Source organism: Arenibacter echinorum (genome assembly GCF_003259375.1).
GTDB lineage: Bacteria > Bacteroidota > Bacteroidia > Flavobacteriales > Flavobacteriaceae > Arenibacter > Arenibacter echinorum.
Genome location: NZ_QLLN01000002.1, coordinates 461,373 through 519,043, shown reverse-complemented (window position 1 = coordinate 519,043; position 57,671 = coordinate 461,373). Strand labels below are relative to the sequence as shown.

46 protein-coding genes and 1 tRNA gene (2 of these 47 cut by a window edge) are annotated in these 57,671 nt (G+C 40.7%); 34 read left to right on the top strand and 13 right to left on the bottom strand.

Going from position 1 to position 57,671, the window contains the following annotated elements; all coding sequences use genetic code 11:
* A protein-coding gene (locus LV92_RS06050; RefSeq protein ID WP_111622981.1) for a cation:proton antiporter crosses the window boundary here: on the top strand, positions 1-15 show its end. The gene continues 1,836 nt to the left of window position 1, outside the view; only the last 15 of its 1,851 coding nucleotides appear in the window; the start codon falls outside the window, past its left edge; it ends in the stop codon at positions 13-15.
* 108 nt (positions 16-123) lie between these two features.
* Entirely contained in the window at positions 124-1,587 is a 1,464-nt protein-coding gene (locus LV92_RS06045) for a sodium:solute symporter (protein WP_111622741.1), read from the top strand.
* Between the two features lie 88 nt (positions 1,588-1,675).
* Here LV92_RS06045 and lepA read toward each other — a convergent pair whose 3' ends face one another.
* Entirely contained in the window at positions 1,676-3,472 is a 1,797-nt protein-coding gene (gene lepA, locus LV92_RS06040) for a translation elongation factor 4 (RefSeq protein ID WP_111622740.1), read from the bottom strand.
* 322 nt (positions 3,473-3,794) lie between these two features.
* Between lepA and LV92_RS06035 the strand changes: the two genes are divergently transcribed.
* Together LV92_RS06035 and dusB are read left to right on the top strand one after the other, a co-directional pair.
* On the top strand, positions 3,795-6,215 hold the full coding sequence (locus LV92_RS06035; RefSeq protein ID WP_146613517.1) for an outer membrane beta-barrel family protein: 2,421 nt from the start codon (positions 3,795-3,797) through the stop codon (positions 6,213-6,215).
* A gap of 457 nt (positions 6,216-6,672) precedes the next feature.
* Positions 6,673-7,668: a tRNA dihydrouridine synthase DusB gene (gene dusB / locus LV92_RS06030; protein WP_111622738.1), complete on the top strand. Its 996-nt coding sequence runs from the start codon at positions 6,673-6,675 to the stop codon at positions 7,666-7,668.
* Here dusB and LV92_RS06025 read toward each other — a convergent pair.
* Positions 7,665-8,873, bottom strand: a complete 1,209-nt coding sequence (locus tag LV92_RS06025; protein WP_111622737.1) for an ABC transporter permease — start codon at positions 8,871-8,873, stop codon at positions 7,665-7,667. The genes dusB and LV92_RS06025 overlap by 4 nt on opposite strands.
* 2 nt (positions 8,874-8,875) lie before the next feature.
* A complete protein-coding gene (gene rbfA / locus LV92_RS06020; RefSeq protein ID WP_111622736.1) occupies positions 8,876-9,268 on the bottom strand; it encodes a 30S ribosome-binding factor RbfA in 393 nt (130 codons plus the stop codon).
* A 145-nt stretch (positions 9,269-9,413) separates the two neighbouring features.
* Between rbfA and mce the strand changes: the two genes are divergently transcribed.
* The 9 genes from mce to LV92_RS05975 all read left to right on the top strand — a co-directional run bounded on the left by mce (position 9,414) and on the right by LV92_RS05975 (position 24,734).
* Positions 9,414-9,842, top strand: coding sequence for a methylmalonyl-CoA epimerase (mce, locus tag LV92_RS06015; protein ID WP_111622735.1), 429 nt, complete (start codon positions 9,414-9,416; stop codon positions 9,840-9,842).
* Between the two features lie 152 nt (positions 9,843-9,994).
* Positions 9,995-10,068, top strand: a tRNA-Ile gene (locus LV92_RS06010).
* 688 nt (positions 10,069-10,756) lie between these two features.
* The gene (locus LV92_RS06005) at positions 10,757-14,923 is read left to right on the top strand and encodes a hybrid sensor histidine kinase/response regulator transcription factor (RefSeq protein WP_111622734.1); all 4,167 of its coding nucleotides are present in this window, start codon (positions 10,757-10,759) and stop codon (positions 14,921-14,923) included.
* 258 nt (positions 14,924-15,181) lie between these two features.
* Positions 15,182-16,471, top strand: coding sequence for an alpha/beta hydrolase family protein (locus LV92_RS06000; protein WP_170126293.1), 1,290 nt, complete (start codon positions 15,182-15,184; stop codon positions 16,469-16,471).
* 66 nt (positions 16,472-16,537) lie between these two features.
* Positions 16,538-18,349 (top strand): alpha-L-fucosidase, encoded by a 1,812-nt coding sequence (locus tag LV92_RS05995; protein ID WP_211322938.1) that lies wholly within the window; start codon positions 16,538-16,540, stop codon positions 18,347-18,349.
* Positions 18,350-18,367: 18 nt separating this feature from the next.
* Positions 18,368-19,903: a sialate O-acetylesterase gene (locus LV92_RS05990; RefSeq protein ID WP_111622732.1), complete on the top strand. Its 1,536-nt coding sequence runs from the start codon at positions 18,368-18,370 to the stop codon at positions 19,901-19,903.
* Between the two features lie 107 nt (positions 19,904-20,010).
* Positions 20,011-21,519, top strand: a complete 1,509-nt coding sequence (locus LV92_RS05985) for an alpha-L-fucosidase (RefSeq protein WP_111622731.1) — start codon at positions 20,011-20,013, stop codon at positions 21,517-21,519.
* A 26-nt stretch (positions 21,520-21,545) separates the two neighbouring features.
* Positions 21,546-23,132, top strand: a complete 1,587-nt coding sequence (locus tag LV92_RS05980; protein WP_170126292.1) for a sulfatase family protein — start codon at positions 21,546-21,548, stop codon at positions 23,130-23,132.
* 192 nt (positions 23,133-23,324) lie between these two features.
* On the top strand, positions 23,325-24,734 hold the full coding sequence (locus LV92_RS05975) for a sulfatase-like hydrolase/transferase (protein ID WP_211322937.1): 1,410 nt from the start codon (positions 23,325-23,327) through the stop codon (positions 24,732-24,734).
* 124 nt (positions 24,735-24,858) lie between these two features.
* Here the strand turns inward: LV92_RS05975 and LV92_RS05970 are convergent, their stop codons facing one another.
* From LV92_RS05970 to LV92_RS05955, 4 genes are read right to left on the bottom strand one after another with little or no spacing between them, the layout of a single operon-like run.
* Positions 24,859-25,593 carry a DUF6250 domain-containing protein gene (locus LV92_RS05970; protein ID WP_170126291.1) on the bottom strand — a complete coding sequence of 245 codons (735 nt, stop codon included), beginning with the start codon at positions 25,591-25,593 and terminating at the stop codon, positions 24,859-24,861.
* Positions 25,594-25,607: 14 nt separating this feature from the next.
* On the bottom strand, positions 25,608-28,403 hold the full coding sequence (locus LV92_RS05965; RefSeq protein WP_111622728.1) for a chitobiase/beta-hexosaminidase C-terminal domain-containing protein: 2,796 nt from the start codon (positions 28,401-28,403) through the stop codon (positions 25,608-25,610).
* Between the two features lie 15 nt (positions 28,404-28,418).
* Positions 28,419-29,891 (bottom strand): sulfatase-like hydrolase/transferase, encoded by a 1,473-nt coding sequence (locus LV92_RS05960; RefSeq protein ID WP_111622727.1) that lies wholly within the window; start codon positions 29,889-29,891, stop codon positions 28,419-28,421.
* Between the two features lie 26 nt (positions 29,892-29,917).
* The gene (locus LV92_RS05955) at positions 29,918-31,168 is read right to left on the bottom strand and encodes a glycoside hydrolase family 88 protein (RefSeq protein ID WP_111622726.1); all 1,251 of its coding nucleotides are present in this window, start codon (positions 31,166-31,168) and stop codon (positions 29,918-29,920) included.
* 552 nt (positions 31,169-31,720) lie between these two features.
* On the opposite strand from LV92_RS05955, the gene LV92_RS05950 reads away from it, so the two are divergent.
* From LV92_RS05950 to LV92_RS05925, 6 genes are all read left to right on the top strand, one after another.
* The gene (locus LV92_RS05950) at positions 31,721-32,686 is read left to right on the top strand and encodes an SMP-30/gluconolactonase/LRE family protein (RefSeq protein WP_111622725.1); all 966 of its coding nucleotides are present in this window, start codon (positions 31,721-31,723) and stop codon (positions 32,684-32,686) included.
* A 258-nt stretch (positions 32,687-32,944) separates the two neighbouring features.
* Positions 32,945-33,421 (top strand): RidA family protein, encoded by a 477-nt coding sequence (locus LV92_RS05945; RefSeq protein WP_111622724.1) that lies wholly within the window; start codon positions 32,945-32,947, stop codon positions 33,419-33,421.
* A 24-nt stretch (positions 33,422-33,445) separates the two neighbouring features.
* Complete coding sequence (locus LV92_RS05940) at positions 33,446-34,372, top strand: RraA family protein (RefSeq protein ID WP_111622723.1); 927 nt, start codon at positions 33,446-33,448, stop codon at positions 34,370-34,372.
* Entirely contained in the window at positions 34,366-34,890 is a 525-nt protein-coding gene (locus tag LV92_RS05935) for a nuclear transport factor 2 family protein (protein WP_111622722.1), read from the top strand. Before LV92_RS05940 ends, LV92_RS05935 begins: the two co-directional genes overlap by 7 nt.
* A 26-nt stretch (positions 34,891-34,916) precedes the next feature.
* Complete coding sequence (locus LV92_RS05930; RefSeq protein WP_245946278.1) at positions 34,917-36,005, top strand: bile acid:sodium symporter family protein; 1,089 nt, start codon at positions 34,917-34,919, stop codon at positions 36,003-36,005.
* 61 nt (positions 36,006-36,066) lie between these two features.
* Positions 36,067-38,283, top strand: coding sequence for a DUF7133 domain-containing protein (locus LV92_RS05925; protein WP_111622720.1), 2,217 nt, complete (start codon positions 36,067-36,069; stop codon positions 38,281-38,283).
* A gap of 24 nt (positions 38,284-38,307) precedes the next feature.
* On the opposite strand, the gene LV92_RS05920 is transcribed toward LV92_RS05925, so the two are convergent.
* The 6 genes from LV92_RS05920 to LV92_RS05895 form a co-directional block, all read right to left on the bottom strand.
* The gene (locus LV92_RS05920) at positions 38,308-39,300 is read right to left on the bottom strand and encodes a Gfo/Idh/MocA family protein (RefSeq protein WP_111622719.1); all 993 of its coding nucleotides are present in this window, start codon (positions 39,298-39,300) and stop codon (positions 38,308-38,310) included.
* A 7-nt stretch (positions 39,301-39,307) separates the two neighbouring features.
* On the bottom strand, positions 39,308-40,219 hold the full coding sequence (locus LV92_RS05915; RefSeq protein WP_111622718.1) for a dihydrodipicolinate synthase family protein: 912 nt from the start codon (positions 40,217-40,219) through the stop codon (positions 39,308-39,310).
* A gap of 154 nt (positions 40,220-40,373) precedes the next feature.
* Complete coding sequence (locus LV92_RS05910; RefSeq protein ID WP_170126290.1) at positions 40,374-41,306, bottom strand: dihydrodipicolinate synthase family protein; 933 nt, start codon at positions 41,304-41,306, stop codon at positions 40,374-40,376.
* Between the two features lie 4 nt (positions 41,307-41,310).
* Positions 41,311-43,650, bottom strand: a complete 2,340-nt coding sequence (locus LV92_RS05905) for a hypothetical protein (RefSeq protein ID WP_111622716.1) — start codon at positions 43,648-43,650, stop codon at positions 41,311-41,313.
* A gap of 44 nt (positions 43,651-43,694) precedes the next feature.
* The gene (locus LV92_RS05900) at positions 43,695-44,390 is read right to left on the bottom strand and encodes a formylglycine-generating enzyme family protein (RefSeq protein WP_170126289.1); all 696 of its coding nucleotides are present in this window, start codon (positions 44,388-44,390) and stop codon (positions 43,695-43,697) included.
* Between the two features lie 20 nt (positions 44,391-44,410).
* Positions 44,411-45,631, bottom strand: a complete 1,221-nt coding sequence (locus LV92_RS05895) for a hypothetical protein (RefSeq protein ID WP_111622714.1) — start codon at positions 45,629-45,631, stop codon at positions 44,411-44,413.
* Positions 45,632-46,114: 483 nt separating this feature from the next.
* On the opposite strand from LV92_RS05895, the gene LV92_RS05890 reads away from it, so the two are divergent.
* From LV92_RS05890 to LV92_RS05820, 15 genes are all read left to right on the top strand, one after another.
* A complete protein-coding gene (locus LV92_RS05890) occupies positions 46,115-46,459 on the top strand; it encodes a rhodanese-like domain-containing protein (RefSeq protein WP_111622713.1) in 345 nt (114 codons plus the stop codon).
* A gap of 45 nt (positions 46,460-46,504) precedes the next feature.
* Complete coding sequence (locus LV92_RS05885; protein ID WP_111622712.1) at positions 46,505-46,777, top strand: heavy-metal-associated domain-containing protein; 273 nt, start codon at positions 46,505-46,507, stop codon at positions 46,775-46,777.
* A gap of 21 nt (positions 46,778-46,798) precedes the next feature.
* On the top strand, positions 46,799-47,827 hold the full coding sequence (locus tag LV92_RS05880; protein ID WP_111622711.1) for a c-type heme family protein: 1,029 nt from the start codon (positions 46,799-46,801) through the stop codon (positions 47,825-47,827).
* A gap of 277 nt (positions 47,828-48,104) precedes the next feature.
* On the top strand, positions 48,105-48,707 hold the full coding sequence (locus LV92_RS05875) for a TetR/AcrR family transcriptional regulator (RefSeq protein ID WP_111622710.1): 603 nt from the start codon (positions 48,105-48,107) through the stop codon (positions 48,705-48,707).
* Positions 48,708-48,820: 113 nt separating this feature from the next.
* Positions 48,821-50,086, top strand: coding sequence for a TolC family protein (locus tag LV92_RS05870; RefSeq protein ID WP_111622709.1), 1,266 nt, complete (start codon positions 48,821-48,823; stop codon positions 50,084-50,086).
* Positions 50,087-50,108: 22 nt separating this feature from the next.
* Positions 50,109-51,011, top strand: coding sequence for an HlyD family secretion protein (locus LV92_RS05865; protein WP_111622708.1), 903 nt, complete (start codon positions 50,109-50,111; stop codon positions 51,009-51,011).
* Entirely contained in the window at positions 51,008-51,391 is a 384-nt protein-coding gene (locus tag LV92_RS05860; protein ID WP_111622707.1) for a hypothetical protein, read from the top strand. The genes LV92_RS05865 and LV92_RS05860 overlap by 4 nt, the downstream gene beginning before the upstream one ends.
* Before the next feature lie 3 nt (positions 51,392-51,394).
* A complete protein-coding gene (locus LV92_RS05855) occupies positions 51,395-51,871 on the top strand; it encodes a hypothetical protein (protein ID WP_111622706.1) in 477 nt (158 codons plus the stop codon).
* Between the two features lie 36 nt (positions 51,872-51,907).
* Complete coding sequence (locus LV92_RS05850; RefSeq protein WP_111622705.1) at positions 51,908-52,819, top strand: ABC transporter ATP-binding protein; 912 nt, start codon at positions 51,908-51,910, stop codon at positions 52,817-52,819.
* Complete coding sequence (locus LV92_RS05845; protein ID WP_111622704.1) at positions 52,820-53,554, top strand: ABC transporter ATP-binding protein; 735 nt, start codon at positions 52,820-52,822, stop codon at positions 53,552-53,554.
* 10 nt (positions 53,555-53,564) lie between these two features.
* Positions 53,565-54,671, top strand: a complete 1,107-nt coding sequence (locus LV92_RS05840; protein WP_111622703.1) for an ABC transporter permease — start codon at positions 53,565-53,567, stop codon at positions 54,669-54,671.
* 204 nt (positions 54,672-54,875) lie between these two features.
* Positions 54,876-55,997 (top strand): ABC transporter permease, encoded by a 1,122-nt coding sequence (locus LV92_RS05835; protein ID WP_111622978.1) that lies wholly within the window; start codon positions 54,876-54,878, stop codon positions 55,995-55,997.
* Positions 55,997-56,740: an LOG family protein gene (locus LV92_RS05830; protein WP_111622702.1), complete on the top strand. Its 744-nt coding sequence runs from the start codon at positions 55,997-55,999 to the stop codon at positions 56,738-56,740. Before LV92_RS05835 ends, LV92_RS05830 begins: the two co-directional genes overlap by 1 nt.
* Positions 56,741-57,640 (top strand): hypothetical protein, encoded by a 900-nt coding sequence (locus LV92_RS05825; protein ID WP_245946276.1) that lies wholly within the window; start codon positions 56,741-56,743, stop codon positions 57,638-57,640.
* Between the two features lie 17 nt (positions 57,641-57,657).
* Positions 57,658-57,671, top strand: partial view of a restriction endonuclease gene (locus LV92_RS05820; RefSeq protein ID WP_111622701.1) — the 5' portion only. 835 nt of this gene lie beyond the right edge of the window; only the first 14 of its 849 coding nucleotides appear in the window; the start codon lies at positions 57,658-57,660; its stop codon lies beyond the right edge, outside the window.

Here is a 57,671-nt window from a genome sequence, read left to right as displayed (position 1 = left end):
AAACAGAAAAATTAGTGGCCCGGTATAATACTTGGGAGTGTTGCCAAAATAGCCCAACAATAATTAATAGTTAAAGAGTACCAATAGAAAGAATACTTTAAGTTATAATTTAATCCATCTGCATTGAATCCACTTCTAGTTTTAGCGATCATTTCCATTTATTTTGTTTTGTTAATGACCATTTCGTATTTCACTTCAAGAAATAGAAGTGACGAGTCTTATTTTACGGGTGACCGGCAATCGCCGTGGTTTTTGGTGGCCTTTGGAATGGTAGGTGCCGGACTTTCAGGAGTAACCTTTGTATCCCTTCCGGGAATGGTAGGCAATAACAATTTCTATTTCTACCAATTTATTCTTGGGAACGTTGTGGGCTATCTCTTCATTACCTTTGTCCTGATTCCGTTGTACTACAGATTAAGGCTGGTATCCATTTATGGCTATTTGGATCAGCGGTATGGCGTAAAAACGTATAAGACGGGGTCGCTGTTCTTTTTGGTCTCACAATCCTTTGGGGCTGCCCTGAGGCTATTATTGGCCTCAAAAATTCTTCAATTTGCGTTATTTGATAAGTTGAATATCCCGTTTCCCATAACGGTAATCATCATCTTACTTTTGGTTTGGTTATATACCAATAAGTCGGGAATAAAAACGATTGTTTGGACAGATACCTTGCAGACGACCTTCTTGGTCCTGGGCGCCGTAATTACAATCTATACCATCACCTCGTCCTTAAATCTGTCTTTTTCAGGAGCTATCCAACAGGTTACGGAGCATAAGTATTTTGAAGTGTTTAATTGGGAAAATAAATCGAGCAATAATTTTTTCAAACAGTTTATTGCCGGTATTCTTGTGGCCATCGCTATGATAGGATTGGATCAGAATATGATGCAAAAGACATTGACCTGTAAGAATCAATGGGACGCTCAAAAGAATACTTTGACCTACAGTTTAATTTTGGCCATAACGCAATTCCTCTTCTTGGGACTGGGAATCCTATTATATATTTATGCTGAGAATAATGGAATTGCTTTGGCCGTAGGAGAAAACGGTGCACTTTTGGATACCGATAACCTGTTTCCCGATCTGGCTTTGAACCACCTTGGTGTTTTTGCGGGAATCAGTTTTTTGTTGGGAATCATTGCGGCATCATTTTCCAGTGTAGACTCCTCCTTGACCGCCCTGACCACTTCTTTTACCTATGATTTTTTGGATATTTCACATAAATCCAGTGCTGATAAAAAAAGACTTAAGAACTGGGTGCTACTTGGTTTTTCGGCTGTATTATTTCTAATAATTATGCTATTTGCAAACAGTAAGGGAGATGTGGTTTCGCTTATTTTCAAGGTAGCCGGGTATACCTATGGCCCGCTACTGGGCCTTTATATGTTGGGAATGTTTACCAAGATTGCCGTTAAGGACAAATGGGTACCCCTTATTTGTGTGATGGCTCCTGTACTTACCTATTTATTGAGTGTCTTCTTTGCCCAAAACTATAATTTTGACTTTGGATTTATCAATATAGCCGTCAATGCCGGACTAACTATTTTGGGGTTGTTATTGGTAAAACGAAAGGGAGAAATTGCTTGATTCCGTTAGGATTTCATGAAGGAATGTTAATATCTATTAGGGGGACCGCTCCAAGGAAGCCATAACCCCTATTTTATTCCTATTAGGTTTAATCGTTCAATTTAAGAACCGCCATAAATGCCTGCTGGGGTATTTCTACGTTTCCAACCTGGCGCATCCGTTTTTTACCCTTCTTTTGTTTTTCCAACAATTTCCGCTTTCGCGAGATATCACCTCCATAACACTTGGCGGTTACATCTTTTCTCAGTGCCTTAATGGTTTCCCTGGAAATAATTTTGGCCCCGATTGCGGCTTGGATGGGAATATCAAATTGTTGCCTTGGGATCAGTTCGCGCAGCTTCTCGCACATTTTTTTTCCAATGTTGGCAGCGTTGTCTGCATGGATTAATGCAGACAAGGCATCTACCGGCTGAGCGTTCAGTAGGATGTCTACCCTCACCAATTTGGAGGTTCGTAGACCTATAGGGGTATAATCAAAGGAGGCATAGCCTTTGGATACTGTTTTTAACCTATCATAAAAATCGAATACAATTTCTGCCAGGGGCATATCAAAATTTAATTCCACCCTTTCCGTGGTCAAATAGGTCTGGTTAGTAATCTGCCCTCTCTTATCAATACATAAGGACATAACGTTGCCCACAAAATCGGCCTTGGTTATAATTGTGGCCTTTATATAAGGCTCCTCTACATGATCTAAAGTAGAAGGATCTGGTAAATCTGACGGATTGTTAACGATTATGGGCGTGTCTGGATTCTTCCGGGTAAAGGCATGGTAGCTTACGTTAGGCACGGTTGTGATTACCGTCATATCAAACTCTCGCTCCAAACGTTCTTGGATAATTTCCATGTGAAGCATCCCCAAGAAACCGCAACGAAAACCAAATCCTAGCGCGGCACTGCTTTCTGGTGTAAATACCAAGGAAGCATCATTTAATTGCAATTTTTCCATAGAAGAACGGAGTTCTTCATAATCTTCCGTATCTACGGGGTATATACCGGCAAAAACCATCGGCTTAACATCTTCAAAGCCTCCAATCGGATTTTTGGTAGGGCTAGCGGCGTCCGTAATGGTGTCGCCCACTTTCACTTCCCGTGCATCTTTGATCCCCGTAATAAGATAGCCAACATCTCCTGCTTTTATGCTTTGTTTTGGGTGCTGTACTAATTTTAGAGTACCTACCTCATCAGCGTAATAGTCCTTGTCTGTGGCGACAAATTTTATTTTTTGACCCTTTTTTATTTCCCCGTTAATAACCCTAAAATAGGTTTCCACACCTCTAAAAGGATTGTATACAGAATCGAAAACTAGGGCTTGTAGGGATTCATCCAGATTGCCCTTGGGCGCTGGAATACGCTCTATAATTGCGGTTAAGATTTCCTGGATGCCCAAGCCTGTTTTAGCACTTGCAGGAATAACGTCCTCTGGCTTGCAACCTAATAAATCAACTATATCATCGGTAACCTCTTCAGGGTTGGCACTTGGCAGGTCAACTTTATTTAAAACAGGAATGATTTCCAGATCATTTTCCAAAGCTAAATAGAGATTGGAAATGGTCTGTGCCTGAATACTCTGTGCCGCATCTACAATCAACAAAGCTCCCTCGCAGGCTGCTATGGATCGTGATACTTCATAGGAAAAATCAACATGTCCCGGAGTATCTATAAGATTAAGCACATATTTTTCGCCCTCATATTCATAATCCATTTGAATTGCATGGCTCTTAATGGTAATACCACGCTCCCGCTCAAGATCCATACTATCCAATAGCTGATCTTGTTTTTCCCGCTCGGTCACCGAACCGGTAAATTCCAACAACCTATCGGCCAAAGTACTTTTACCGTGATCAATATGCGCTATAATGCAGAAATTCCGTATGTTTTTCATCTATGCTTAGATTTACTTATACTGAATTTAACCTTGGCGTATTTGTTCCACACTAAGGCGTTTCAGTATTCCTTTTCCCATGATCGGCATATTATTTAATGTTAATGCAAATCAAACCAAATGCAAAGATAGGCTTTATCCATGATTATTAATGCAAAAATCTCTTGGGCCGATCATAGCCAAAAGTATATTACAAAAATTATAAATAATGGGGGTGCTTAAATTGGGCAGAAGTTAAAATTGCGGTTTTTTACTACAAAAAGCAAAGAAAATATTGCTAGTGGTTAAGAAAAAGTTAACTTTAAAAATTTTTATAACGGATATGCCACTGTTTGTGACAATGTTAAAGGTTTCGACCCTATTCTTTCTCCTACTTTGCATCCCTGTGATGGGGCAAGAATACAAAGTTTCAGGCCATGTTAAACAAACAGATGGTGCCGAGGTGGCCTTTGCAAATATACTGCTTTTTAAGGTATCCGATACCAGTTTTTTTAAAGGTTCCGCATCTGATGAAAAAGGTTTCTTTTCTTTCAAGAATATAATCCGTAACCAATACTTGATACGCGCCAGTTATATAGGGAGCAATTCCGACTATAAATTGGTAGAGGTAAATTCCGATTTGGACATAGGCCTACTATATATAGATGATAAAGGCCTGGAATTGAATGAGGTGGTCGTAGTCTCCCAAAAACCAACATTGGAACAAAAGGTAGATCGTTTGGTCTTTAATATTGAGAACACAGCGCTTTCAGATTCAGACTTATGGGATGTTCTCAAGAGTACTCCTACCGTATTTGTTATGAACGATGAGATTAAGGTGAAAGGGGAGAGTGGGGTTCAAATAATGATCAACGATAAGAAAGTGAATCTTCCACCAGAGGATATACTAAATCTTTTAAGTGGTACTTCGGCAAAAGGCGTACAGTCTATCGAGGTAATAACTACACCACCGGCGAAATATGATGCCGAAGGTGGCACCTTGATCAACATTAAAATGAAAAAGAATTTAATTGCTGGTTATAACGGTGCCGTATATAACAAATATAGTCAAGCCGTATTTCCACGGCAAATGTTTGGTACTAGTCACTTTTTTAAGAGTAGGCAATTGGAAGCCTCTTTTAATTATAGTTATTCTCAGTACAAGATTCTAACTAATTTTACCGATATCACCAATTTTATTGAGGATGGCCAAATTAGGGATACCTGGACTTCAGATCTGGAGGTCATCTATCGAAGTAAAAAACATAATACCAGTGCCTTTTTAGATTATTCTTTTGACGACAATAATACTATCAGTTTTTCTTCCATTGCCACATTAACACCCTCTTATTTGACAAGGGATTTATCCGACACCCAAATTCTGGACGCCAATGATGGCAGTACTTCAGGTTTTTACACCTTGAACAACGGCAAATTTGAATCGATCAACGCGGCATTTTATTTGGATTATAAACACAATTTGAACGACCAAGGCTCCAATCTGGCGGTGAATGTTCATTACACCCATTATGATTATGATAAAAATCAGGAATTGGAAACTGATTTTTACGATGGTAACCGGGCCATAGTTGGGGAGAACAATTTTAATACCTTCAATCAGCAGCATACACATTTGTACAGTGCACAGATAGATTTTATCTCCCCGGTTGGGGAGAGTGCCAATTTTGAATCAGGAATAAAGTATGCATTAATAGATTCTGAAAGTTATATTGCCCAAGAGGGATTTGACAGGGACCAAGAAGGCATAGAGTCTACGGAGGAGGGAACATTTTTTTACGATGAAGCAATTTTTGCGGGCTACGCCAGTTTTGATGCAAAATGGAATAATTGGTCTTTAAAATCTGGGCTGAGAGCGGAATATACAGATACAGAAGGGGATTTTAGTTTAAGCACGGACAAAATTAGAAATCATTATTTGGAATTGTTCCCTACCCTATTTTTACAATTTAACCCCAATGTAAAACATAGATTCGGAGCCAGTTATAAAAGAAGCATAATTAGGCCCAGCTATAACAAGATTAATCCTTTTCAGGTATTTCAAAGTAATAATTCCGTGGTGGAAGGCAATGTAAATCTGCAGCCTTCCTTTAAGAATTCGGTGATTTTATCCTATACCTATGATAGGGATTACACCTTTGAGCTTTTTTATAGATATCACAGGAATATTATGCGTTTGTTGACCTTTCAGGACAACGAAAGCAATCTATTGAGATTTATTACGGATAATGTTGATAGGGAGTTGGCCTATGGAGTGGATTTTATTTATAGGAACGAAATATACAATTTCTGGGACACCTATTTCCTATCTTCCTACTACTATGGGGCAGAGCGTTTTACCGATATTCTATCGCAAGAAAGCTTGGACCAGGGACAGTGGACGCTTTTGGTTCAATTGAATAACAATTTTACCCTGCTGGAAGACCGATCTTTAACCGCCAGCCTTAATTACAGTTATGTTTCCCCTATCATAATTGGGAATTCCAGACAGGAATACTACAATGAATGGGGGATTTCCTTAAAGAAGAATATTTGGGGCAAAAAAGGAACCATAACCATGGGCCTTACCGATATTCTTAAGCAGTTTAAACTAACAAACACCCGTAAGTATGGTAATCAGGATAATACGTCTATCTATAAACCGGACGGGAGGGTGTTTTCACTTGGATTTAGGTACAACTTTGGCAATATGAAGATTAGGGACAACTACAAATCCAAAGATACGGATGAAAGGGACAGGCTCTAAAAACCGCCCAACAAGGCTCCAATAATGATGGACAAACGGTTATTGGTAGATATGTTGTCCGTTGTTCGTTTTCTTAAATAGAGATAATATCGAAACCCAACAAAAAAGGCAAAATATTGCAGCACTAAATGCATATTGACTTTTATGCCAAACAAAATTGGCTCGTATGGCAGGGAAATAGGAAGTAAAATCAGTGTTAATTTACTTTATTATTTAAATGTTCTTATGTAATATTCGTTTCAGGCTTTATACAAAGTTGAGCCATTTACGGCTTGGTTTTATGAGTTGAATCCAATTTGGCAAAAGCGACAGCCTATGCTAAAATATCAAAATGAAGGAAAGTATAGCGGTTCATTTTTGGGAATAGGCGGGTTTTTACCTATTCTTATCCCCTGAAATTTAGGATTATAGAATTTTTCAGTAATTTTGCAGTCCCAAAATTTAAAGGATATCAATCGTGCCTAAAATAGGAGACATTCAATTACCGGATTTCCCGTTGCTGCTTGCACCAATGGAAGATGTTAGTGACCCACCCTTTCGTGCCTTGTGCAAGGAGCAGGGAGCAGATGTGGTGTACACAGAATTTATCTCTTCGGAAGGCCTAATTCGAGATGCCGCCAAAAGCGTCATGAAATTGGATATTTATGAAAAAGAACGTCCTGTAGGGATACAAATTTTTGGGGCCAATTTGGAGTCCATGCTACAATCTGTAGAGATAGTGGAAAAGTCTGGCCCGGACATTATCGATATCAATTTTGGTTGTCCTGTAAAAAAAGTGGTGAGCAAAGGAGCTGGGGCCGGAATACTGAAGGATATCGACTTAATGGTATCCTTAACCAAGGCCATGGTAGAACATACCAAGTTGCCAATTACGGTAAAAACCCGTTTGGGATGGGATTCCGATTCCATTAAAATTGTTGAGGTTGCGGAGCGTCTACAAGACGTAGGTTGCAAGGCTATTTCCATTCACGGGAGAACCCGGGTACAAATGTACAAGGGGGAAGCCGATTGGAGACCTATTGCTGAGGTAAAGAACAACCAGCGTATGCATATTCCGATTTTTGGAAATGGTGATGTGGACAGCCCTGAAATGGCTATGAAAATGAGGGACGAATATGGCTTGGACGGTGCCATGATAGGCCGTGCCAGTATTGGATATCCTTGGTTCTTCAAAGAGGTGAAGCATTATTTTAAAACAGGTACACATGCCGCCCCACCCACCATGGAGGAACGCGTTGATGCCGCCCGTCGTCATTTACAAATGGCCATAGATTGGAAAGGGGAGCAGCTGGGTGTTTTTGAGACCCGTAGGCACTATACCAATTATTTTAAAGGAATACCCAATTTTAAGGAGTACCGTATGAAGATGGTCACCAGTGACCATTCGGTAGATGTTTTTGAGGCTTTTGATGAGGTAATGGAAAAATTTGGGGATTTCGAATTTGTAAGCTAGTGTGCTATTAATTTTTTATTGATCCTACTACTGGCGATCAGGGAGGCAATTATGCCCAAGACAATAATGGTGCCCAATACTATCAAAACATTGATCAAGCTGTATTCCACTGGATAGGACAGGCTAGGCGTTATTTTTAACCATCCAAAGGCCAATTGGGACCATATTAACAAGGAACCCAAAAAAACACCGATTAGGCCGCCCATTCCCGTTACCAATATACCCTGTACAAAGTATATTTTTCGAAGTGCCTTTATGGTAGTACCCAAGTTATACAAGGTCTTGGAGTTCTGCTGCTTGTCCAGAATCATCATGATGATGGCGCCCACCACATTAAAAAGGGCAATAATAAGCACTAGGGTAAAAATAAGATAGGTGGCCAGATTTTCCGTATTCAACATTCTGTGCAGGGTACTGTTCAATTCCCTACGGTCTTTTAGAACGACCTGACCTGGAAAAATAGCTTCAATTTGCTGTCTCAGATCAGGAATATTGGCGGCGTCCTTAAATTTAAAGTTTATACCGGAAATTTGGGTACTGTCCTTTTCCAGGAGGGCCTGTACCATGGGCAGGTCCGCGAAGACATATTTTCTGTCCAGCTCCTCCTCAATCTGGTAAATACCACTTATGACCAAGTTGGTCTCATTATAACTGTCCTTTAACAAGCGTTGGCCCAAGAGGCCCTTTCCCGGTTTGGGGACACGAATGACCAACGGACTCCGAAAATTGTTGAAGCTCAATCCCAATAGATTAACAATTCCTTGTCCGGCTACCCCTTGTAAGCCGTTTATGGCCCAATCGCCATAAAAGTACAGGCTACTATCTATGGGCGTAGTTTTTAAAAAGGTAGAATCTATACCTTTTATATATGCAATATGGGCCTTTTGGTCATGGGTCAGGTATACCTTTTCCTCAATTTCCTTGGAATAGGCTGCTACGTCCTGCAGTTGTTGAAGTGCTTGGTCCTGGGATTCCGATACGCTAAAGAATTTGCCGGTTAGCGGCAAAGCCTTAAGGTCAGGGTCCACCATATTGGTATAGGAAAGGCTAAAGGTTTTTAAGCCGGCAAAACCGGAAAGCACAATAAAGAGCGCTGCCGATCCAATCACTATGACCAAAAAGGTAATAAAATTGATAATGTTTACCGCATTTTGGCTACTCTTGGAACGCAAGTACCGCTTTGCTATGTATAAAGGGAAGTTCAATCTTATGATTTTTTCCTTTTTTCCAATAGATCAGGATTCTTAACAGGGTTTTCTTCGCCCTTAAGCGATTTTTCAATGCCGTCTATATATTCCAAAGAATCGTCTAGGAAGAACAAAAGTTCGGGAACCCGTCTTAACTGATGCCTAGTACGCTGTGCAAGTTCATGCTTGATCATTGGCTGATTGGATTTGATCCCTTCCATCAATTCTTTGCCTTTGGTGGCTGGAAAAATGCTCACATATATTTTGGCGATGGAAAGGTCTGAGGTGACCGACACTTTGGATACCGAAATCAGCGTACCTTTTAGTCCGCCGTCGGTAGCAGCACGTTGTAAAATATCAGCGATATCCTTTTGTATAACCCCGCCTATTTTCTTCTGTCTTTGTGTCTCCATGGCACAAAAATACGATATATTTATATAGATTCTATGATTGGATATGGATTAGCCTTAGATAATACGGAATGTAGTATTTTTGATAGAAAGGAGCTGAGGCCATTAAGGAAGCCAATGACTATGGAATAGTATAATTAGGGTGAATATGAAGAAAATTGAACATTTGGGTATAGCCGTACATGATTTGGAAGCCTCCAATGCCTTGTTTGAAAAAATATTTGGGGTGCCGCATTACAAAATTGAGGAAGTAGCATCGGAAGGGGTAAAGACCTCCTTTTTTAAGGTAGGTCCCAATAAGATAGAGTTATTGGAGGCCATGGATGACAATAGCCCTGTTGCAAAATTTTTGGAGAAACGAGGGGAGGGGGTACACCATATTGCCTTTGCGGTGGATGATATTGAGGCTGAAATAGAACGCCTGACCCAAGAAGGATTTACGGTCTTAAATAAAATTCCCAAAAAGGGTGCGGACAACAAATTGGTGGCCTTTTTACATCCTAAGGGTACTAATGGGGTGCTGATAGAGCTTTGCCAGGAAGATTCCTCTGCAACTCCCCAAAGCGGAGAGGAATGATATTTGCGGAGGTAGTGTATAGCTAAGCCCAATTAAGCTTGTAATTTTGTTTGCAGCGTTGAAAAATAAGTAGTAATATTGCATCCGCAATTTGCGGTTCCCGATTGCTTTTTCAAATAAGCGTATTTGAAGCTGGAAGCAAAAAAGGAAATGGTCCTATAGCTCAGTTGGTTAGAGCACCTGACTCATAATCAGGTGGTCCCTGGTTCGAGCCCAGGTGGGACCACAAAGTGGTAACAAAAAGTCCTAGCGAAAGCTGGGACTTTTTTTTGGAACAAAACCTGGGCGAGAAGTCTATGCCGCCCAAGGCGGTAAGCTAGGTGGGACCACATCAAGCAGAAAACCCACGCCTATAGCGTGGGTTTTTCATTTCATGGAAGAAAGCTGGGCTTGCCCGAGGTTATGACAGGAAATGAAAAAAATGGTTCGCGTTGGCGAAGTGTGGTTTTCTATTTGCAGTAATGGGCATTACTGGTCCACGAGCACAGCGAGCTAACCTAGGTGGGACAATATGTGCCAAGACAGTTATTCCAAGATATCGGAAGCCTTTTGTTTTTATGGTGGGACCTACCAATGACCTCCCATTTACATTTCTATAAGTTTATAGAAATCATTAATAACTGGATGGAATTTTTTATGGAGAATTCGTCCGAACCGCAGTAAATAAATAGTATTAAACCCCAGGGCAGCCTTAGCTCCCTTTAAGGAATCGAAGCAAAGGTCGGGGTATTAAACCAGAAACCCTGCCAAAAAGGCGGGGTTCGTTCTACTATCGCATTGCAATGGGCCTGTACCTTTTGAAATATAGGTCCTGTGAATAAATTAGGCTTTATGACCCAACACATTTATATTTGCTTATATCCTATGATAAAACGTATTGGACGCCAGTATTCTGCAAAGATTTGACCAAAGGAATGAGAGGAAATTATAAGCAAGTTGGGTTACTGTTTTTTTGGGGAGTCGTAATTTTTAGCTTTACGGCCCCATTCTCCCTGTATTCCCAAAAGTTTGAAAGGTTTTCCAATCAGCAAGGTTTTAACCAGAATACCATTAATTCCATAGTACAGGATCGGTACGGATTTCTATGGTTTGGTACGCCAAACGGACTCATTAGGCATGATGGTTATGAATTTAAAACCTTTACCACCCAATCCGAGAGCAACGGAAATATTCTTAGCAACGACGTTAAACAGTTATTTAAGGATAAGGATGGGTTATTGTGGATAGGGACTACCCTTGGGCTTAATGTTTATATTCCATCACTCGAAAAATTCCTAACTGTACCCCTAAACCATAGGCTTAGTATTAGTAGGATTAGTTCCGGACCGGATGGCAAAATCTGGTTTTCCGGTGAAAATGAGTTATATGTTTGCCAGCTTACGGATATACAGAATGGCGTCTTCCAGGTTTCTCATAACATCCTTGCATCACATCCTCAAGTTCCTTCCCTAAACGATTTTGGTTTTAGGGACAAAAATTCTTTGGTGCTAGCTACTTCCAGGGGCTTGTGGAATTTATCTCTTGCAACTGGTGTTTCCGGTGCTGATATGGAAATCAGGGATTTGACCCAATTTAAAACTTTGGAAAATGAGGTCGTTTCCTGCCTCATGAATAGAAATAATATTTTTTGGATCGGTACCGAAAAAGGCTTGTACAAGGCATCTTTTGAGGGGGAAAAGGCGCACATTATCACCAATTTTGATACCGATAAAAAATTAAATTCCAAAAGCGCTACCATTATGGTAGACGTTATTTTTGAAGACCATTCCGGAAGTGTTTGGATCGGCACAACAGATAACGGTCTCTTTAAATATACGGAAGAGGAGGACAGTTTTCAACACTTTGCCTATGACCCCCGAAATTCTTTTGGCATAAGCAGTCAAAATATAAACGCCCTTTTTCAAGATGATTTTAATGTGTTGTGGGTGGGTACGGCACAAGGAGGTATAAATAAGTTGGATCTTACCCAGAAACAATTTAGAAGCTACTCCAACAACCCTTATGAACCACAGTCCTTGACGGATAATTTATTGATGGCTATTCTCGAGGACAGCAATGGAAGGTTGTGGTTGTCCGGATATAACACCCCGCTTTTTAGAAGTACCACCGCCGTAAATGATCAAACATCCAACTCACTTAAGTTTGAGAACCTAGAACATAGATTTCCCCATTCCGATTTGGATATTGTGCGAAGTATTTATGAGGATAAAAAAGGATATTTATGGTTTGGTACGGACCAATCGCTAGTAGTGTACAACCCCTCAAAGGATCAATTTAAAAAGATAAACTTGACCAAGGATGGAATTCAAATATTTAATAAAGGAATTCGAAGTATTTGTCAGGTAGCTGAAAATGATATAATTCTGTTGGGAAGCCAGCTTACCCTTGTACAAAATCCATGGCCAATAATTGAGGGCAATAAAAACCCGGAACTGGAGGTTAGGGCCACTATTTCCGTGGAAAATGAAATTGGTCATACCTTCTTAAAAACCAGCGATGGTTCATTATGGATCGGCACCAAAAAAGGCTTGATACATGCAACTTATAACGATAAGGAAATAAAGATCCTCCATACGTACTCGGACAACAATAATGATAAAATAAGCTTGAGCTATGAGAATGTTTTCTCCCTTTATGATGATAGTTCAGGAAATATCTGGGTAGGGACCTTTGGTGGAGGGTTGAACAAAATGACCATTGATAGTTCCGGGAAACCTTCCAAAATGGAATATTTCCGTAAAAATGATGTGTTACCGGACGACGCCATCTACGGTATTTTGCCAGAAGGGGACAACTTTATTTGGTTAAGTTCCGATATGGGATTATTGAGATTTCATCTAAAGGACAACACTATAGATGTGTTTGATGTGCGTGATGGCCTCGCCCAGAACAACTTTAGGCAAGGGGCATTTTTTAAGGGCAGATCAGGGTATTTTTATTTTGGCGGATTAAATGGGCTAACGATTTTTAGGCCAGAGGACATTCAACTGAACCATCAAGCTCCCCAGGTTTTGATTACCGACCTCCTGGTAAACAACGAGCGTGTGAGAATTGGGGAAAAACTTAATAACAGGGTAATCCTGGATAGGTCTATTTCAGAGACCACAGATATAGCCGTAAGCCAAAAGGAACAATTTATTGCTTTTGATCTGGCCGTGGAGCACACTTCAACGCCTGCCAAAAATAAGGTTGCCTATAAACTTGAGGGTTTTAATGAGGATTGGGTAACCGTCAACGAAGGTAAAACTAGGGTTACCTATACCAATTTGCCTGCCAGGAGTTATATATTTAAGGTAAGGGCGGCCAATGGCGACGGTATTTGGAGTACAGAGACCAAGACCTTGAACCTTAAAATATTGCCCCCTTGGTACCAGACATGGTGGAGCTATTTGCTGTTTACATTGCTCACCGTGGGCATAGGCATTGGAATAGTCGTCTATTTTTCGCAACATGAGAAATTAAAACAACGGTTAAAATTTGAAGAACTGGACAAGGAAAGGGTGCATACCATCAATCAGGGCAAATTTCAGTATTTCACCAATATGTCCCATGAATTTAGAACGCCGCTTACATTGATTGCGGGTCCCTTGGAGCGGTTGCTGACCCGAAATGCAGATCCTGAAAACAACAAATATTTGGCTATAATCCAGAAAAATACCAAAAGACTTTTAAGCTTGGCAGACCAATTGATTACGTTTCAACAAGCGGAACAAGGTCGACTGAAATTGAATTTACGGAAAGAGACCTTAGGTGCTTTTATTAACCCTACCATTGAGGCATTCGAAAATTACGCTATTGAAAAAGACATTAATTTCAATTATAAAGTAAGTTCCCCCGACGAAGAAATTATTTTGGATGTAGAGAAGACCGAACGTATTATCTTCAATCTGCTATCTAATTCCTTTAAGAATACCCCGCCCTTTGGTACTATTGGTATTGAATCAAAAATAGACCATAAAGCAGGTCAAAAAATGATCTATATCGATGTGGTAGACAGCGGTAAGGGAATTCCTGAAGAAGATTTAGAAAATATCTTCGAACGGTTCTATCAATTGGGAAATAGGACCGATAAGGTAAGTGGTGGTGGCATCGGCCTGTCATTTTGCAAATCCCTGGTCAATTTACTGGACGGTGAAATTTCTGCAAAGAGCAATCCTAGCGTAGAAACGCGCTTTTCGGTTGTACTACCTTCCAAATCCCTAGCGGAATACAAGGAGGACGAAATAGATTTTTCCCAAAAATCCTTTGTGGATGATTGGATTCCCCTTTCCTCCAAAATTACTGAAGGCAACACGGCCTTGGCAAAGGATAATAGTACCAAAAAGAAATATTCAATTTTGTTGGTGGAAAACGAAGTGGATGTACAGACGTTTTTAAAGGGTACTTTGTCCGAAAAGTATAATATTGAAGTTGCGAACAATGGAATCGAAGGACTGGAAAAAATAAAAAGCAATGAACCCGACTTGGTCATTAGCGATGTAATGATGCCGGGGATGGACGGTTTTGAAATGTGCGAGAAAATAAAATTGGATCCGGATCTCAGCCATATTCGCGTTTTACTCTTAACGGCATTGAACGAGAACGATGATATGATCAAGGGGCTCGAATTTGGTGCCGATGAATACATAGGCAAACCCTTTTCCTTGAGACACCTTGAGCTAAGGATTGAAAAATTAATTGAGACCAGAGAACGGTTAAGGGAATATTTTTCAAAGAATAGCAAGCTTCCCAAGAATGTGATCGGTATTTCGACTAGGGATAAGGAATTTTTGAACAATACCATTGCCATAATGGAAAAAAATATTTCGGATTCCAATTTTGGGGTCGAAGAGCTGGCCCAGGAAATAGGACTTAGTACCTCGCACTTCTATCGACGCCTTAAACAGCTTACCGGCCAGGCCCCCAATGTCTACTTAAGAAATTTTAGATTGCAAAGAGCAGCAGAACTCTTAAACGATAATGAAGGTTATAACGTGGCCGAGGTTATGTATCAAATTGGTATCGAATCCAATTCCTATTTTTCCACAGCTTTTAAAAAACTTCACGGAGTTTCTCCTTCCGAATTTACCAAGGCGAATTGACACTAACTTGGTTTTTGATGGTTGTTTTGTGCTATGGGATTATCCTGGCTTTCCAATTCAAGTGGATTGGTTGATATAAGCAAAGGATTGGTCGAAAAGAGAAGGCTTTCTCCCAATTCCCTAATTAGATTTGACCTAATTAAGAACCGTGCACCAAAATCTATTGGGTCGCGGTTTTCAAAAGGTTTTAGATCGATAATGCAATATTTAAATTATTTGTTCCCAGTACATAGTAAGCCTACCACAAAAAGGCATGTTTTGAGGTTCCTTGTATTGTTTTTGGCCATTTGCAGCAATGCTGCAAGTCAATCAAATGCTTTAAATGGTTCAATTATAAATCCTCAAGAGACGAGCGGGCCCCTGTGGGTAAAAAGTGAACTTGTAAAAGCAGGGGTGTTGAAAACACCAGATTTTAGATTTACCAATGATTATCAAGCATACCAACAGTTTTCAAATATAAAAGGCCTGTTTTTTAATGGGCTGGATTACATCGGAAAACAGACCAAGGTGTTTTGTTGGTATGGGGTTCCCAATGGACTTTCACAAGGAGAAAAAAGGCCTGCTGTGGTTTTGGTTCATGGGGGTGGCGGTACCGCTTTTCCGGAATGGGTCAAAGAATGGACAGATAGGGGATATATCGCTATTTCAGTAGCTTTGGAAGGCCAGGTTCCTGGAGAAAAAGTTGAACATAGCAATGGGGAAAAACTCTGGCCAGATCATGGTTTTTCCGGTCCGCGAAGAATAGGATTTTTTGAGGATGTTGTCACTATAAAGCTGCAGGACCAATGGTTTTATCACGCCGTTTCAGACGTGATGCTCGCCACTAGTTTGCTAATAAGTTTTCCGGAAGTGGATGCCAATAGCATAGGTATTAGTGGAATTTCTTGGGGAGGCATTCTTACAAATGTGATTACGGGCATTGATGATCGCTATGCCTTCGCAATCCCGGTATATGGTTGTGGATTTTTGCAAGAAACTCCACATTATAGTAGTCTTCTAACCCTTTTGAGCAAGGAACAACGGCAGTTTTACCTTCAAAATTGGGAACCTTCATTGTACATCCCCTTGCAGGAGCAACCTACCTTGTTCGTGAACGGCACCAATGATTTTCATTTCACTATGAACAGCTTCACGAAAACCTATGAAGCTTCCAAGAACGAAAAGTACCTCTATGTTGAACATAATATGAAACATGGGCATAGCCCTGGTTGGGAACCGGAAGAAATTTATGCTTTTGCAGATAATGTTGTGAAAAAGGCTGGGCGGCCCTTAATACCTAAGTTCCAGAAGTTAAAGAGAAATAACGAATTGATCTATGTGTACGAGGGAAAAGTAACCGAAGCTTATCTATACTATACAACCGATACAGCAGATTGGGGTAGGGATAATTATACTTGGCAGCAGACTAACATGAGGTTTTACGATAACAAGAAAACAATTTCGGTAACATTGCCTGAGGATGCACAGGCCTATTTTGTCAATATTGTTGATTCAGAAGGGCTAATGTATAGTTCTCCTATGCGAATGGTTAAGAAAAATAGCCATTAGCCAGTTCGAATATATTAGATAATGGACCTAATTAAATAAACATAAATCTATTAATAAAATCAAACAATGAATTTTAAAATCGGGAAGAAGCAATTCATAATGCTATTGATGGCACTGGTATTGCAAGTTGGTACTATTTTGGCACAAGAAAGGCAAAATGGAAAGTCAATGGACGAAATGTGGGGAGAACAGAACACCCTGGGAGCAGATGCTCCCGCTTCTAGGACAGCCCTATTTGATGATGGCAATTATGCCATGTTCATCCATTGGGGTATTTACTCCAATATTGCCAATAAATGGAAAGACAGTACCTATTATGGCATTAGCGAGTGGATCATGAATCCTAGGAGGGCCAATATTCCGGCAGATGAATATATGGCGGAGGCAAAAAACTTCAATCCGGTAAATTTTGATGCCAAGGTAATTGCGCAACTGGCAAAAGATGCGGGGATGAAATATGTTGTTGTTACCAGCAAGCACCATGACGGTTTTGCCATGTACAATTCCAAAAGCAATGATTTCAATATTGTAAAGGCCACTCCCTTTGCCAGAGATCCTATGAAAGAACTGTCAAAGGCCTGTAAAGAACTGGGGCTGGGATTTGGATTTTACTATTCCCACAATCAGGACTGGACCTTTCCAGGAGGCAATGGCGGACCCAATGTCAATGAAAAAGGTAAAGAAGTAGACTTTGATTATTATTTTAAGAAAAAATGTCTTCCTCAGGTAAAGGAGATCGTAACGGAATATGGGGATATTGCCATGGTATGGTTTGATACTCCTGGGAATATGGAGAAAAAATATGTGGCTGAATTGGTAGATGTGGTCCGCAAGTACCAACCCAATGCAATGATTTCAGGAAGGGCGGGCCACGGATTGGGAGATTATAAATCTCTGGGAGACATGAATATTCCCGTAGCAAATATAGGGGGCCTATGGGAAACGGTAGATGTTACCAACGACTCTTGGGGTTATGCCTGGTACGACCAGAATTGGAAGAGCCCCAAACGGATTTTGAAGAGTATAATTTCTACGGTGGCCAGGGGTGGTACCTATATGTTGAATGTGGGGCCGGCACCGGATGGCAGTATTCCAACAGAGGCGCAGGAATCCTTACGCGCTTCCGGAGAATGGATCAACAGCTACCCACAGGTAGTATATAAGACCGGATCTTCGCCATGGGGCCGAAAGTTGCCCTGGGGAGATGTTACAATAGCCTCCGATGGCAAGTTGAACCTTTGCGTTTATGACTGGCCTTTGGATGGCAAATTGTGGCTCCCAGGCCTAAAAAATGATATTATCTTCGCAAAGCTTTGGGTAAACGGGGAACCTTTAACATTGGAAACTGCCAAGGATGGGGATTGGGCCGTGTTAAGCCTTCCGGCCAAACGTCCCGAGAGATTGATTTCCGTTATCGAGCTTGAGGTAGAGGGCCGTCCGGAGGTAGATACCAGATCTAGTTTGGACCCTGTTTTTTCTACAGAGCTTCCTGTGGATTTTGCCACGGCTGAAGGTGTAGCAATCACCGAAAAAAGGTGGATGGAAAAATTCGGGGAGTGGAAACACATTGAACAGGCCCAAGATTGGACAGACAAGGGAGAGGTGACCTGGAAGGTAATGGTGAAGGAGCCCGGTTATTACCAAACGGAACTGAATTATGCAGGATCAGGCCGCTTGGTATGGAGAATTACTTCGGAAGAAGGGAACCTTGTGCAGAATCAGCAGAATTCATCGGAGGTCTATAATTATTATGAGATGGGGCTTTTGAAATTTGAAACGCCGGGAGAGCATACCATAACGGTTACTTTGGTAGACGGAAATAGGAAAAGTGCGAGTCTAAAAGAAATACGATTGACCCCTGAGGGAAGTATGGAATAAAACCAATAATTTAGCGGAATGACGAAAAAGCCATGCATCGCCCTACTATTTATTTTTCTATTTTTTTGTGTAGCAATTACATATTCTCAAGAATTAAAGCTATCTAATTTATTCTGCGACAATACGGTACTGCAACGTGGCACGGAAGTCCCCGTCTGGGGAGTTGCAGCCCCTAAAGAAAAAATAAGGGTGAAATATGCTGGCCAAAGTGTCACAACAAGAACTGGGAAAGATGGTAAATGGATGGTTGCATTAGCACCCCTGCAGGCGTCTAAAACACCTAGGGAAATGACAATTACCGGAAATTCGGAAATAGTATTATCCAATGTAGTAGTGGGTGAAGTATGGATATGTTCGGGGCAATCCAATATGCAATTTTCGGTAGACAATGTTCCTGAAACAAAAGCACTGTTGGCTTCTTCAGAAAACATAAGAAGTTTTGAGGTAAAGAGAACGGTTTCCTTTAAAGAAGAAGACAATGTTAGCGGAAAATGGGCAGATGTACCCCCAACAAGTGCCGTAGCATTTGGTTTTGCTTACTTCCTTGAGAAGTCCGCCGATATTCCTATTGGAATAATTCATGCTTCTTGGGGCAGTTCTTCCCTAGAAGCCTGGATGCCACGTGATATGGCCGAAGAGTTTCCTTATTTTAAGGATATAATTGACGATTTTGATGCCGATACCGAAACTCGCAATAGAATCAATAATGCCCTATCCAGTGGTGAAGGTTGGTCTAACCAAGAGGATATTTTTATGCGTAGACAACCCAATATTCTGTACAATGCAATGATGAAGCCTTTGGCTCCTTATGCTTGTAGAGGCTTGGTTTGGTACCAAGGGGAACGCAACACACGTTACTATTCCGGGGTACCAGAGGTTACGGAGGACAATTGGTTCCACAGGGTGATAGGGATGAAAGAATATGGTGATGTGCTTCAATCCTGGGTAAAGCGGTACAGGAAGGAATGGAAAAACAATAAGATGCACTTCTCCGTAGTAATGCTTCCAGGTTATGGAAAAGGCACGAACAATAACCCGGATATCGATTCCAAGAGTCCCACTGCTATATCCTGGGCATGGATGCGGGAGTCCCAACTAAAAGTTCTCAACCTACCTTATACCAGTGTGGTCAATACCATTGATCTTGGTGATGAAACAAACGTTCACCCCAAGGACAAACTCCCCATTGGTATTAGATTGGCACTACTTGCCGAAAAACATACCCTTGATAAAAACATTGTTGCAGAAGGGCCAATTTTAAATCAGGTAAAGGCACAGGATAATAAGCTGGTAGTTCATTTTAATAATGCCCAAGGATTAAAAACCGTGGATGAAAAAGCACCTATAGGATTCTGGATTGCGGATGATTCTATGCAATGGCATAAGGCAGAAGCAAAAATTGTTGGGGAAGAGGTCGTGCTGTCCAATGATGACATTAAGAATCCGGTATATGTTAGATATGCCTTTGCCGGAAAACCCGACGTTAATTTGGTCAATGGTGCAGATTTGCCTGCCTATCCCTTTAGAACGGATAACCAGATTCCCATCGATTAATATAAATGAACGGCGATTGGGATATAGCTCTCCTTTATTTACTAATTAAAAAAGTAAAAAACGCTAGATTTGAGTTGAAGTTAAGTTGAATTGATAAAATTAAAGGAATGCAATCGTGGTCACTTTTAGGGAAATGTATTTTGAATAAATGTGGATTTGTTCTGCTTTTATTCCTTTTTGCTGTACCAGTGAATTCCCAGGACGTTCCAGACCCTTACGCTGAGACGGGCAGTAATGGTATTAATAAAGTTAGTGAACCTATAACAATTGGTAGTAAGGAAATAAATGTACTTTCCGCGGGTCTTGCGGAAACCAGCTTCAATTTTAAAACTACGGTATTAAATTATATGTTCCAGTGGATAGAGTCCGAAGCTCCAGGGCCATATATCATGAAATGGCAATTGGAATCTTCCATGGTGGAAAATTACGAGATAGTTGCTAGGATTTTTGGCACGAATATAAAAGGGACATTATCCTGCAATGGACAAAGTCTGGAGTTTGTCTCCAATGAAGAGGACTGGGCACAAATTGCACTTGGAACAATAGCATTAAAAAAAGGCATCAACACTTTACAGTTGGAAATTAATACGGACCAGAAGTTTAAACTATCCGCTCTGGAATTGATTGCACCAACTTACGTAGCAAAAATAGATGAAGAGGCCCAGAAAATAAGGCAGACCGCAGATTGGTTCAAGGATGCCGGATACGGGTTAATGTTTCAGTGGACTAATAGGGCAACACCCGAAAAAGGGGATACTATAAAGGCATGGGAAGATAAGGTCAACGATTTTGATGTTGAAGAGTTTGTAAATATGGTGGAGGAATCCGGGGCCGCCTATGTTATTTGGTCAATGACCTGGGGACAACAGTATATTTCCGCACCCATTGCATCCTTGGACAAGGTATTAAAAGGCCGAACTACAAAACGGGATCTTCTAGGCGAAATGGCAGATCGGCTGCATGCAAAAGGAATCAAATTGATATTCTATTATCACTACGGTTATGATTGTTACCACTCCATAGATGCCACTTGGATGCAGGCTTCAGGGGGTTATAAAGCGGATAAAACGGAATTGTACGGTAACCTAAAGAACATCATAGCTGAGGTGGGCAATCGTTATGGAGCAAAATTGAACGGATGGTTTTTTGACGGGGCCCAACGCTATTACGATACCCATTTTGATGGTAGTTCCGGAGGTATTTCCACGGCCAATTTTAAGGAGATAAGTAAGGCCGCCAAAACCAATAACGGGCAACGTATAATTTCCTATAATTCTTGGATTTTACCCAAGGTTACGGAGTATCAGGATTATTATGCCGGGGAGGGCCTAAAACAATTTACGGGACTGGATGATGGTGTATTTCCAGAAGGAAATTATAAGGGCTTGCAGGCACATAGCTGTTTTACTTTGGAAAAAAGGTGGGGGCACATCGATAAGAATACTAGCATAGCCAGTCCAAAACATTCCCTTGATGATCTCATTGGCAGAATAAAACATGCGCAAAAAAATCGATATCCACTTTCCATTAATCTTGAAATGTATGAGGATGGTTCCGTATCGCCTGAGTCAGTGGAATTATTGCGAAAAGTTCGTCAAGGAATACGTGGGAAATAGATTTTATGAAATTTAATTTAAAAGAGATGATGCATTTATTCAAACTGAATCTTAAAGTTTTATTGTTATTATTTTCAATAGCTACCGGAGCTCAAAGTATTCAAAAACCAAATATCGTCATTATTTATACCGATGACCAGGGTTATGGGGATGTAGCAGCTCTTAACCCCGATGCTAAATTTAGGACTCCCAACATGGATAAGTTGGCGAATGAAGGTATAATTTTTACGGACGGACATAGCAGCGATGCTGTCTGTACTCCCTCTAGATACTCTTTGTTGACCGGAAGGTACAGTTGGAGGACCTCCTTAAAAAAAGGAGTCCTTGAAGCCGATGGACCCTGTTTGATAGAGAAGGATAGGATGACCATTGCCTCCTTGTTAAGGGATAATGGTTATAAGACAGCCATGGTTGGCAAATGGCACCTACAAATGGAGTTTGAAGGCAGTTTGGGCAAAGACCGCGATTGGTCCAAACCCTTTAGTGATGGCCCAATAGAAAAAGGGTTCGACTATTTTTTCGGTATTCCCGCTTCTATGAACTATGGTATTCTTACCTATTTGGAAAATGATAGGGTTTTGGATCCGCCAGTGTTATGGACAAAAAAGAAAGCGGATACCAACCCCTGGACGTATAGCGACAGTATTAATCCGAAGCCCTATAGAATGACCCCCCCTTATGAAAAAGAAGGAGGAAGTGGATGGGTTGAGGTGGCTCCATCCTTCAACGATGAATTGGTCCTCGAAACCCTGGCCAACAAGGCCGTGAAGTATATAGATGAATCTGCGAAGGAGGCAAAAAATGGCAAGCCTTTCTTTCTTTATTTGCCATTGAACAGTCCACATTTACCACATTGTACACATCCCGATTTCCAAGGCCGTAGTAATTGTGGCAATTATGGGGATTTTATGGAAGAAACCGATTATAGGGTGGGACAGGTGCTGGAAGCCCTAAAAGCCAATGGCATTGATGACAATACCCTGGTAATTTTTTCCTCTGACAACGGTGCCGAAACCAACTACGTTTATCAACGCGATGTATATGGGCACTACAGTAGTTTTAATTTTAAAGGCGGTAAACGCGACATATATGAGGGTGGACATCGCGTGCCATTCCTAATGCGTTGGCCGGCCCAAATCAAGACCGGTTCGGAAACCAATGTACCGGTCTGCCAAACCGATTATCTCGCGACCATTGCAGCTATTATTGGAGTAAGACTTCCGGATAATGCTGGGGAGGACAGTTATAGTCTGCTACCAATTTTACAAGGAAAAGATTATGATAAAGGGGTTAGGGGAGCGGTAATACATCATTCCGTAACGGGGGATTTTGCAATTCGCGATGGAAAATGGAAATTGAATATGCTCCGTGGTTCAGGGGGTTCCTTGGAACCTAGATTTATTCAACCCAAAGAAGGAGAAGCCGTCTTTGAACTTTATAATATAGAGGAAGACCCAAGTGAGACCAACAACCTCTATTTTAAACATCCCGATGTGGTGAAAAGACTTACCAAAAAGATAAGCAATATCATAAAGGACGGTAGAACAACGGCCGGAATGCCTCAAGCATATGTTAAGGAGAATTGGGATTTGCCCAAATGGGTTAAATCTTAGATTCAATCCAAACGAAATACAGGGAAAATTCAATTTTTCTTTATTGATCGAAATAAGCAAGAATAAGACCGAACAGAGAAATACAATTTTATAGTTTGGCCTTAGGTTTGTTCAGGAAGCAGTTTTGGCACCTTCAAAGTCCAATTTCCTGTTCCGATTTTAGAACATATACCTTAAAACAAAGTTTAAAAAATGAAACTAAGATCTACAATGCTTTTTTTGGGCACCTTACTTATGCTTTCGTGTGGAGGCAAGCAAGAAACAAAAAAAGAACCTATTGCCGAGGAAAAAACCCAACCGAATATCATTTTCATATTTGCCGATGATTGGGGATATGCAGATTTGGGAATCCATGGAAGTACCTTTTGCAAAACCCCCAACCTGGATAAAATGGCTGCCGAAGGCATCGATTTTCAGAACTTTTCCGTGGTTAATCCTGTTTGTTCACCCAGCAGGGTGGCGGTAATGACAGGGCAATACCCTGCAAGACACAGTGTACATGGGCATTTTGCTTCCGTAGAATCACATATTAACAGAAATATGCCTGATTGGCTGAACCCCCAAGCCCCCTTACTTCCTAAAATGTTAAAGGAAGCTGGATATTCCACGGCCCATTTTGGTAAATGGCATTTGTCCAATACCCATGTTGAAGATGCACCTTCTCCATTGGAATACGGATACGATGAGTATGGAGCTTTTAATTTACCGAGCAACTTACATCAAATGCATGCGGATTCTACCTTATATAAAACTATTGATTTTGTAAAGCGCAATAAGGATAAGCCATTTTTTGTAAATGCTTGGATTCATGCAACGCATACTCCGCATTACCCTAAGGATGAGTTCATGCAACAATTTGCTCATTTAGGCGAACAGCAACAGGTGTATGCAGCTGTTGTGGCCGAGTATGATGCCCGTATTGGGGAATTGTTTTCCACTCTAAAAACTTTGGGAATAGATGAGAACACCTTGGTTGTCTTTTCTTCTGATAATGGTCCCGAAATAACCGGTAAAAATAAAATAACAGAGGATAATTCTACCGGACCTGGTTTAGGGACTTATTATTCCGTTGGGGAAACAGGCGAGCTTAAAGGACGTAAGCGCTCCCTTTTTGCAGGAGGTGTCCGTATACCCTTCTTGGTACGTTGGCCATCTAATGCGCCTGCCGGAGTGGTTGATAAAACAACCGAATTGGCCACTGTAGATTTGCTGCCAACATTTTTGGAATTGGCTGGGGCAAGCTATCCCGAGAATTACCAAGCCGATGGAGTAAGCATCGCTTCCGCCATAAGGGGCGAATCTTTTAATAGACAAAAGCCAATTTATTGGGATTGGCGTTTTTCCAGTGACAGGCCCGATTTTTGGCCCAGTGCCGCTGTTCAAGAGGGCAACTGGAAACTTTTGACCAACGATAAATTTGGAAGGGCCGAACTATACAATATTGCTGCCGATTGGGCAGAACAGAAGGACTTGTCTGTTGAAAACCCTGAAAAAACTAAGGAATTAACTGAAAAGCTCCGGGTTTTTCAAGAAACCCTACCTATTGCACCACCTGAAAATTGTTTTTCAAAGGAGAGAAATAGCCTTATTACTGGAAAATAAGAAACAAAATAACATCCGTTTTTTTGAGCTGCCAGGATATTTAATCCTATTGGTCATCAGTGGTATAACCTAGGATAAAAGTGCAAAGGTGACTAATGCGGACAAAACCTTTTTTAAACAGGAACTATTCCGCACCCGATAATTGGAACACCTGAAAATTATCAATAGTCATATGGTTGTTTACCGATCTAAAACCAAAATAACCACTGGTATAGGGCTCCGGGTCATAAAAATCGATTATACATTCACCATCGCGGTAATATTGGATTATACCGTTGTACGCTATAATCTTGATTTTTATGACCTTATTCGGCACTATCAGGTATTTCTGTTCAGAAAGGTCATGTTCTGGCAACAAGGGTCTGTCACCATTGCCCAGGTACCTTCTAAATCGCGTTTTGCTATTGTCATGTCCGCCAACACCCATATAGTAAAGTCGTAGGCTGTCATAGTTGTTAAATTTTCCTCCGCGATTTTCTGAATTAGCAAAGAGATCACTCGGATTTTCTAGGTCTTGTGCCATCCAAAAACAATTTAGATCGGAAACGCGGTCTTGGGGTCCGCCTTCGTCTATTACATAGGCTTCATATTGGATCATAATGGGACCTTCCAATTGTTTTTTGTACCAAATGGTACAGCCGGCCATATCGGTAATTTCCAGTTTTCCATCAGTATTGGTAACGATACCACCGGGCATCTGTTCCATATTCCAATTATCCAAGCCTTTTTCGAAATTTTCCTCAAAGATCAATGATGCCTTGGCCTGAAGTGTATCGTTAATGATTTCCTTCTTTTCTTTTTGGGAATAGGCCACCGAGAACAACATAATTAAAAAGAATGACAGGATCCTTTGTTTCATAAACATAAATAAAATTATGGGAATTGGACTTCAAACACTTTGGATTTGTAATCTCTTACCGCTATGATCTGAACGGTTTGTCCTGCGAATCGCTTTAGGTATTCTTGTAGATCAGAGATTCGCTCAACTTTGTTATTGTTTACTTGCTGAATTACCCAATCCTTGTCCAATTTGGCCTTCAGCCACATTTTGGCTTTTTCTTTGTTCAACATTTTTATATAACATCCATAGTTATACCCTCCGGTAGCATCTATGAGGTCCGGGTCATCGGCAATATTTACCAGTAAGGCACCATTTACTTCCAATTCCACAGCAGGGGATGGAGTTTTGGATTTGTTACCCTCATATTTCCCATTGATCAAGGTTTGGAACCAGCTAGGGTAGACGACCTCCTCTACCTTCTGAAATTTAGCCTCATTTGTAAAGCCGATCGGAGTTCCCTTACTATCAAAAGTCCTTGCCTTAATCGCTGTAGTATTCTGGAGTTGGATAGCATCGGTATACTGCAAGGAGTTAATGGTAGGTTCGGACCCATCACGGGTATAATAAATTTTTGCCCCTTGGCCCCCACGATCATCTGCTAGGAGCTGTACTGTAACCTTTTCGGAAAACTCCCCTCCAAAAGGAACCATACGTGTCATTTGATGCCCAAATTTATCCATTGGGAAATTCTTAAAGCCCAATTTTAAGGCAGGGGATTCTTCACTGACCTGATAGTTTCCGTTAAGTGGATCCACAAAGCCGGGATCTGCTACAACAGAATTTAAGTCGTACCCTTCCTGTTGCCAGGATTCCCAGTTTTTATTTTCGGTCATGAGGAAATCCTCCGGATGGTTTATGTTCCAATACAAATTGTTGTTGTAGTGGGTACTCCATTTGGTCTCGGTTGGTAAGGCTACGGGGCGAATAAAATTGTCCGTAGGGCTCTCCTTGCCGGGGACGGCACCGGAAATTACAAAGATGTTTTTGTAGATTTCATCCTCCGATTCCTTGGGCCATACATGCCAACCCAGCGGTACCGCGCTGACGGTGATGTTATTATAGACTTTGCGGGCCATACCATCGCGCAGCTTGATAGTAGATCCTAGGTTGAGGTTGTTGTAGATTTCAAAATAGCTGGAACCATCGTCCAAATCAATGGTCCAGTTGCCGGCGCTGATAGACTTCCTATAATTGGCGATACGATTGTTTCTTAGGATTACTGGATCTATGGCATCCAACTTGGTATATTCTTTTATAAAGTGTTCATCTGTACCCCTAGATCCTTTCCATTGTCTTTCCCTTCCCCAGGAATTAAAAGGTCCGTGTTCCCCGGTCTCCCTTACTGTTTCCCAAATATCGTTATGCTCAATGATATGTCCGCCCCAAGTACCATCATTGATACATATACCGGCTCTTGGGCAATTATAAATGGTATTATGTGCAACATTTATCTTATGGCTCATGGAGATATAAACCCCGGCCACTTGTTTCCCGACATCCCCAAAATCGTGCATGATGGAGTTTTCCACAGTACAGTTTTTAGGGTAATCAGGGGTTTTTGGGCCTGGTTCCAGATCCATGTTTTCACGCATGGTATTCCAGTCTTTCCCATCTATTTCACTGTCGTCCCACGTTTGGTAAAAACGCACGGCCGAAGGGGAGCCAACAAAACAGACCGCACTTTCGCCCGTGTGTACAAATTTGCAGGCTTGTACTTTGTTGTCACGGTTGTAATTGCTCATAAAAACGCCGTTGCCTCCTAGGTACTCAAAGCTGCAGTCGGCCACTAGGCAATTTTCCGCACCTTCCATAAAAACGGCCCCGCCCCTATGAATGGCCCAATCGCCACGTGCCACAGGCTCATAATTTTCCATGAAAGTATAGGTAGACTGTGTAAAATTAAACCCCTTTAATTGAATATGTTTTACCGGAGATTCTTTACTGCCTTTTAGTTGAATAAGGTCTTTTAGGACGGGAACCTCAAAGGTAGCCTCCGTCAACGTTAGGCTCGGGCTAGGATAATAATAGAGCAGATTGGCCTTGGTATCCAGATACCATTCGCCAGGAACATCCAATTCCTCAAATATATTATCGATAAAAAACCATGATGCCTTATCTTCTTTACCACCAATGCCATAACTCCGTTGTAATTGAAATCCTCCTTCGCCTAGGTAGACTTTATGTTCTTCCCGATCAACTTCCTTGATCCGATATTGCATATTGCCCCAATTATGGCTTTGGAAAGCATGTACAATTCCCGTTTCTGGATTGTTCCAGGTATTGGTCGAAAATTGCTGTAGATCATAGGAGAACCAACTGTCATATCGGCGATCGGTTCCCCCAGTGACCTGTTGGTAACCCTTTCCTCCCCTTTGGGGATTTTCATAATCGTAGTTTGGGAATCGTGCCCTTACTTGCCGATCATTGTTAATGAACAACTGGTCAAATGCTAGTCCCCCTGGTACTGCGGTAACCCATATTCCGTCCTTGTGCTCGCGCCAATCCAAATTTTCCAATCGTTGGGAACCTTTAATAGTTACATTGGCACCAGGCAAGGCAGAAAAAATAACTGGGTTCGTTGAGGTACCAGAGTGTTCACTGCCAAGAACCATGGTTTGGTCCAGATAGTAGCTCCCTTCCTGAAACCATACGGTAACCGTTTCTTTCCCGGCAAACTTCTTTACTTCGGCCAAAGCTCTTGAAAAGCTTGCAAAGGGATTAGCTTGAGTACCGTTACCACGGTCGTTCCCAGATGGGGAAACAAATATTTCTTTGGCTATAAGTTGACTGGTCAGTAATAAAAAAAGGATTGCAATTTTAAATCTCATAATATGCTTATTGTTCTAATTGGATTTTTGATCCCACAATCTATAGGGATCGTCATGGGCCACCATTTGTTCCAGCAAAAGGGCTTCCATTTCCTTTAATTTATCGTTGTATTTGGGATTATTTGCCAGATTGGTTTGCATTTCTTCCGATTTATGATGCTCCGGTAAATATTCGTTGGGGTTTTCAGCAAGGTTAAAAAGTTGGGTTTCCCTTACGGCTCCATCCATAACATCGTACTTTATTAATTTCCAATCCCCTTTTTTTACCGTACGCATACCAGGCTTTGTACCTCCTGCGTACACCCCGTACATTACCTCCCTAACCACTTCTTTTTCACCTTTAAGGACCGGGACAAAACTTATTCCTTCAACTGTTTCCGGAGCATCTATCCCTGCCAGTTCACAAAGAGTAGGCAGTACATCCAAAAGATAAATATTTCCTTTAACACGTTTACCAGCTTCAAGTCCGGGGCCTTTAAAAATAAATGGTACGCGCCAGGTGTGCTCGTATAAATTTTGTTTTCCCATTAATCCATGGCGTCCTATAGACATACCATGGTCTGAAGTGTAGATAATATAAGTATTGTCCAACTCACCGGACGCCTCCAGTTTAGCGAGCACTTTATTCAATTGAATATCTATATTTTCGGAACAGGCATATTCACGTCCCAACTCATTACGCACCGTTTGTTCATCCCTGTTTTTCCATACCCCACTTACGCGTTCCTCATCCCTAAGTTCAGGGTGGCCATGAAAGAAAGGATGTGCGTTTAGATAGTTTTCCTGTAATTGGGGCTGTTTTGGGTTGGCAGGAGGAAGACTATTTTGATCGGTATGGTTTATAGCTCCGTATTTTTCCAGTAGTTCGGGGGTACCGTCTCGGGTGTCATGGGGATGGGAGAAGCCAAAGTAGATGAAAAAGGGATCTTTTTCTTCTGCTTGTTCCCTATCATTTAAATAATTTAATACTTGCTCGGCATGCCAGGCACTTCCCGATTCTTCCGTGCCTCCCCGTTTGGTGGCATCATGCACAACAGTAAACTGTTCATTGGCCGCGGCATAGGAGTTCCCTTTTTTACAGGTGCGCATGGTGTTATACCCGGCCCTATTAAAAACGGCAGCTATAGATTGCTGCTCTAAACTATCGGGAGCCACACTTTCTTTATACCCCGAACTTTTGGGTAAATGCCATAAGGTTCTACCCGTCATTATCATATGCCTTGAAGGCGTACATACCGCACCTAGTGCTGCGCCCATGTGGCGGGCACTTTCAAAAACAACACCTTGTTTGGCCAATTCGTTTATAGTTGGGGTTTCCAGAATGGAATTGGGATCATAGGTTTTCAGATCAAAAGGCGATTGGTCGTCTACCAAAACGAAGAGGAAGTTGGGTTTTTTATGGGTCTTGTTTTTTTTTGGGGCACAGCCCACAATAAGAATCGCGGCCATGGCTACCACAAAGGCGGTATATAATGGTTTTCTATTCATAATTATTGGATTGGATTATAATTATTTTATTTCGTTTTGGTTACAAGGGATGCGGTCAAAGGAATTCCAGCCTTAAGTTTTTTTAACCTTAGCAATGCTTCCACGTAATAGTAATCTGCGTAGTTAATGGAGTAATCAATTTCGCTGCCATTGGGTTTATGGCCAGTGGAATGCAGTAAAAACGCTGAATTTTTATCTTTACTTTGGTAGTTGTTGGATAGTTCTACAAGCATTTTTTCGGCTTTGTCCAAATAATTTTTGGCAAGAATTGAATCTTTGGTGAAGGTAGAAAGTTCCAAAAGCGCTGATGAAACCAAGGCCGCTGCCGAGGCATCCCTTGGTTCATTGGGGATGTTGGGAGCATCAAAATCCCAATAGGGGATCAGGTCATTAGGTAGGCGGTCCAGATAAGCCTTTGCGGTCTTTTGGGCAAGGTCTAGATACTGCTCATCCCCTGTTTCCCTGTACACCATGGTATAGCCATAAATGGCCCAGCCCTGTCCGCGGGCCCACATACTATCGTCGGCATATCCTTGATGGGTAACCCCTTTAATTTTTTCCCCCGTTTCCCGGTTGTAGACCACTACATGATAGGAAGTATAATCTGGTCTAAAATGATTTTTCATGGTTACATCAGCATGGCTTACCGCAATATCATAAAGGGATTTCTTACCACCATTTTTAGAGGCCCAAAACAAAAGTTCAAGGTTGATCATGTTGTCCATAATTGTATTGTGCTGCGGCCATTCCATATTGGGAACTTCTCGTGGCCATGAGAGAATAGTACCTACATTTGGATTGAACAAAGTAGCCAAGGTATCCGCGGTTTTAAGTATAATTTCTTTGTATTCAGGATTTCCAGTTAGTCTATAACCATTTCCAAAACTGTTGAAGACCTGAAAACCAAGATCATGATCCAATGCCGGAGTAACCGAAAGGGGGGTGAGATACCTACTGTATGCGTCGGCTTGTTCCTTCCATTTTTGATCATTGGTATTTTCATAGAGATACCACAGGGTTCCTGGCCAAAATCCACTGGTCCAATCCTTGTAGTTTATAAATCGCCATTCCTGGCTATCGGGGGCTATGTTTCTTGGAAGGCTCTTACCATCTTTGGGTATAAGAGTCAAGGTCTTGGTAGCTTGTTGCGCACAATAAGAAAGTTGCTTATCAATATCAAAGGTTTGGGCATTACTTTTTTTAGGTTTTTTATTGCCGCAACCAATTGCAAGGGATAAGATAACTATGGAAGCCAGTATTTGTATTTTATTAGTCATTATTTAATGGTTAGTCATTTGTGATGTTCAGGATATAATTGGCCATAATGATTGCACATAGGTGTATGATGATTGCTTACAATTTGTGTTTTAAAACTATTGGTTAAGCCTATAAATATGTGAAATTTTTATTGATATAACTTGGAATTTGCTATAAGCTCTTTTGCGCACAATATAAGCACAAAAAAAATAAACTTAAAACTCATCAACCTTCCTGTTTTTGAATACTGTGGAAGTGCTTAAACAAAATGTCTAAAAAACAATTCAAGATTTTTTATAATATTTTGTGACTTCCATATCTACGCGAAATATACTAATGTCCATTCAGGAAAGGACCAGCTATATTTCCAGTTTATGGCTTTTTTTAAGGTAAATAAGTAGATCTAAATTTAATATGTATATTTAAAAGTATAATTTCTATGACTATTGCCGGTTTAGAAATTTGGAATGAGGTAGACCAAGTTTTTTAACGTTAAATTTTCTTTCTATTTTGGTGAAGGATTTTATCTAAGGGTATTAAAATAGTAATAATCATTCTTTATTTAAATGAACATGAATTACAAGATAAGTTCTTTTATTAAATGTGAACTAGCAGGCCTATGTTTGATACTGTGTATTGTAGGATGTAAGGAAAAACAGGAAAAGGACCCTAAAATAGATTTGGGTGAAATTGGCTACGGCCAAAAATTAGGATTGTACCAGAGCAGGGACTTTACAGAGCCTGCACTCTTTCCTTCGGGAATCGAGGGGCCTGCAGTGGATGCCAAAGGGGTATTGTATGCCGTTAATTTTGAAAGAACAGGAACCATAGGGCAGGTTGATTCCAATGGCGAAGCTTCCTTATTTGTTGATCTCCCAGAGGGGAGTATAGGTAACGGGATCCGTTTTAATAGCAATGGCGATATGTTCATAGCAGATTATACAAAACATAACATATTGAAGGTGGACATGGATTCTAAAGAGATTATTGTTTTTGCCCATAATAATGCTATGAACCAGCCGAATGATGTTGCTATAATGGACAATGATATACTATTTGCCAGTGATCCGGACTGGAGCAATTCAAAAGGACAGATCTGGAGAATAGATACCGATGGCACCGTAACTCTTTTGGAAGGGGATATGGGAACCACCAACGGCATTGAGGTTAGTCCGGACAACAAAACACTTTATGTTAACGAATCGGTACAACGCAATGTTTGGGCCTACGATCTTTCTCCAACCGGGGATATAAGCAATAAGCGCCTGCTTATTAAATTTGACGATTTCGGAATGGATGGTATGCGCACTGATATCAAAGGTAATCTATACATCACTCGACATGGAAAAGGAACTGTGGTCAAGGTGTCGCCCAAAGGGGAAATTCTAAAGGAAATCCAGTTAAAGGGCAAAACCCCTTCCAATATTGCCTTTGGTGGAAAAGACGGTACTATGGCCTTTATAACACTTCAGGACAACGGTAATTTTGAAACCTTTGATACGGAACATCCAGGAAGGGAATTTGTAATTTACAAATAGATTATATGTATCCATTATATATAGCAATAATACCAATGTAAGGTGGTGTTGGTAGGAACTGCCCAAGACTTAACATTCTGTTTTCTTAATGACGGTTCAACAATTGTAAGGGCAGCTATTCTAGGATGGAGAAATTTTCATATATTCATGTTTCCGGCAATAGATCATTAAAAAATAAGCGTTTAGCCGGTTTGGAATATCATTGGCCACAAATCAAAAATTTAATAAAGAACACAGATAATCATAAATTTTTAGACCATGGAAAACAAAACAACAAGAAGAGCATCTTTTAAAAAATTAGGAATGGGTTTGGCAGCTATGTTTGGAATAGGCGCCGCCGCTAGGGCAATGGACGGAGTTTCAAAACCAAAAAAAGAAGTGGTGGGAGACATCGTCATGGACCAGGATATACCTTTGTTCTCGGGTGGGGTAAAACATGGAAACACCCTTTATATAGCCGGCAAAGGGGCACACGTGGAACCTTTTGAGATCAAGGCACATACCGAGATTGTTTTACAAGAGCTGGAAAAGGAACTTAAAAAGCATGGTTCTTCCATGGAAAAGGTACTTAAAGTAAATGTGTATTTGGCCGATTTGGCGGATTACAAGGGAATGAACGAAGTGTTTAGGGGTCGTTTTGGACCAAACCCTCCGGTAAGGACTACCGTGGCTACCTATGGGGGCGTACCTGGAAATTCTTTGGTTGAAATGGACTGTATAGCTGCGCTAGACTAAAAGAGGTATAAACATTTAAGCATTATGAAGTTCAATATAATTATACAGTTCCTTTGCTTTCTAGCAGTGAATTCCATCGTTTTTGGGCAGACCATTCCCAAGGAAGAATTGATTTTCCTGACCTCTGAATGGAAAGGGGAACGCTTTGATGATGGCCGCCCAAAAATTCCGGACGATCTTTTGGAACGGGCAAAAAAAATTGGGATCGATGATGCATGGACCGTCCTGGAAAACGAAGGATATAAAAATCAGTTCGAGGGCAATTGGAAAATGGTACACGATGAAGTTCCTGTTGTGGGCAGGGCACTTACCGCACTGTTTATGCCCAGTAGGCCCGATGTGGAAAAGAATATAAAGGAAAGGGGAATAAGTTCCCAAGGGAGAAAGGGCAACACCAATTCATGGCCCATAGAGGTGCTCACAAAAGGTGACGTATATGTGGCCGATAGCTTTGGTAAGATAGATGCGGGTACGCTCATGGGGGCTACCCTGGCAACCTCTATTTATAGCAAGTCCGGAAATGGAGTAGTTTTTAATGGTAGTGCTAGGGATTTGGAGAGTATAAGCAAGATCGAAGGATTTAATGCCTTTGTACGCGATTTTCACCCTTCCTTTTTGGAGGAAGAAGTACTAATGGGACTCAACACCCCTATACGGATAGGTCAGGTAATGGTATTGCCGGGAGATCTTGTTTTAGCAAAGAGGGAAGGAGTACTTTTTATACCGGCCCATTTGGCCGAGCAAGTAGTGGGAACCTCGGAATTTGTAGCTCTCAAGGATCAGTTTGGTTTTGAAATGGTAAAGTCCAAGAAATATTCCACGGGAGAGATAGACAGTGATTGGAACGAACAGCTAAAAAAGGAATTCTTTGCATGGCTGGACAAACATCCGGAATTGGTAAAAATGTCCAAGGAGACATTGAATAAAATTTTAAGCAAAAGGACATGGTAATCGAAGGAAATACATTGATGAACCGTGTTAAAAGCAGCTGGATATTACCCATTTTTGCCCTGTTAATTTTGATGGGGTGTAAACAAAATGTGGATCCATCCAAGTCCGAAACAATGTCCGACATTATGGTGGAAGGACAAGATGAAATTACACTCGACGAAGTTCAACGGGCCGTTTCCACCTTTAACGAAGCTATGGTAAATCCGACCGCGGAACTCATGGACAAGTTATGTGCTGATAAACTCACCTACGGGCATTCCAGTGGACTGATCCAGGACAAGGCAGCGTTTATTGATGATATAGTGAACGGGCCATTCGATTTTTTGACTTTGGAAGCTGCCGATCAGACCATCACTATTTCTGGTAATACGGCAATAGTTCGCCATATTTTTTTGGCCAAGGGCACTAATGCCGGGGAGCCTGCAGATGTCCGTATTGGAAATACACAGGTATACCAAAAGGACCAGGATGGTGCACTTAAACTTTTGGCCAGACAGGCCTATAAGTTGCCCAATTAAAACTAAACTACCTAAACCGACCTATTTTGAAAAAACCAACTATTTATTCCATATGCCTAGGCATGGCCGCTATATTGCTGCTAGTAGTTCTGGGCATGATCTTTACACAAAACATAGAAAGGGCAGGTCTTTTAATAATGGCCTTTTTTGTACTTCTGGCCGTTGGTTTTAGTGGGTACAAATTTTTGAACAGTTATGTTTTTACCGCTTCCATATTTGCTGGGGTAGCCCTTGCGCTTTATTATCCACAGTATTTTGTTCAAATAGGCGATTTTAAGCTTACGGCTTTGATTATACCCTTGATCCAACTTATCATGTTCGGCATGGGAACATCCATGAGGATAAGTGATTTTGCCGAAGTTATCAAGGCTCCCAAAGGTGTCATGGTCGGGGTCACCGCACAGTTGGGCATAATGCCGATAATGGGCTTTGCACTGGCAAAATTTAGCAATTTTCCACCGGAGATTGCTGCGGGAATTGTACTTATAGGGTGTTCCCCAAGTGGGGTGGCCTCTAACGTAATGGCATATTTGGCCAAGGCCAACCTGGCCCTCTCCATCACCATAACCTCAATCTCTACACTTCTTGCGCCCTTTGTTACCCCAATTTTAATGAAGTTCTTGGCGGGGGAATTTATAGAAATTGATGTACTGGCTATGATGTGGAGTATTGTAAAAATGATTATTTTGCCCCTTGGTGTCGGGCTTCTCATAAACCGTTTAAGAGGGGATAAGGGAAAATGGCTGGACAAGGCACTTCCTATAATCTCTATGTTGGGCATTGGCCTAATAATCGTTGTCATAACCGCGGCAGGTAGGGATAGCCTTTTGGATATCGGAGGAATCTTAATGTTATTGGTGCTCATCCATAACTTATTTGGTTATACGCTTGGATATTGGTATGCTCGATTATTGCGATTGAATGAGCAGGATTCACGTACCATTGCTTTGGAGGTGGGAATGCAGAACGCGGGCCTCGCTTCAGGTATAGCCAATTCATTGGGTAAGATAGCCACCATGGGTTTGGCACCGGCCGTATTTGGACCCTTGATGAATATAACCGGGTCTATTTTGGCCTCTTATTGGCACAAGAGACCTCCAAAAGAACGCCAGTGATTCGAATATTAAAGTTAAATTTGGCGAAACTAGAAATATTTGAATAACAAGTTGATTGATTATGAATAAAATTTGTGTGTGCTTACTTCTTATGGGCGTTGTTGGCTGTGGTAAAAAGGAATACAAGGATAAAATTTACGTAAAACCCGAAATTGTAAGGGAAGCTCCATCGGATTTTCTTTCTCCTGAGGAAAGTATTGAAAAGTTTTATTTGCCAGAGGGATATAGGATAGAGTTGGTGGCCAGCGAACCCATGGTAAATGAACCAGTAGCAATTGCCTGGGATGGGGATGGAAAAATGTATGTGGCCGAAATGAATACCTATATGCAAAATGTGGATGGGGATGGTGAAGATGAACCCATCAGTCAGATTAAACTCTTGGTAGATTTGGATGGAGATGGAAAAATGGACAAGAGTACAGTCTTTATTGACAGTCTATTACTGCCCAGGATGATTTTGCCGCTTGATGACCGACTTATTGTAAATGAAACCTATTCGTATGATCTATGGAGCTATAGGGATACCGATAATGATGGTGTGGCCGACGAAAAAATCAGGGTTTATGAAAATCCAAAAAGAAGGGGAGGAAACTTGGAGCACCAACAGAGTGGTCTGGTCTGGAACCTGGACAATTGGGTATATACCACCTATAATCCATTGCGCTTCAGATTCAATAAGGATGGGATAAAAGTAGATTCCTTGGTAGATGGTTCTAGCGGACAATGGGGTCTGACCCAAGACGATCTGGGAAATATGTATTATTCTTCTGCCGGTGGCGAAACAGCCGCATATGGTTTTCAGGTACCTGCAATTTACGGGGAAGTGGACTTAGATGGACAGATCTCGGAAGGGTTTATGGAACCTTGGCCAGTGGTGGGCACACCTGATGTACAGGGCGGTGCAGAATTAAGATTGAAGGAAGATGGTACCTTGAATAAATTTACCGGTGTAGCCGGCCAAGAAATATTTAGAGGCGATAAATTACCTCCATCCACTTATGGGGATCTGTTTATTCCGGAACCGGTGGGCAGATTGATACGCAGGGCAAAAATAAAAAATGAGAACGGAAAAAAAGTGCTGTACAATGCCTACGACCAAGCCGAGTTCCTGGCTTCCACGGATTTGAACTTTAGACCTGTACAAGCACAAACAGGACCTGATGGTAGTCTATATATTGTAGACATGTACCGTGGTATAATTCAAGAGGGCAACTGGACAAGGGAAGGAAGTCATTTACGACCCGTTATTCTACGTAAAGGTTTGGATAAGAATATTGGAAGAGGTAGGATATATCGTATTGTCCATGAAGAGATCAAACCTGGAGGAAAACCTCAACTTTTGGATAAATCCGCAGAGGAGCTAGTGGATTACCTAGGACATACTAATGGGTGGTATAGAAATACGGCCCAAAAGCTGATCATATTAAAAGGAGATAAGACAGTAGTGCCTAAGCTTAAAGATATAGCAAGGGATAATGAGTCTTTTTGGACAGAAAACTTTGGAGATAAGGATTATCCGCGAGAAAGGGTGCATGCTTTATGGACTTTGGAGGGTTTAGGAGTTGTGGATAAATCACTTATCCTAGAAAAGCTCAATGATGTTGATCCCAGGGTCCGTATTACAGCAATAAGACTAAGTGAGGAATTTTTGAAGAAAGAAGATCAAGAAATAATGCAGGCCTTGGCCAAAGTGCAAAATGATAACGATATTAATGTAGTAAATCAATTAGTCTTGAGTTTAAGATATTCCAAAAGTGCAGAAAGCTCCGATCTCTTAAGTTCTGTCTCGGAACAATACGGAGACAATGAGCTGGTGGCTGCTTCCGTTGATCTGGGATTAAAAGCAAAAGATTCAGATTTGCAACAACTAAAGCATAGGCTGGCCAATAAAAGCAATGGTCATAAATGGAGGGCCTTGGATGGCTACGATATTTATAAACAAACTTGTGTTACCTGCCATGGCCAAGATTTAAAAGGGGTTCCCAATGGAGAAAACTCCCTAATTGCACCCTCTTTAATTGGTTCGCCAAGAGTTATGGGCGATAAGGAAGTACTCGTTAAAATTCTTCTAAACGGACTTACCGGACCTATAGACGGTAAGGAATACGGTATTATGTTGCCAATGGGAAGTAACGATGATGATTGGATCGGCCATGTGGCTACCTACATTCGTTCCATGAACGACACAACTATGGTGCATGAAAATGAGGTGAGAGATATCCGTGCCAAAGATCCGGATAGGAAAAACTATTGGACATTAAAGGAATTATTGAAGTAATAAAAAAAGGGGGCAAGAGAATAACTACAGAAATATTCGTTGCCCCTTTAGATTACTTTCTTCCAACTTTTCAGTAACAATCATATTCTTAACGGCATCTTCTAAGGGAGTAGGCACCGCCGTATTATTTATTACGGACAGAGCAAAAAGATCTGCTTGGATTGTGTATTGATTACAGATATCAAATTCAATGGATTGGCACATATCGTCTATGGTGATCCATATTTTTGCAGGCCTGTCTATTGGTGGGTTAAAGGGTAGTTCAAATCTTATATTCCCTTTGGTTCCAAAAATTTGGGCCTGTTGATTGTCAGCCAATAGTGTTGAGCTAAAAAATACCGAAGTACCGGTTTCAAACTCCAATATTCCCGAGGCCAATACGTCTACCATAAATTCAGGATGATATTCTATAACGGAGGAAATACTTTTAGGTTCTGAATTGAATATAAAACGTGAAAGGGAAATGGGGTAACCGCCAATATCCATTAGACTTCCACCGCCAAATTCTTTTTTATTTACGATACTATTGGGGTCATCCTCGTAAAATGAGAAGGAAGATTGAATGGTTTTAACTTCACCAATTACTTTCTGGGCCACTAATTCCTTGGCCTTTACCCATTGGGGATGATGTCTGTACATATAAGCTTCCATAACCTTAAGGTGAGGGTATTTTTGGGAAGCTTTTAATAATTTTTCGGCCTCCTTACTGGATAGTCCAACAGGTTTTTCAACCAAAACATGCTTATCAGCCTGCAAAGCCTTAATGGCCCATTCTACATGTAGATGATTGGGCAGCGGAATGTATATGGCGTCAATATCTTCATCAGCCAATAATTCCTCGTAAGAACCATATGATTTTGGAATTTTGAATTGCGCGGATATATCTTTCGCCTTCTCCAAATTTCTGGAGGCAATAGCATGGACCGCGCCATGTAGGCAATTGAGCATTGCCGGAATTACGTGCTCCGTTGCAATATGGGCAGTGCCCAAAATTCCCCATTTTATTTTTTTGTCCATCAATTATTTAAATGACCTGTGTTCCTGCGAACTGGTCTAAATATTCTTTTACCTTTTCCCTTTCCCCGTTTTCAAATTTTCTCAATGGTAAGGCCATATGGTCCTCGCAAATGTCCATTACCGATAGGGCACATTTGATGCCCTTGGTTATTCTAGAAGCATTCTTGCCTACGCAATAAATACTGCTGTTTACAAAGGCCACCTTATTGCGAAGTATTTTTATATCCTCTAAATTATTCACCACAGAGGCGTTGTAAAGATCAACAAATAATTCTGGCAGGAAATTAGCACCCCCTGCAACGGCCCCATGACCACCATATAGTATAGTCTCCGGTAAAAACATTTCTGTTCCTACAATGATGGAAAATTCCGGAGTCTCCTTAAATGCTTCAATCAGCGAGTAGAAATAGGACATATCACCTGAGCTGTCCTTGATACCTATGGCACCCAATTCCTTAGCCTTTTTTACGGTCTCCAAGGAAAGGTGTAGTTTGGTACAGCTTGGCATATTGTACATCATAACAGGCAAGGACAATTGTGGAATTAAACGCTCCAAATAGTCGACCATTTCTTCCTGCGAAATTGGAAGATAATAAGGAGGGGCTACCACCACTGCATCTGCACCGGCTTCTTTGGAATGTGCTGCAATGTCCAAGGAACCGCTAAAGGAGGTATCGGTTATTCCTACCAGTACCGGAACCCTTCCACGGATATATTTACAAGCCTTTGTAATTAGCTCTTTACGCAATGCATAACTAAGACTGGGAGCTTCCCCATTTGTGCCTAAAAGGAATATCCCGTGCACACCTCCATTAATAAGGTGTTCAATGAGTTTTTCCAATCCTTTTACATCTAAACCACCGTCTGCGTTAAGAGGGGTAACCATTGGGGGAATGATCCCTTTTAATTCTAATGCCATATATTTTCTTTAGTAGGAACAAAGTAAATTTAAAAGGCAGGGGTGTACCACAACTATATTATTTAAAATAGATAATATATTGACCCTTGTGTATTTTATCCCAAAGTTTTGTCAGAAATAGTTTAAGACACAAATATCAGGGATATAGCCAATGTCAGTGTATATTGGCTCTTTGGGCCTTAAGTTGGTTTTCGAGCATAATTATCGTATCTATATGTTTGTCTGCCAATTTTTTATGCACGGCATCAAAGGGAAGAATAGGATTACGGACATTGGGGGTACTATAAATGCCTTGGCGGAATAATAGCCGTTTAAAAAAATGAATGGAAATGTCCAGGTGTTGATTGGAAAAGGCCAGCACTGGAATTATTTTACCAAACAGTGCCTCGGCATCCTCCGTCCTACCTTCTGTGAACATACGGTATATACTGGTGTAAATGAAATGCATTCCGGTGGGCATAAAGGCATGTACACCTCTTTGAAGGCCTTCCATCATTTGGGTAACGGCCCATCCCCCGCTAACGTTCAATTTCCCTTGGGTGAGTTCTAAAATTCTGGAATATTTGGGACCGGCGGGTACGGTTTCAATTTTTAAACATCGAAAGGCAGCCACTTTTTCAAATAAATCAATTATTAGGTCATCCGATAGGCCATAACCGGTAGCATCCCAATCTTGTAGCATAATCATTTCCGGATCAAGGGCCGCCAATTCCATAAAATGTTTTCTGAACTGTTGCTCCTCGATAAAAGGAATTTGGAATAGCACATTCTTACCACCTAGATTTATATAGGCCTTTAGAAGTTCCCTGCTTTTGGATAGATCATGTTCCCCTGCACCTCCAATTACGGGTATCTTGTCCCCTACAGTTTCCAAAACCGTCGATAGCATTTCCAATCTTTCCGAATGGGATAATTTATATACTTCCGCGGCCATGGCGGGCACCAAAATACCGGCAACACCGGCCTTTAATGCTTCTTCTACATTGTTCTTTAAGGCAGCATGGTCAATGGTATCCACCTTGGTAAAGGGAGTGTTGAGCACGGTAACAATTCCTTTTAGTGGGAAGAGCTTTTTTGCGGCCAACATGCTATTATTGTTTAATAAGCCAGACATCGGTTACCCGTGATTGTTTCCTCCAATTCAAATGTTCCTCATCGGGCTTGTCAAAGCTTATTTTTAATTGACCATCCTTGATTAAATCTTTGGGAAGTGGAAATTCTTTAAATTCCTCAAAACCTTTTTCATATTTGGTAGGTTTTAGGCGTTCTCCATTGGCTCTTAATAGGGCCTCTCCATAACCTGAAACACGGATTAAATAATTGGAATCGGGATCCAGATCATTGTATTCCAAGGTAGGGGTAAATTGGAACAATTGGGTAGAGAGCCGCTTTCTACTTAAGCCATCGTTTTCCCATAGGAAGTCTATGGCATCATCGGTTTTGGAGGTTACATGCTTGGCATCCGCACTGGAAATATTGTCGTAAAAACTGCCTTCTCCGGGAGACTCATAGTTTTTAATAAATTCCAATCGCGCTAGCTTTTCCGCTTCCGATTTTAATTTGCCAATTTTATTAAATTCGTCCTCCAACCACCATCTATTGTTCAAGGGATAATCTATAAAATCCAAAATAGCCCCTCTTTCTGCACTACGTGCCTGATATTTCTCCACGCTGGTCTGTGCTCCAATGGATTGAAATAGTTTCTCGCCATATTCAAAAACCTTTTCCTTCAGGTCTTGGGAAACCAATTCGGTATCTGCTTTATTAATGTGTTGCAGGGCATCGTTCATAGCCTTATCCGCCCCAATGGTATTGGCCTTGGCCAGTATTTCATATGCTTCGCCTTCTAGTCTTTTTTCGTAGGCAAGTCGGTCTTGAATATAGGAGTCATAATAGGCGCGCATTATTAATTGTTGCCACCTCCAGTTATTTGCCAGATTGGGGTTGTTTTCTTCCAAGCTTTTCCACAATGCTAGGGTTTCTTTAATGGAATTGTTTTCCAAAATGGGTCCGTCCCAATTTTTTTCCAAATCAAATATGCCTTGTGCCGCTTCCTCGGCTACCTCTGGGCCAAAGAAGAATTGGGAGTATTCATGAATGATATCTTTGGGCTCTTTCTTGGAATCCCAGCCCAATTGGCTCCATAGAACTTTATTTACATCGTCATGGGAACCATCGGAATAGGTAATAAAGCCATCGGTATATTTGGTATCCCTCCTAAAAAGTTGGGTGTACATGAGGGGTTGCGGGTTAATAGGCTCCCTTCCCAGGGTCAGTCCATAAGCCTGATCCCAATTATCAACAGGATATTGACATCTAACTGTGTGTGTGATATCGGGATAAAAGCGGTGCATATATTTTTTCGGTAATCGCTCTCGTTCCAAATCTATTGGCGGACTACTGGGCCCGTAAACTATACCTTTAAGCCAATCTGGACTATTGGTGTCTAGATAATCAAAAAAATAGTCTACTTTTTCCTTATTAAAGCCTTGAAGCGAAACCCAAATACCTGCATTGGGATGGTATTTGTGCAAAATCTCCGACAAGTCGTTTAAATAAGGTATTAGTTGGGCAGGATGGTTTTCCCCTGGATCCCCACCCGGAACAAATACTCCGTCAAGTCTTGGGCATTTTGCATAAAATGCCTCTTGTTCTGCAAGTCCGTCCTGATGTGCATTTTTTATGGTGAGGTCATGAGGAGCTGGGGTCCAGACCCAATAATCGGCATCGTATTTCTCGCATATTTTGCTTAGTTCCACTTCCATGATTTGGGGATCTACCTTAAAGTGGGGACTTGAATCGGGCTCTTGAAAGGGAATGTTTTCAAAACTATTCGCCCCAAAAAGTACTTGTTCCCTAAAATGTTGATCAAACTGCTCCACGGTCCAAGCGTCCCAGGAATTGGCAGTATTCCTATAGCCGAATTGGTGTCCGCGAAGCGCGTATTCCGGGGATTCGGAAAAATCAATATTAGGGCTCAGCGTTATTTTTCCAATTTCCATTTTGGCTGTTCGCAAGAGTTTACCTATACCGTAAAGTATGGCCCTTGTATCCGCGCCAATAACCCATAGAATGTTTTTGTCCCCTTGGTGTTCATGGAAAATACTATATCCTTCTTTCTTTAATTCGGGGGTATTTTCGCCTTTACTGGCCGGTACTTTTGTTCCGAACAATTCCTTTTCATTGGCCAAGACCAGGGCAATGGTAGTTTTGGAATCCCAATTATTGTTTAATCCGAGTTGAAGATCGGTTCGTTTTTTAATTTCTTCTACTAGAACGTTGGCGGCCGTTTCTTGGATCGGAGATTTAATCTGGGCCGATATTACAATGTTTGCTTGGGAAAGGTCCAAGGTTTTCTGCTGCTCTTTTTCGCAAGACAGTATACTGCCAATTCCAATAAATACCAGCCAAAATTTTAGTTGTCTTTTCATCTTGTTAGACATTTTTTATAATACTGTTTTTTGAGAGCGTTGTTTTAATCTATGTCCTTTACACATCGTATTCCAACTGGATATACGTGTATTTTTTCCGGTAACACATAATAGCGCTGTGAGGTACGAATAAAGGAGTGGTTGTTAAAATTGGATCCGCCTCGCATTACTTTGTAGGTTTCGCCATATTGTTCCATAGGTACTGTATTGCCAGGGTAGGGTTTATACCAGTCCGATGTCCATTCCCACACACTCCCGGCCATATCATAGCAACCGTACGGACTTGCAGGTTTGGCTATGGAAGTTCCACGAGTCTCTTTTTGGTCCCAAACAACGTAGGTGTTGTCATAGGTATCTCCCCATGGAAATACGCGGCCGTCTATACCCCTCGCCGCTTTTTCCCATTCTTTTTCCGTAGGCAAACGTTTGCCTGCCCATTTAGCATAGGCGTCCGCTTTGGACCAGGTCACTATTGCTGCATTGTTCTTTTTTTCTGGGGGGAATTTAAAAGTGGGGTCAAATTTGGCAAATTCCGTATTGCTAACTTCATATTTGTCTATAAAGAACGCCTTTGTACTTGCAATTTGCTGAGGCCCTTCATCCGGGTCGCCATAGACGCTGCCCATAATGAATTCACCGGCAGGAACAAAAACCATTCCCTCGGGAGGAGTAGGCTTTTCTTGCCCTACTACAAAAAGTATATGTACTAAAAAAGTGAGAAGTGTTAAACAAGATTTCATACGCTTCCTATTATTTGTGATTACCATTTTTCATCAATAATACCGTAATACCTACCAAACCAATAATTTCTGATCATGGCAGCGGCGGTGCGTTCTTCCTCGGAACGTACCATTTTAAAACTGCCATCTTTTTGGGGAATTTTAAATTCCTTGGTATTGCGTTCAAATCCCCACATGTCTTTAATGCCCTGCTTTTTCTCTTCGGTAAAAATGTCCTCTCCTGTAAGTACTTTATAGACCATCAAAAACCAAATATTGCTTTCCCATGTAAACTCAATATCCTTCCAATCGTACCAATGTCTGTTTAAATTCATACGGTATTTGTTTAGTAAGTTGGGGTCGTCCTCTAGGCGAATAATCATATAAAGGGAACGGGCTGCGTGATAGTCGTCCCCCACATTCCGCCATTCTTTGGGGAATAGTATTTTGGAATTAATTTGGTGGTCGTCATAATGATAGCGGTCTATAAGCATGTGGTAGGCGGCATTGTACCGTTCCTTGCCTGTAATGTGATGTGTTACTTTAAGGGCGGCCAACATTTCCAATGAATTGAGTTCTTGGTGCGGAAGGTTAGGGCAGAAGTTGCCCCACAAGGTCATTTTTCCGTCCAGATCCGTAAGTTTAAAATTATTGTCCACCACCCTTCCTATAAATCGGTCGAGGAGGCCTGCTGCTTTATCCTTGTATTCCGCATCTGCACATAGTTCCCAGAAAGTTCCCACACCGTAAAATATGGAAGTAAACTTATCGGCGCTTAAATCGCCCAGCCAGCGGTAACCAGGCATGGAGGAGGATTGGTGCCATTCATGGTACCAAAAGACTTCTTCGTGCCAAAGGGGTTCGTTGGTCCTATTGAAACTCCGTGCCACCAATCCTTCAACGCCTGTAACTTTTTCCAGTTTTAATATAGCCTCGAAGATGTCATTGGCTATTTTCCTGTCCTTTGGGTCTCCTGTAATAGCGTACTTATGGGAGTAGGCGGCCAGCATTTCGGAAGTGGGATCAAGACAATCGGCCTGGGAACCAACTATTGGTTGTTCCAGTCCCGCAGGAGGAAAAATGACGTGTTGCATTATGGCTCCTTCGTTCCAATGGTTTCCAAGCATCAAGCGGTCAAACATTTCCACCTTTTTGTATAAGGGGTCTGTTTTCTTTGGGAATTCATTTACTTTTTGGGCAAGCAGGCCATGGTTTATAAAAGTGAAAACCGAAACCAAAGGCAATAAACAATATTTAAACATGGCTAGTTCCTATTTGTGTGCGTTTAAATTTTTCGTCGAAATGATTCTTCCTTTATTTCATTAATGCAATAATATTAACTCATTTTAATCAATAAAACCAATTAAATATTAGTTGGGGTTAATATATAATGCATATTAAGTAATATATATTATATCGCTATTGTAAAGTGTTCATCTTTTACTGATAGGATTGGGGAATAAAACGAATAGGGACTCCTATTTGGAGTTTACTTTGTACATCACTTTGCTGTTTACTGGTGGCATTACTTGCTTTTAAATTCTCTGGAAGTTAACTGTTTGTAAGAGCAAAACTTTTTTCGGTAAAAAGGCGTAGTGTAACAAAAGTTGCTGTGGACAACAAAAGCCTGGTCTATCTTTACACTATAAATGTTTTGGTTGGTTGTATAAGGAAACGGTCATTGTAAAAGGTGACGGTTTCCTTTTTTAAACAAGTATCATAAATTAACTCAAAAAAGAAATAATATGTCTATTTTTAGTACACTTTTCGGAACAAGCAAAGAGAAATCGGATAAAATTGAAATTTTGAATCAGGCTGACTTTTCAGCCGCCATAGCGGGTAAAAAAGTTCAACTTATAGATGTTCGGACGCCTAATGAATACGGCAGTGGGCACATAAAAAATGCTGTAAATGTCGACTTTTTCAATGCCGCAGGCTTTGAAAGATATTGTGAGAAATTGTCCAAGGATAAGCCTGTGTACCTGTATTGTCGTTCTGGTGCAAGGAGCCAGAGAGCGGCGCATAAATTGATAGGTATGGGATTTGAAAAAGTAGTTGACCTGAGGGGTGGCTACATGTCTTGGAGATAATATCCTTGCTAACAATAATTTATCAATTTAGCTTAAATTAACCCTATGAAATTAGCACTCAGTGTTCAAAATATAAAATGTGGGGGTTGTGCTAAAACAATTACCACCAAAATATCGGAATTGGAGAATATCTCGGAGGTTATGGTTGATGTAAATTCGGGAACGGTATCTTTTGAATCGAACAACGTTACGGCCACACAAAGGTTAAGGGATACCCTTAAAGCTTTGGGCTATCCTACAGTGGATGCCAAAAACGGCTTGGGAGATAAGGCCAAATCCTTTCTTAGCTGTGCGGCTGGAAGGATGATAAAGGAATAAATCCAAAAAAAAATTAGCTTTATGAAGAATCTATCTTTCTTGACAATCCTTTTAATCACCTTGGTTAGCTGTAAGGAGGCTAAAAAGGCGGAATCTAAACCATTAGAAACCACTGCAGAAAGCTCATCGGCTGATCAGGTAAAGATACATCCCGGTAAAAAGATTATTGAGACTGAGTGCTATTTATGTCATAATCCAAAGGCATCAGAGGTCAGCATGATTGCCCCTCCCATGGTAGCCATTAAGAAGCACTATATAGATTCAACAACTACCAAGGAACAATTCACAAAAGCTATTGTGGGTTGGATCAATGATCCACAGGAGGAAAAATCCAAAATGCCCGGTGCACTTAGTCGGTTTGGGATAATGCCCTATCAACCCTATCCCGAAGAAACCATTAACCTGATTGCCGAATACATGTATGACTATGAAATTGCACAACCTGAATGGTTCGATGAACATTTTCAGAGGGAGCATGGTAGAAGAATGGGCAAAGGAAAGGGAATGGGTAAAGGTATGGGAAATGGAATGGGCCCAGGTTCCAAACATAGAGTACAAGCGGATTATGGGGATATAGGTCTGGGTTATGCCTTGGCCACAAAAGCAGCACTGGGGAAAAATCTAATGAAGGCCATACAGGAAAAAGGTACGGATGGAGCGGTAGAATTCTGTAACCTCCGGGCCATAGAATTAACAGATAGTATTTCTGTTATGAACAATGCCCAGATTAAAAGGGTATCCGATAAACCTAGAAACCCACTTAATAAGGCCAACAAAGCGGAATTGGGATATATCGCTACTTTTAAAGAGCAGGTCGCCGCGGGTATCGAAGTGGATCCTTTAGTAGTTCCTGGTAATGAAGAAGTAACGGTATATTATCCTATAACTACAAACGCCATGTGCCTCCAATGCCATGGGAAACCCAACGAACAGGTCAAGCCTTCTACTCTGGCCACTTTAAGTAAATTATACCCGGAAGATAAGGCCGTTGGCTATAATGTAAATGAGGTCCGTGGAATATGGAGTGTGGTTTTTGACAAAAATAAGTAGATATTTTTTTTGGCCTTATATAGGTTGAAAGTCCTTATTGCCTTGAGCAGAAAATGTACCTAATTTCGATATCGGGTGTAGTGATATTTAGGAAGAAATAAGAATTTTAGAGCATTTAATGTATAGAATTTGTTTCTTATATAGCCCTCACCATATCCCAAAATATATTTTATAAATGGTTGTAATTAAACTAAATAACAAAGAAATATTGTCATTGTCCTTTTTGAATTAAAAAAATTTGTACATTTGTTAACCATTTAGTTAAACTATTTAGTTAATGAAAGATCAGAGCACAGAAGAAAACATATTAAAGGCGGCCATAAGCGTCTTCCAAAAGAAAGGTATGGCAGGAGCCCGTATGCAGGAGATTGCGGATGAGGCAAAAATTAACAAGGCCATGCTGCACTACTATTACAAGAGTAAGCAAAAATTGTTCGAGGCGGTATTTAGGCAGGCCTTTGAAAAGTTTGCTCCCCATATCAACCAGGTCTTTAATTCCGATAAAAGCGTTTTTGAAAAAATAACTGAATTTACAGATAGCTATATTTCCTTTGTCATGGAGAATCCATACCTCCCCAACTTTCTTATTCAGGAAATAAATAACAATCCGGAGTTTGCGGATTTATTTTTTGGCTCCGAAATCGCACCCAACCCTTTCCGCTTTAAGAAGCAAATAGCGGAGGAAATTGAGATGGGAATTTTAAAGCCCATAGACCCTAAACAATTGTTGCTAAACCTTTTTTCCTTGACCGCGTTTTCCTTTGTAGGGACTGGCCTGGTCTGTGGAATATTGAACTTGGATGAAAGAAAATTTAAATCCATGATGGAGGAACGCAAAATTTTGATTCCAGAGCTTTTAATTAATTCTATTAAAAAATGAAACATACTTGCTTAGTTTAAAACACACGGGGAAAATGATTATTTGGATGTTGCACCCACCAGAATGACTTTGTCGGGCTAGTGTGACCACTAAAAATCAATAAATAAATACACATGAAAAGACTTTTTTTAATATTAATTTTCACTATACCACTTGGCGCCTTGGCCCAGCAAACCCTAAGGTTGGAAGAGTGTTTTGAACTTGTTACGGATAATTACCCATTGGCCAAACAAACCGGATTATTGGAAAACCAGGTACAATTGGATATTGAAGCCTTAAGAACGGGGTATTTGCCCAAAATGGACCTGAACGCTCAGGCCACGTACCAGTCCGATGTAACAAGTTTGCCGATCGAGCTTCCGAATGTAACCTTAGAACCTCCCAATAAGGACCAATATCGCGCCACCTTGGATGTAAACCAAATGATTTATAACGGAGGTTTGATCAATGCTTCATCCAAGGTGAAGGAGGCAGCCTCAAAGGTAAACCAACAGCAGTTGGAAGTGAGCCTCTACGGATTAAAAAGCCAGGTCAATTCCATCTACTTATCGGTCTTATTGCTTCAGGAGAACCAGGCATTGCTCCAAGCCAAGGAAGAGCAATTAAAGGCTCGTTTAGAAGATGTTAAGGCCGGCGTAAAATATGGGACTTTGTTGGGGTCTTCTGAAAAAACACTGGAAGCGGAACTCCTAAAACTAAGACAGCAGTTCACGGAGTTGAGGTACAATAAATTGGAGTTGGTACAACGCTTGTCCTTACTTATTGGCATGGAATTATCGTCCAATGTAAACCTTGAAAGACCTGCCGTTTTTATGTCGGAAACCCAATCCGAGCGACCAGAAATTCAGCTTTTCGACCTTCAAAAGGAACAGATAGATTTTTCCTCCAAACTAATTTCAAAGACCAATCTCCCAAAAATCAATGCTTTTGCCCAAGGGGGTTATGGCAATCCGGGGCTGAATATGTTGGACAATTCTTTTAAAACCTTCTATATGGCAGGTTTAAAATTGAATCTGAACATCTTTGACTGGAACAAGACCAGGACCGAGAAACAATCCCTTGAAATCAACAAGGAAATAATAGATACCCAAAAAGAAACTTTTGAACTGAACAACAATTTGGAATTGGTAAAACTCAAGTCTGAAATTGATAAGATCGATGCCTTGATTTTCACCGATAGGGAGATTATAGTACTACGGGAAGATATCCTAAAAACAGCGGAATCCCAATTGAACAACGGTGTAATTACAGCATCGGCCTATATTACCGAATTCACAAATTTATATGAGGCAAAAAGCAATTTAAATCTACACGAAACACAATTGCTATTGCACAAAATTCAATACGAAATTACTAAAGGAAGCTATTACAATAACTGATAAATAACAATACCTGAATAAAATGAAACATCCATATTTAATATTGACAAGCCTTCTTATAAGCCTTTTAGGTTCATGCACCGGCAACGGGGGTAAGGCAGATGGTTACGGTAATTTTGAAGCTACGGAAATAACTATTTCCGCCGAGGCCAATGGAAAAATTTTGTTCCTGGATGCGGAGGAAGGCATTGTGCTGGGCCAAAATAAGGTTGTTGGGGTTATAGACACCGTTCAGCTCTCCCTAAAGCGAGACCAGTTGTTGGCTTCCAAAAACACTATTTTTTCAAAATCCAGAAACGTGCTATCACAACGCGAAGTTCTTAAGGAACAATTAAAAGTGGCCCAAAATGATAAATCTAGGATAGAGAACCTATTGGAGGCAAAAGCTGCAACTACCAAACAATTGGACGACATTAATGGACAGATCAACATTATCAAAGAACAGATTAAGAGTGTGGAAACTCAAAATTCGCCCATTATCAATGAGATAAAAAGTATAGAGATACAAATACGGCAAATTGAGGACCAGATCAATAAAAGCATAATTCAAAATCCGTTGAGGGGAACAGTCCTGGTAAAATATGCAGAGCCCAATGAAATTACTGCATTTGGAAAGCCCCTATATAAAATTGCCGACTTGGAAGATATGATCTTAAGGGTCTATATCAGTGAAAACCAATTATCCAAACTGAAAATTGGGCAAGAGGTAAGTGTAAAAATTGATGCAGGCGAGGAGATGAAATCATACCCCGGCGAGATTAGCTGGATTTCGGAATCAGCAGAATTTACCCCCAAGATCATACAGACCAAGGAAGAGCGTGTAAACCTAGTGTATGCGGTAAAGGTAAAGGTTAAAAATGACGGTAGTCTAAAAATAGGGATGCCGGCGGAAATGTGGATCACCTCAAAAACTACTGAAGAATGAAAACGACCTTGATCATAGCGACCATACTTGCAAGCCTTATCGGCATTCTATCCGTAATCTCAGGTTCCATGGTCCTATTGGGGTTACGCTCCGTGGATTATAGGGTATTGGATTGGTTGGTGGTCTACAACGTTTCCCTTGGAATTATATCCATTATGGTAGCCTATCAAATAGGCAAACAACATAGAAAGTCGAAATTAATGATAATCTCAATCCTTCTATTGCACTTATTGGTATTGGGCTATTTATACTTTTTTAATGAAAGCGTAGCAGTAGAAAGCATAAAGGCAATGGCTTTTAGGGTTGGCATATGGGGAGCAATTATACTTTTGACCCTAATCAAAATTCCAAAAACAACACACAACAATATAAAAATATGAATCATGAAAACGAAGATTATCTTTTTAACGATCCTATCCTTAAGCTTTATAAACTGCAAACAAGCGGTAAAGGAGGATACCAAGTCCCCTGGTACCAATTTAACTAAAACAGCATCGGGAAGTGAACAACATTTAAATACCAGTTGGATAGAGGAAATGTCCCTAAACAATGGAACAAAATGGGAGGCTAATCTGGAAACTACCTCAGGGGTAGCAGATATGGCCAAACTCGTAGCGGAAACCAAAACCATTTCTGTGGAAGACTACAGAAATTTGGGAAATGGTTTAAACAGGGTTAAAAATAACATTGTTAAGGAATGCACCATGACCGGAGCATCGCACGATAATCTGCATGTATTTTTACATCCGTTGATTCAAAAGATTGAACTATTGCAAAAAACTGATGACACCGAAACGGGTGCAAAAATTAAGGAAAGTATAAATGGGCACTTAAAAAGCTATTACACCTATTTTGACTAATATATAACGGTTAATTCTTATTGAACGCTAAGGAAAATGAGCATCATTCTAAACAATATCAGCAAATCGTACAACAAAGTAAAAGCTTTGGATGATATTTCCTTTGAGGTAAAGCCAGGGGAACTGTTTGGTTTGATCGGTCCGGACGGAGCAGGGAAGACAACCCTTTTTCGAATCTTGACCACCTTATTGATTCAGGATGGGGGTAAGGCTTCAGTGGCAGGTTACGATGTCCAAAAACAGTACAAGGATATTAGAAATCATGTGGGCTATATGCCAGGTAGGTTTTCCTTATACCAAGACCTTACCGTTGAAGAGAATCTTAATTTTTTCGCTACTATTTTTGGAACTACTATAGAGGAGAATTATGATTTGATCAAGGACATTTATATCCAAATAGAACCTTTTAAAGCCCGTAGGGCTGGAAAATTATCGGGTGGGATGAAACAAAAACTGGCTCTCTGCTGCGCTTTGATCCATAAACCCAAGGTGTTGTTTTTAGATGAGCCTACTACAGGGGTAGATCCCGTTTCGCGTAAAGAGTTTTGGGAGATGTTAAAACGGTTACAGCAAAAGGACATTACTATTTTGGTATCTACGCCGTATATGGACGAAGCCGAACTTTGTGATAGAATTGCCTTGATTACCAACGGAAAAATACTGCAGATAAACACACCCGAAGCAATTATTGCTTCGTTCCCAAAGAAAATTTATAAGGTACGTAGTTCCAACACCTATCAATTAATCGAAGACTTAAGAATTTACCCGGATACACATAGCGCCTATCCCTTTGGAGAATACCTACATTTTACCCCTAAGTCCGAAGTTTTTAGGTCAATGGATCTAACCAAGTATTTGGCGGAAAGACATCATAAGGAGATTGAGGTTAAAGAGACCGTAGCAACTATTGAGGATACCTTTATGGATCTATCAAAAGCACATGAATAGATGACAAAAGATAATATGATACAGGTTCAGAATTTGACCAAAATGTTCGGGGATTTCACCGCAGTCAATAACATCTCTTTTGAGGTGGAAAAAGGAGAGGTTTTTGGATTTTTGGGAGCCAATGGTGCTGGAAAGACAACGGCTATGAAAATGTTGATCGGTATTTCCAAACCTACACATGGTGCCGCCACCGTGGCCGGATATAACGTGCTTACAGAGGCCGAACAGGTAAAAAGGAATATTGGGTACATGAGCCAACGCTTCTCCCTGTACAATGATTTGACCATTAAGGAAAATATTGTCTTTTTTGGGGGGATATATGGCTTGTCATCTGCGGACATCAAAGAAAAATCCCAGGCCATGATCAATGAATTGGGATTGCATGATATGGCCGATTCCTTGGTAGGTTCCCTCCCCTTGGGTTGGAAACAAAAAGTAGCCTTTTCAGTTGCCCTGCTCCACAATCCAAAAATTGTTTTTTTGGATGAACCCACGGGAGGAGTCGACCCCATAACCAGGCGCCAATTTTGGGAAATGATCTATATGGAAGCCAATAGAGGGGTTACCATTTTTGTAACTACCCATTATATGGACGAGGCCGAATATTGTGATCGGGTATCCATCATGGTAGCCGGAAAGATAGAGGCTTTGGACACGCCAAAGAATCTCAAACGTCAGTTTCAAGTAGATTCTATGAATCAGGTATTCCTGAAATTGGCGAGGAATATAGAATAATTAGGGAGAAATGAACAGATTTATAGGATTCATCAAAAAAGAATTTTACCATATTTTAAGGGACAGGCGTTCCCTGTTTATCTTGTTCGGCATGCCCATAGTGCAGGTGATGCTTTTTGGTTTTGCCATTACCAACGAGATCAATAATGTGGATATCGCCATTTTGGATCACTCCAAAGATGTTAATACGAAAGAGATCATAAATAAAATAGCGACTTCGAAATATTTCAGTATCAAAGGGTTTATAAGCCATGAAGATGAGATCGAATCCACTTTTAAAAAAGGGAAGATAAAAGCGGTACTCAATTTTGAAAAGGATTTTGGCAAAAACTTGGTCACCCAAAAAAAAGCTACCGTTCAAATTCTTACCGATGCTACGGACCCCAATACAGCGAATACCATTAGCAATTATGTAGGGTCTATTTTACAGAATTACCAACAGGAATTAAATAAAGGTTTAAACATGCCTTACCAAATAGTGCCAAAAACAAGAATGGTGTTTAATCCGGAACTAAAAAGTGTATATATGTTTGTGCCTGGGGTTATGACCATAATCTTAATGTTGGTATCGGCCATGATGACCTCAATATCCATTACCAAGGAGAAAGAATTGGGAACTATGGAGATTTTGTTGGTGTCCCCCTTAAACCCAATTCAAGTTATTGTGGGCAAGGTAGTTCCATATATTTTGCTTTCCATCATAAACGCTGCAGTTATTATTCTTTTGAGCATTTTTGTTTTTAAAATGCCAGTGCAGGGCAGTCTGTTTTTATTAGGGGCGGAGAGTACCTTATTTATAGTAAATGCCCTGTCGCTCGGGATTTTGATTTCCACAATATCCTCCACACAACAAACGGCAATGATGATTTCTTTAATGGGGCTCATGCTGCCGGTTATATTACTGTCGGGATTTATTTTTCCCATCTCCAGTATGCCTTTGCCCTTGCAATTGATCAGTAATATAATTCCTGCCAAATGGTTTATAATGATTTTAAAAGGAATTATGCTTAAAGGAGTTGGATTGGCCTACGTGTGGAAAGAAACCTTAATATTGATTGGGATGACCATATTTTTTATTGCCTTGAGCGTAAAAAAATATAAAATAAGATTGGAGTGAAAGAAATTTGGCAAGTAGTCAAAGCCTTAAAAATAAATTTAAAGCCATTGATTACCAATTAATTAAAGTTAATGTTTCTGTCTCCTCGAGCGCAGTCGAGAGGTTTTAGACGAATAGATTTTTAAAGTGAGGTCTCGACTGCGCTCGACTGGACCACATAGCTTAGACAACTCACTTTTTTAAATGCGTATTACAAAAAAGAATATGAACATCATCCGCTATATCATCCAAAAGGAATTTAAACAGATCTTTAGAAATAAGGCGATGCTCCCTATTATTTTTGTTTTGCCATTGATCCAACTGATCATCCTATCCAATGCGGCAACTTTTGAAGTGAAAAATATAAAGTTTGCCTTTGTTGATAATGATAAAACTTCCCTTTCACGGGAACTAGTGGAAAAATTTGAAGCTTCCTCTTATTTTAATGTGATGACCGACTTTCCATCGGAAAAACTGGCGAGTAAGGCAATGTTGGAAGGGAAAGTGGATGTGATTTTAGAGATTCCGTCTTATTTTGAAAGGCAATTACTTAAAAATAAAAAAGCGGATCTGTCCGTTATAATCAATGCCATAGATGGTGCCGCTGCCGGAGTAGAAAATGTATATATCAATCAAATTGTACAACAGTTCACTAAAAAGGCACAAGTGGAATTATTCCTGTTTAACAATTTGGGAAACCAGCCGCAGAATATTGAAACCATTCCTTCCTTTTGGTATAATGAGACCTTAAATTATAAAACTTTTATGGTGCCCGGAATATTGGTTCTATTGGTAACAATGATTACCCTATTCCTTTCAGGTATGAACATTGTTCGGGAGAAGGAAATAGGTACTTTGGAGCAAATTAATGTTACCCCAATAAAAAAATACCAGTTTATTATTGGAAAATTATTTCCTTTTTTGGTTTTGGGCATGGTATTGTTGACCGTGGGTTTGATCATCTCTAAAATGTTGTTTCAGATTCCAATTGTTGGAAGCCTAACCTTAATGTATCTCTATACCATTATCTACATTTTGGTGATTTTGGGCATGGGCCTCTTTATTTCCAATTTTACCGATACTCAGCAACAGGCCATGTTTATAGCCTGGTTTTTTATGGTCATTTTTATTTTAATGAGCGGTTTGTTCACGCCCATCGAAAGTATGCCGCAATGGGCGCAGTTGTTAACTGAATTCAATCCTATTAAATATTATGTGGAGGTCATGAGAATGGTGATGCTAAAAGGGGCCGGCCTGTCCGATATTTATCCACAAGTATTAAAGACATTCTTATTCGCCATTGCCATGAATGCTTTGGCAGTAATCAGTTATAAAAAAACAAGTTAATGGAAAACAACCACAACCACAACCGATTACAGCCGGAAGAATCCCGTTTTCTATCCGGACCGCTCTCCAGGTTTAAAGAACTGCTTTTCACCTTTAGGGTACAATATAGTTTTATCAGGGCATTTAGGAAAATGCACTTTATAGGTCCTTGCGTAACGGTTTTTGGATCCGCCAGATTTGACAATAGTAATCCTTTTTACAAAAAGGCAGAACAGGTTGGAGCGGCATTGGCCAATATGGGATTTACGGTAATGACGGGTGGCGGACCGGGAATTATGGAAGCTGCAAATAAAGGGGCTTATGAGGCGGGAGGTTATTCCGTAGGCTGTAATATAATACTGCCCTTTGAACAAAAACCTAATCTCTATCTGCACAAATGGATCAACATTAGGTATTTTTTTGTACGGAAGTTCTTGTTGATCAAATACTCCTATGCCTTTGTGGTTATGCCTGGGGGAATGGGTACCTTGGATGAACTCTTCGAATCCATAACCCTGATACAGACCAAGATGATTCAAAATTTCCCCGTGGTCATTTTCGGATCCGAATACCATAAAGAGCTCTGTGAACACATAAGAATTATGGCAAAGAACGAAAGTATAAGCCCTAAAGACATGGAGTTATTGTTTGTAACCGACTCTGTTGAAGAGATGGCAAATCATATAAAAACCCACGCCATTGAAAGGTTTAAACTGGTAAAAAAGCCTCAAAATCCTACTTGGTGGTTTGGGGAAAAAAAATAAATGAAAAGGATTTTCCTAATAATGATCTTGTTGAGTCTCTTTGTTTGTAAATCCCCTGCGCAAGGGATAACGGACAGCTTGCCTCAATTTAACCTAGCTAAAATAGCCCAGGTGAATCAAGGTGATAGTTTTATTACTTTTCCCACGGATATTGGCAATTTGGAACCCTTGATGTTCGAGGCCAATGTTAACCCCAGTTTTGTGGTCCGAAAACGAAAGGATTCCAGATTAATGGCCGTACTCACCGCTCAAATTACGATCCGAATGTACAACGAGGATTCTTATCCCGTGAAGACACCTAGCTACATTCCCCAGATTTCCGCCTATTATTTGGTTGGTGCAAAGAATTCAGCAGACCAGTCTACCATCTTTGTAAAAATGGGGCATCATTCCAACGGACAGGACGGTAGTTTTTACGATGCCGACGGAAACATCAATCTACAAGCTGGAAACTTCGCCACCAATTTTTTTGAAATGGGCTGGGTAAAAACGGACTACAGCAGTAATTTGAAGGCAGAAAAGATATTTAAAACCTCATTGGAAGTGCATCCCAGAAGCTGGATGCTCCAAGAACTGCATGGACAATATAGTGGATTGCGCTGGCACAATTCATTTTTGGCCTATAAACTTCCTTTAAAAATGGGTCCTAGAGGGTCCATAAAGGCCAATTTTTCTTTAAAGGCAGAAACTATATGGAGTTTGGACAGCCTAAATGATTGGGACACCTTCAACATAAAACGCCTTAATGCGAGCCTCACCTTTTACTACCATCCAAAGTTTTTGGAGGATATCGGGTTCTTTGTTCGCTATTACCATGGTATGGATTATTACAACATCTATTTTCAACATCGATTGGATGTGGTTCGTTTCGGTATAATGACAGAATTGCTAAGGTTTTAAACTTAAATGAAAAAGACATGGAGGAAAAGCA

Bases quoted from the DNA above. Each gene is read 5' to 3' on its own strand.
- LV92_RS06005 (WP_111622734.1), top strand. From the start codon at position 10,757: ATGAGAGGAAATTATAAGCAAGTTGGGTTACTGTTTTTTTGGGGAGTC.
- LV92_RS05825 (WP_245946276.1), top strand. From the start codon at position 56,741: ATGAAAAGGATTTTCCTAATAATGATCTTGTTGAGTCTCTTTGTTTGT.
- LV92_RS05940 (WP_111622723.1), top strand. From the start codon at position 33,446: ATGAAGTTCAATATAATTATACAGTTCCTTTGCTTTCTAGCAGTGAAT.
- LV92_RS05965 (WP_111622728.1), bottom strand. From the start codon at position 28,403: ATGAGATTTAAAATTGCAATCCTTTTTTTATTACTGACCAGTCAACTT.
- LV92_RS05945 (WP_111622724.1), top strand. From the start codon at position 32,945: ATGGAAAACAAAACAACAAGAAGAGCATCTTTTAAAAAATTAGGAATG.
- LV92_RS05840 (WP_111622703.1), top strand. From the start codon at position 53,565: ATGAACAGATTTATAGGATTCATCAAAAAAGAATTTTACCATATTTTA.
- LV92_RS05850 (WP_111622705.1), top strand. From the start codon at position 51,908: ATGAGCATCATTCTAAACAATATCAGCAAATCGTACAACAAAGTAAAA.
- LV92_RS05975 (WP_211322937.1), top strand. From the start codon at position 23,325: ATGAAACTAAGATCTACAATGCTTTTTTTGGGCACCTTACTTATGCTT.
- mce (WP_111622735.1), top strand. From the start codon at position 9,414: ATGAAGAAAATTGAACATTTGGGTATAGCCGTACATGATTTGGAAGCC.
- LV92_RS05860 (WP_111622707.1), top strand. From the start codon at position 51,008: ATGAAAACGACCTTGATCATAGCGACCATACTTGCAAGCCTTATCGGC.
- LV92_RS05990 (WP_111622732.1), top strand. From the start codon at position 18,368: ATGACGAAAAAGCCATGCATCGCCCTACTATTTATTTTTCTATTTTTT.
- lepA (WP_111622740.1), bottom strand. From the start codon at position 3,472: ATGAAAAACATACGGAATTTCTGCATTATAGCGCATATTGATCACGGT.
- LV92_RS05960 (WP_111622727.1), bottom strand. From the start codon at position 29,891: ATGAATAGAAAACCATTATATACCGCCTTTGTGGTAGCCATGGCCGCG.
- LV92_RS05970 (WP_170126291.1), bottom strand. From the start codon at position 25,593: ATGAAACAAAGGATCCTGTCATTCTTTTTAATTATGTTGTTCTCGGTG.
- LV92_RS05915 (WP_111622718.1), bottom strand. From the start codon at position 40,219: ATGGCATTAGAATTAAAAGGGATCATTCCCCCAATGGTTACCCCTCTT.
- LV92_RS05935 (WP_111622722.1), top strand. From the start codon at position 34,366: ATGGTAATCGAAGGAAATACATTGATGAACCGTGTTAAAAGCAGCTGG.
- LV92_RS05895 (WP_111622714.1), bottom strand. From the start codon at position 45,631: ATGTTTAAATATTGTTTATTGCCTTTGGTTTCGGTTTTCACTTTTATA.
- LV92_RS05870 (WP_111622709.1), top strand. From the start codon at position 48,821: ATGAAAAGACTTTTTTTAATATTAATTTTCACTATACCACTTGGCGCC.
- LV92_RS05910 (WP_170126290.1), bottom strand. From the start codon at position 41,306: ATGTTGGCCGCAAAAAAGCTCTTCCCACTAAAAGGAATTGTTACCGTG.
- LV92_RS06035 (WP_146613517.1), top strand. From the start codon at position 3,795: ATGCCACTGTTTGTGACAATGTTAAAGGTTTCGACCCTATTCTTTCTC.
- LV92_RS05885 (WP_111622712.1), top strand. From the start codon at position 46,505: ATGAAATTAGCACTCAGTGTTCAAAATATAAAATGTGGGGGTTGTGCT.
- LV92_RS05855 (WP_111622706.1), top strand. From the start codon at position 51,395: ATGAAAACGAAGATTATCTTTTTAACGATCCTATCCTTAAGCTTTATA.
- LV92_RS05955 (WP_111622726.1), bottom strand. From the start codon at position 31,168: ATGACTAATAAAATACAAATACTGGCTTCCATAGTTATCTTATCCCTT.
- rbfA (WP_111622736.1), bottom strand. From the start codon at position 9,268: ATGGAGACACAAAGACAGAAGAAAATAGGCGGGGTTATACAAAAGGAT.
- LV92_RS05865 (WP_111622708.1), top strand. From the start codon at position 50,109: ATGAAACATCCATATTTAATATTGACAAGCCTTCTTATAAGCCTTTTA.
- LV92_RS05880 (WP_111622711.1), top strand. From the start codon at position 46,799: ATGAAGAATCTATCTTTCTTGACAATCCTTTTAATCACCTTGGTTAGC.
- LV92_RS05985 (WP_111622731.1), top strand. From the start codon at position 20,011: ATGCAATCGTGGTCACTTTTAGGGAAATGTATTTTGAATAAATGTGGA.
- LV92_RS05890 (WP_111622713.1), top strand. From the start codon at position 46,115: ATGTCTATTTTTAGTACACTTTTCGGAACAAGCAAAGAGAAATCGGAT.
- LV92_RS05900 (WP_170126289.1), bottom strand. From the start codon at position 44,390: ATGAAATCTTGTTTAACACTTCTCACTTTTTTAGTACATATACTTTTT.
- LV92_RS05925 (WP_111622720.1), top strand. From the start codon at position 36,067: ATGAATAAAATTTGTGTGTGCTTACTTCTTATGGGCGTTGTTGGCTGT.
- LV92_RS05920 (WP_111622719.1), bottom strand. From the start codon at position 39,300: ATGGACAAAAAAATAAAATGGGGAATTTTGGGCACTGCCCATATTGCA.
- LV92_RS05875 (WP_111622710.1), top strand. From the start codon at position 48,105: ATGAAAGATCAGAGCACAGAAGAAAACATATTAAAGGCGGCCATAAGC.
- LV92_RS05950 (WP_111622725.1), top strand. From the start codon at position 31,721: ATGAATTACAAGATAAGTTCTTTTATTAAATGTGAACTAGCAGGCCTA.
- LV92_RS05845 (WP_111622704.1), top strand. From the start codon at position 52,820: ATGACAAAAGATAATATGATACAGGTTCAGAATTTGACCAAAATGTTC.
- LV92_RS05980 (WP_170126292.1), top strand. From the start codon at position 21,546: ATGATGCATTTATTCAAACTGAATCTTAAAGTTTTATTGTTATTATTT.
- LV92_RS05995 (WP_211322938.1), top strand. From the start codon at position 16,538: ATGAATTTTAAAATCGGGAAGAAGCAATTCATAATGCTATTGATGGCA.
- LV92_RS05835 (WP_111622978.1), top strand. From the start codon at position 54,876: ATGAACATCATCCGCTATATCATCCAAAAGGAATTTAAACAGATCTTT.
- LV92_RS05830 (WP_111622702.1), top strand. From the start codon at position 55,997: ATGGAAAACAACCACAACCACAACCGATTACAGCCGGAAGAATCCCGT.
- LV92_RS05905 (WP_111622716.1), bottom strand. From the start codon at position 43,650: ATGAAAAGACAACTAAAATTTTGGCTGGTATTTATTGGAATTGGCAGT.